The sequence below is a fragment of the Streptosporangium sp. NPDC001559 genome (assembly GCF_042893955.1).
Classification (GTDB): domain Bacteria; phylum Actinomycetota; class Actinomycetes; order Streptosporangiales; family Streptosporangiaceae; genus Streptosporangium.
Genome location: NZ_JBIAVG010000023.1, coordinates 57,043 through 112,363, shown reverse-complemented (window position 1 = coordinate 112,363; position 55,321 = coordinate 57,043). Strand labels below are relative to the sequence as shown.

55 protein-coding genes (1 of these 55 cut by a window edge) are annotated in these 55,321 nt (G+C 71.6%); 34 read left to right on the top strand and 21 right to left on the bottom strand.

Annotated features, from left to right (window positions below; genetic code table 11):
• Nucleotides 1–9: 9 nt before the first annotated feature.
• The 6 genes from ACFYY8_RS37510 (at nt 10) to ACFYY8_RS37485 (ending at nt 5,837) form a co-directional block, all read left to right on the top strand.
• The gene (locus ACFYY8_RS37510; RefSeq protein ID WP_390049500.1) at nt 10–198 is read left to right on the top strand and encodes a hypothetical protein; all 189 of its coding nucleotides are present in this window, start codon (nt 10–12) and stop codon (nt 196–198) included.
• Between the two features lie 65 nt (nt 199–263).
• The gene (tatA, locus tag ACFYY8_RS37505) at nt 264–581 is read left to right on the top strand and encodes a Sec-independent protein translocase subunit TatA (RefSeq protein WP_390049498.1); all 318 of its coding nucleotides are present in this window, start codon (nt 264–266) and stop codon (nt 579–581) included.
• A 157-nt stretch (nt 582–738) separates the two neighbouring features.
• Nucleotides 739–1,533, top strand: a complete 795-nt coding sequence (gene tatC / locus ACFYY8_RS37500) for a twin-arginine translocase subunit TatC (protein ID WP_390049496.1) — start codon at nt 739–741, stop codon at nt 1,531–1,533.
• Between the two features lie 18 nt (nt 1,534–1,551).
• Nucleotides 1,552–2,442, top strand: a complete 891-nt coding sequence (locus ACFYY8_RS37495; RefSeq protein ID WP_390049494.1) for a YegS/Rv2252/BmrU family lipid kinase — start codon at nt 1,552–1,554, stop codon at nt 2,440–2,442.
• Between the two features lie 342 nt (nt 2,443–2,784).
• Nucleotides 2,785–5,514 carry a DEAD/DEAH box helicase gene (locus ACFYY8_RS37490; protein ID WP_390049492.1) on the top strand — a complete coding sequence of 910 codons (2,730 nt, stop codon included), beginning with the start codon at nt 2,785–2,787 and terminating at the stop codon, nt 5,512–5,514.
• 155 nt (nt 5,515–5,669) lie between these two features.
• Entirely contained in the window at nt 5,670–5,837 is a 168-nt protein-coding gene (locus ACFYY8_RS37485; RefSeq protein ID WP_390049490.1) for a hypothetical protein, read from the top strand.
• A 70-nt stretch (nt 5,838–5,907) separates the two neighbouring features.
• Here ACFYY8_RS37485 and ACFYY8_RS37480 read toward each other — a convergent pair whose 3' ends face one another.
• From ACFYY8_RS37480 to ACFYY8_RS37470, 3 genes are read right to left on the bottom strand one after another with little or no spacing between them, the layout of a single operon-like run.
• On the bottom strand, nt 5,908–7,335 hold the full coding sequence (locus tag ACFYY8_RS37480; protein ID WP_390049488.1) for an RNB domain-containing ribonuclease: 1,428 nt from the start codon (nt 7,333–7,335) through the stop codon (nt 5,908–5,910).
• Between the two features lie 51 nt (nt 7,336–7,386).
• Nucleotides 7,387–8,310: a 5'-3' exonuclease H3TH domain-containing protein gene (locus ACFYY8_RS37475; protein ID WP_390049486.1), complete on the bottom strand. Its 924-nt coding sequence runs from the start codon at nt 8,308–8,310 to the stop codon at nt 7,387–7,389.
• A 22-nt stretch (nt 8,311–8,332) separates the two neighbouring features.
• Nucleotides 8,333–9,553: a PP2C family protein-serine/threonine phosphatase gene (locus ACFYY8_RS37470; protein ID WP_390049484.1), complete on the bottom strand. Its 1,221-nt coding sequence runs from the start codon at nt 9,551–9,553 to the stop codon at nt 8,333–8,335.
• A gap of 237 nt (nt 9,554–9,790) precedes the next feature.
• Here ACFYY8_RS37470 and ACFYY8_RS37465 point away from each other — a divergent pair, with 237 nt between their 5' ends.
• Together ACFYY8_RS37465 and ACFYY8_RS37460 are read left to right on the top strand one after the other, a co-directional pair.
• Nucleotides 9,791–10,915, top strand: coding sequence for a M24 family metallopeptidase (locus tag ACFYY8_RS37465; protein WP_390049481.1), 1,125 nt, complete (start codon nt 9,791–9,793; stop codon nt 10,913–10,915).
• Between the two features lie 74 nt (nt 10,916–10,989).
• Nucleotides 10,990–12,138, top strand: coding sequence for an acyl-CoA dehydrogenase family protein (locus tag ACFYY8_RS37460; protein ID WP_390049479.1), 1,149 nt, complete (start codon nt 10,990–10,992; stop codon nt 12,136–12,138).
• Between the two features lie 21 nt (nt 12,139–12,159).
• Here ACFYY8_RS37460 and ACFYY8_RS37455 read toward each other — a convergent pair whose 3' ends face one another.
• The 3 genes from ACFYY8_RS37455 to ACFYY8_RS37445 all read right to left on the bottom strand — a co-directional run bounded on the left by ACFYY8_RS37455 (nt 12,160) and on the right by ACFYY8_RS37445 (nt 15,534).
• Nucleotides 12,160–12,834, bottom strand: a complete 675-nt coding sequence (locus tag ACFYY8_RS37455) for a hypothetical protein (protein WP_390049477.1) — start codon at nt 12,832–12,834, stop codon at nt 12,160–12,162.
• 260 nt (nt 12,835–13,094) lie between these two features.
• Nucleotides 13,095–14,507, bottom strand: a complete 1,413-nt coding sequence (locus ACFYY8_RS37450) for a dihydrolipoyl dehydrogenase family protein (RefSeq protein ID WP_390049475.1) — start codon at nt 14,505–14,507, stop codon at nt 13,095–13,097.
• A 64-nt stretch (nt 14,508–14,571) separates the two neighbouring features.
• Complete coding sequence (locus tag ACFYY8_RS37445) at nt 14,572–15,534, bottom strand: pirin family protein (protein WP_390049473.1); 963 nt, start codon at nt 15,532–15,534, stop codon at nt 14,572–14,574.
• Nucleotides 15,535–15,644: 110 nt separating this feature from the next.
• Here ACFYY8_RS37445 and ACFYY8_RS37440 point away from each other — a divergent pair, with 110 nt between their 5' ends.
• On the top strand, nt 15,645–16,145 hold the full coding sequence (locus ACFYY8_RS37440) for an Lrp/AsnC family transcriptional regulator (RefSeq protein ID WP_390049471.1): 501 nt from the start codon (nt 15,645–15,647) through the stop codon (nt 16,143–16,145).
• A gap of 40 nt (nt 16,146–16,185) precedes the next feature.
• On the opposite strand, the gene ACFYY8_RS37435 is transcribed toward ACFYY8_RS37440, so the two are convergent.
• The 3 genes from ACFYY8_RS37435 to ACFYY8_RS37425 all read right to left on the bottom strand — a co-directional run bounded on the left by ACFYY8_RS37435 (nt 16,186) and on the right by ACFYY8_RS37425 (nt 19,825).
• On the bottom strand, nt 16,186–17,157 hold the full coding sequence (locus ACFYY8_RS37435) for an N-acetylglucosamine kinase (protein WP_390049469.1): 972 nt from the start codon (nt 17,155–17,157) through the stop codon (nt 16,186–16,188).
• Nucleotides 17,154–18,416, bottom strand: a complete 1,263-nt coding sequence (locus ACFYY8_RS37430; RefSeq protein ID WP_390049466.1) for a 6-phospho-beta-glucosidase — start codon at nt 18,414–18,416, stop codon at nt 17,154–17,156. Before ACFYY8_RS37430 ends, ACFYY8_RS37435 begins: the two co-directional genes overlap by 4 nt.
• Before the next feature lie 215 nt (nt 18,417–18,631).
• Nucleotides 18,632–19,825 (bottom strand): ROK family transcriptional regulator, encoded by a 1,194-nt coding sequence (locus ACFYY8_RS37425; RefSeq protein WP_390049463.1) that lies wholly within the window; start codon nt 19,823–19,825, stop codon nt 18,632–18,634.
• 349 nt (nt 19,826–20,174) lie between these two features.
• Here ACFYY8_RS37425 and ACFYY8_RS37420 point away from each other — a divergent pair, with 349 nt between their 5' ends.
• The 11 genes from ACFYY8_RS37420 (at nt 20,175) to ACFYY8_RS37370 (ending at nt 32,671) form a co-directional block, all read left to right on the top strand.
• Entirely contained in the window at nt 20,175–22,352 is a 2,178-nt protein-coding gene (locus tag ACFYY8_RS37420) for a HelD family protein (RefSeq protein WP_390049461.1), read from the top strand.
• Nucleotides 22,353–22,922: 570 nt separating this feature from the next.
• A complete protein-coding gene (lnt, locus tag ACFYY8_RS37415; protein WP_390049459.1) occupies nt 22,923–24,539 on the top strand; it encodes an apolipoprotein N-acyltransferase in 1,617 nt (538 codons plus the stop codon).
• Nucleotides 24,539–25,282: a polyprenol monophosphomannose synthase gene (locus ACFYY8_RS37410; protein ID WP_390049534.1), complete on the top strand. Its 744-nt coding sequence runs from the start codon at nt 24,539–24,541 to the stop codon at nt 25,280–25,282. Before lnt ends, ACFYY8_RS37410 begins: the two co-directional genes overlap by 1 nt.
• 89 nt (nt 25,283–25,371) lie before the next feature.
• Nucleotides 25,372–25,908: an FxsA family protein gene (locus ACFYY8_RS37405; RefSeq protein WP_390049457.1), complete on the top strand. Its 537-nt coding sequence runs from the start codon at nt 25,372–25,374 to the stop codon at nt 25,906–25,908.
• Nucleotides 25,909–26,146: 238 nt separating this feature from the next.
• Nucleotides 26,147–26,284: a putative ATP-grasp target RiPP gene (locus ACFYY8_RS37400; protein WP_390049455.1), complete on the top strand. Its 138-nt coding sequence runs from the start codon at nt 26,147–26,149 to the stop codon at nt 26,282–26,284.
• Nucleotides 26,285–26,411: 127 nt separating this feature from the next.
• Nucleotides 26,412–27,491, top strand: a complete 1,080-nt coding sequence (locus ACFYY8_RS37395; protein WP_390049453.1) for an ATP-dependent carboxylate-amine ligase — start codon at nt 26,412–26,414, stop codon at nt 27,489–27,491.
• On the top strand, nt 27,488–28,489 hold the full coding sequence (locus tag ACFYY8_RS37390) for a TIGR04500 family putative peptide maturation system protein (RefSeq protein WP_390049451.1): 1,002 nt from the start codon (nt 27,488–27,490) through the stop codon (nt 28,487–28,489). The genes ACFYY8_RS37395 and ACFYY8_RS37390 overlap by 4 nt, the downstream gene beginning before the upstream one ends.
• Nucleotides 28,474–28,671: a hypothetical protein gene (locus ACFYY8_RS37385; protein WP_352013051.1), complete on the top strand. Its 198-nt coding sequence runs from the start codon at nt 28,474–28,476 to the stop codon at nt 28,669–28,671. The genes ACFYY8_RS37390 and ACFYY8_RS37385 overlap by 16 nt, the downstream gene beginning before the upstream one ends.
• Complete coding sequence (locus ACFYY8_RS37380; protein WP_390049448.1) at nt 28,668–30,815, top strand: peptidase domain-containing ABC transporter; 2,148 nt, start codon at nt 28,668–28,670, stop codon at nt 30,813–30,815. Before ACFYY8_RS37385 ends, ACFYY8_RS37380 begins: the two co-directional genes overlap by 4 nt.
• 114 nt (nt 30,816–30,929) lie before the next feature.
• A complete protein-coding gene (locus ACFYY8_RS37375; RefSeq protein ID WP_390049446.1) occupies nt 30,930–32,069 on the top strand; it encodes an NAD(P)/FAD-dependent oxidoreductase in 1,140 nt (379 codons plus the stop codon).
• Nucleotides 32,070–32,173: 104 nt separating this feature from the next.
• On the top strand, nt 32,174–32,671 hold the full coding sequence (locus ACFYY8_RS37370; protein WP_390049444.1) for a GNAT family N-acetyltransferase: 498 nt from the start codon (nt 32,174–32,176) through the stop codon (nt 32,669–32,671).
• Between the two features lie 144 nt (nt 32,672–32,815).
• Here the strand turns inward: ACFYY8_RS37370 and ACFYY8_RS37365 are convergent, their stop codons facing one another.
• Both ACFYY8_RS37365 and ACFYY8_RS37360 read right to left on the bottom strand, forming a co-directional pair.
• Nucleotides 32,816–33,385, bottom strand: coding sequence for a snapalysin family zinc-dependent metalloprotease (locus ACFYY8_RS37365; protein ID WP_390049442.1), 570 nt, complete (start codon nt 33,383–33,385; stop codon nt 32,816–32,818).
• A 64-nt stretch (nt 33,386–33,449) separates the two neighbouring features.
• Nucleotides 33,450–34,562 (bottom strand): S1 family peptidase, encoded by a 1,113-nt coding sequence (locus ACFYY8_RS37360; RefSeq protein WP_390049440.1) that lies wholly within the window; start codon nt 34,560–34,562, stop codon nt 33,450–33,452.
• A 576-nt stretch (nt 34,563–35,138) separates the two neighbouring features.
• Here ACFYY8_RS37360 and ACFYY8_RS37355 point away from each other — a divergent pair.
• Nucleotides 35,139–35,306 carry a hypothetical protein gene (locus ACFYY8_RS37355; protein WP_390049438.1) on the top strand — a complete coding sequence of 56 codons (168 nt, stop codon included), beginning with the start codon at nt 35,139–35,141 and terminating at the stop codon, nt 35,304–35,306.
• Nucleotides 35,307–35,347: 41 nt separating this feature from the next.
• On the opposite strand, the gene ACFYY8_RS37350 is transcribed toward ACFYY8_RS37355, so the two are convergent.
• Entirely contained in the window at nt 35,348–36,313 is a 966-nt protein-coding gene (locus ACFYY8_RS37350) for an LLM class F420-dependent oxidoreductase (RefSeq protein ID WP_390049436.1), read from the bottom strand.
• Between the two features lie 153 nt (nt 36,314–36,466).
• Between ACFYY8_RS37350 and ACFYY8_RS37345 the strand changes: the two genes are divergently transcribed.
• Nucleotides 36,467–36,910, top strand: a complete 444-nt coding sequence (locus ACFYY8_RS37345) for a hypothetical protein (RefSeq protein WP_352013043.1) — start codon at nt 36,467–36,469, stop codon at nt 36,908–36,910.
• A 7-nt stretch (nt 36,911–36,917) separates the two neighbouring features.
• On the opposite strand, the gene ACFYY8_RS37340 is transcribed toward ACFYY8_RS37345, so the two are convergent.
• The 3 genes from ACFYY8_RS37340 to ACFYY8_RS37330 all read right to left on the bottom strand — a co-directional run bounded on the left by ACFYY8_RS37340 (nt 36,918) and on the right by ACFYY8_RS37330 (nt 39,785).
• Nucleotides 36,918–37,232, bottom strand: a complete 315-nt coding sequence (locus tag ACFYY8_RS37340) for a glyoxalase/bleomycin resistance/dioxygenase family protein (RefSeq protein ID WP_390049434.1) — start codon at nt 37,230–37,232, stop codon at nt 36,918–36,920.
• Nucleotides 37,233–37,365: 133 nt separating this feature from the next.
• On the bottom strand, nt 37,366–38,709 hold the full coding sequence (gene gdhA, locus ACFYY8_RS37335) for an NADP-specific glutamate dehydrogenase (protein ID WP_352013041.1): 1,344 nt from the start codon (nt 38,707–38,709) through the stop codon (nt 37,366–37,368).
• Between the two features lie 134 nt (nt 38,710–38,843).
• Nucleotides 38,844–39,785 (bottom strand): zinc-binding alcohol dehydrogenase family protein, encoded by a 942-nt coding sequence (locus ACFYY8_RS37330; protein ID WP_390049432.1) that lies wholly within the window; start codon nt 39,783–39,785, stop codon nt 38,844–38,846.
• A gap of 124 nt (nt 39,786–39,909) precedes the next feature.
• Here ACFYY8_RS37330 and ACFYY8_RS37325 point away from each other — a divergent pair, with 124 nt between their 5' ends.
• The gene (locus ACFYY8_RS37325; RefSeq protein WP_390049430.1) at nt 39,910–40,797 is read left to right on the top strand and encodes a LysR family transcriptional regulator; all 888 of its coding nucleotides are present in this window, start codon (nt 39,910–39,912) and stop codon (nt 40,795–40,797) included.
• A gap of 3 nt (nt 40,798–40,800) precedes the next feature.
• On the opposite strand, the gene ACFYY8_RS37320 is transcribed toward ACFYY8_RS37325, so the two are convergent.
• Together ACFYY8_RS37320 and ACFYY8_RS37315 are read right to left on the bottom strand one after the other, a co-directional pair.
• Nucleotides 40,801–41,535: a DUF3152 domain-containing protein gene (locus ACFYY8_RS37320; RefSeq protein WP_390049428.1), complete on the bottom strand. Its 735-nt coding sequence runs from the start codon at nt 41,533–41,535 to the stop codon at nt 40,801–40,803.
• Nucleotides 41,536–41,864: 329 nt separating this feature from the next.
• Complete coding sequence (locus ACFYY8_RS37315) at nt 41,865–42,449, bottom strand: hypothetical protein (protein WP_390049426.1); 585 nt, start codon at nt 42,447–42,449, stop codon at nt 41,865–41,867.
• 402 nt (nt 42,450–42,851) lie between these two features.
• Between ACFYY8_RS37315 and ACFYY8_RS37310 the strand changes: the two genes are divergently transcribed.
• Complete coding sequence (locus ACFYY8_RS37310) at nt 42,852–44,021, top strand: sensor histidine kinase (protein WP_390049424.1); 1,170 nt, start codon at nt 42,852–42,854, stop codon at nt 44,019–44,021.
• Entirely contained in the window at nt 44,018–44,713 is a 696-nt protein-coding gene (locus ACFYY8_RS37305) for a response regulator transcription factor (protein WP_390049422.1), read from the top strand. The genes ACFYY8_RS37310 and ACFYY8_RS37305 overlap by 4 nt, the downstream gene beginning before the upstream one ends.
• A gap of 9 nt (nt 44,714–44,722) precedes the next feature.
• On the opposite strand, the gene ACFYY8_RS37300 is transcribed toward ACFYY8_RS37305, so the two are convergent.
• Nucleotides 44,723–44,923, bottom strand: coding sequence for a DUF5302 domain-containing protein (locus tag ACFYY8_RS37300; protein WP_390049420.1), 201 nt, complete (start codon nt 44,921–44,923; stop codon nt 44,723–44,725).
• A gap of 59 nt (nt 44,924–44,982) precedes the next feature.
• A complete protein-coding gene (locus tag ACFYY8_RS37295) occupies nt 44,983–45,165 on the bottom strand; it encodes a hypothetical protein (RefSeq protein WP_352013033.1) in 183 nt (60 codons plus the stop codon).
• 84 nt (nt 45,166–45,249) lie between these two features.
• Here ACFYY8_RS37295 and ACFYY8_RS37290 point away from each other — a divergent pair, with 84 nt between their 5' ends.
• From ACFYY8_RS37290 to ACFYY8_RS37275, 4 genes are all read left to right on the top strand, one after another.
• On the top strand, nt 45,250–45,696 hold the full coding sequence (locus tag ACFYY8_RS37290) for a MarR family winged helix-turn-helix transcriptional regulator (protein WP_390049416.1): 447 nt from the start codon (nt 45,250–45,252) through the stop codon (nt 45,694–45,696).
• Nucleotides 45,697–45,724: 28 nt separating this feature from the next.
• Entirely contained in the window at nt 45,725–45,949 is a 225-nt protein-coding gene (locus ACFYY8_RS37285) for an HGxxPAAW family protein (protein WP_352013031.1), read from the top strand.
• Nucleotides 45,950–46,154: 205 nt separating this feature from the next.
• Nucleotides 46,155–47,489 carry a cation:dicarboxylate symporter family transporter gene (locus tag ACFYY8_RS37280; protein WP_390049413.1) on the top strand — a complete coding sequence of 445 codons (1,335 nt, stop codon included), beginning with the start codon at nt 46,155–46,157 and terminating at the stop codon, nt 47,487–47,489.
• Nucleotides 47,490–47,740: 251 nt separating this feature from the next.
• A complete protein-coding gene (locus tag ACFYY8_RS37275) occupies nt 47,741–48,190 on the top strand; it encodes a DoxX family protein (protein ID WP_352013029.1) in 450 nt (149 codons plus the stop codon).
• A gap of 55 nt (nt 48,191–48,245) precedes the next feature.
• Here the strand turns inward: ACFYY8_RS37275 and ACFYY8_RS37270 are convergent, their stop codons facing one another.
• On the bottom strand, nt 48,246–49,082 hold the full coding sequence (locus tag ACFYY8_RS37270; protein ID WP_390049411.1) for an alpha/beta fold hydrolase: 837 nt from the start codon (nt 49,080–49,082) through the stop codon (nt 48,246–48,248).
• 75 nt (nt 49,083–49,157) lie between these two features.
• Here ACFYY8_RS37270 and ACFYY8_RS37265 point away from each other — a divergent pair, with 75 nt between their 5' ends.
• Nucleotides 49,158–50,192, top strand: a complete 1,035-nt coding sequence (locus ACFYY8_RS37265) for a sigma-70 family RNA polymerase sigma factor (protein WP_390049409.1) — start codon at nt 49,158–49,160, stop codon at nt 50,190–50,192.
• A 57-nt stretch (nt 50,193–50,249) separates the two neighbouring features.
• Here ACFYY8_RS37265 and ACFYY8_RS37260 read toward each other — a convergent pair whose 3' ends face one another.
• Complete coding sequence (locus ACFYY8_RS37260) at nt 50,250–51,143, bottom strand: hypothetical protein (protein WP_390049407.1); 894 nt, start codon at nt 51,141–51,143, stop codon at nt 50,250–50,252.
• A 131-nt stretch (nt 51,144–51,274) separates the two neighbouring features.
• Between ACFYY8_RS37260 and ACFYY8_RS37255 the strand changes: the two genes are divergently transcribed.
• The 4 genes in view from ACFYY8_RS37255 to ACFYY8_RS37240 are tightly spaced (each overlapping or abutting the next) and all read left to right on the top strand, a layout consistent with a single transcriptional unit that may run on beyond the window.
• Nucleotides 51,275–52,462, top strand: a complete 1,188-nt coding sequence (locus ACFYY8_RS37255) for an LLM class flavin-dependent oxidoreductase (RefSeq protein WP_390049405.1) — start codon at nt 51,275–51,277, stop codon at nt 52,460–52,462.
• Entirely contained in the window at nt 52,459–53,784 is a 1,326-nt protein-coding gene (locus ACFYY8_RS37250; protein WP_390049403.1) for an NtaA/DmoA family FMN-dependent monooxygenase, read from the top strand. The genes ACFYY8_RS37255 and ACFYY8_RS37250 overlap by 4 nt, the downstream gene beginning before the upstream one ends.
• Nucleotides 53,781–54,863: an LLM class flavin-dependent oxidoreductase gene (locus ACFYY8_RS37245; RefSeq protein ID WP_390049401.1), complete on the top strand. Its 1,083-nt coding sequence runs from the start codon at nt 53,781–53,783 to the stop codon at nt 54,861–54,863. Before ACFYY8_RS37250 ends, ACFYY8_RS37245 begins: the two co-directional genes overlap by 4 nt.
• Nucleotides 54,860–55,321 carry the start of an LLM class flavin-dependent oxidoreductase gene (locus ACFYY8_RS37240; protein WP_390049399.1) on the top strand. It continues 666 nt past the right edge of the window, so the window shows 462 of its 1,128 coding nt (coding positions 1–462); its start codon is at nt 54,860–54,862; its stop codon lies beyond the right edge, outside the window. The genes ACFYY8_RS37245 and ACFYY8_RS37240 overlap by 4 nt, the downstream gene beginning before the upstream one ends.

Below are 55,321 nucleotides of genomic sequence, written 5' to 3'. Positions count from 1 at the left end.
TCGGCTGACATGAGCTGGATCTTCGCCGCGGTCGGTATCGCCTTCGCAGGCCTGCTGGTGCTGGGTTTTCTCGGGGTTCGCGTGCTGCTGGCCACCAGGGAACTGGGCAGGGAGGTCGACAGGATTCGCCGGACGATCACCCCCGCACACAGCGCCTTGAACGAGCAGGTCCGGACAATCCCATCCCGGAAGGGATGAGTCTGTGCCCGGGGGAGCGTACGATCGGGCAGGAGAGTGCGTGTCGTTCGGCCTAAGGATGTGTCATGCCTAACCTGGGACCCACCGAGCTGATCATCATCGGCGTGATCCTGATCCTGCTGTTCGGTGCGAAGAAACTGCCGGACGCGGCTCGCGGCCTGGGCCGGTCGCTGCGGATCTTCAAGTCGGAGACGGCCAAGCTTCGCGACGACGACGAGACGGACACCCATACGGCCACCGTCGTCCAGGCGCAGCAGCCCGCCCCGGCTCCCCAGCCGCTCCCCACGGCTCCCACCGCCCAGACGGCCGAGGAGCAGGCGCGTGCCCTTGAGGAGCAGGCCGCGAAGCTGCGTGCCCAGGCCGGTGCGGCCAAGCCGCAGTAGGGGCCGCACCGCAGAGGCCGCAGCAAGGTCTGTGGCCGGCTCCCCACCACCTCACTCGTCAGACCGGGATTCGTGAATGGCGCTGCTGAAATGGCCCAAGCCGGGCTCGAACAGACCGGGATCGCCCACGGATTCCTCCGAGGGGCGCATGTCGCTCATGGAACACCTCCGTGAGCTGCGCAACCGCATCCTGATCTCCTTGCTCGGGCTGCTCCTCGGCATCATCGTCGGATTCATCTACTTCGATCCGATCTGGAAGTTCCTGGAGGAGCCGTACTGCGGCCTCCAGCAGGCTCAGCAGTTGCGGCCTGGGCAGTGCACGCTCCTGGTGCTCGGGGTTTTCGACTCCTTCTTCGTCAACCTCAAGGTCGCGGCGCTGTTCGGTCTGGTCGCGTCCTCCCCGATCTGGCTGTACCAGTTGTGGGCCTTCGTCACCCCGGGGCTGTACCGCAACGAGAAGCGCTACTCCATGATGTTCATGGGGCTGGCCGTTCCGCTCTTCGCAGCCGGAGCCGCCCTGGCCTACTTCATCATGGACACCGGCCTGGCGATCCTGCTCAGCTTCGCCCCCGAGGGCACGCTGACAGGCCTGACGATCGACGAGTATCTCGGTTACGCGCTGGTGATGCTGGTCATCTTCGGCGTCTCCTTCGAGCTGCCGTTGCTCATGGTCTTCCTCAACGTGATCGGGGTCCTGCCACGCGCCACGGTGGCCAAGCACCGGCGCACAGTGATCTTCGTCATGTTCGTCTTCGCCGCCCTCGCCACCCCGAGCACCGACCCGTTCTCGATGGTCGCCCTGGCGATCCCGATGGTCGTGCTGTTCGCCCTCGCGGAGGGCTTCATGTACCTCAGGGAGAAGAGGGCCCCCAAGGGCGAGGACTTCTCCAACCTGTCCGACGACGAGGCCTCCCCGCTCGACCTGGAGACGGATACCGATCAGCCGAAATAGGCGGTAGATTCCGGCCCCATGCCCGGAGAGATCGCCGTCCTCGTCAACCCCGCCGCCCGGGGCGGACGCTCACGCGGGATGCTCGGCCCGGTGCTGCACCGGCTGCGCCGAGGCGACAGGAAGGTCTCCGTGCTCGTCGGTGACTCCGCCGCCGACGCCCTGGCCAGAGCCCGTACGGCCGTGGCCGCCGGCGCGAGCGCGCTGGTGGCCTTCGGCGGAGACGGGCTGGTGCATCTGGCCGTGCAGGCGGTCGCGGAGACCGGGATCCCGCTGGGGATCATCCCCGCGGGCACCGGAAACGACATCGCCACCGTCCTCGGCGTCCCGCGGGGCAGACCTCTGGAGGCGGCCGACGCCGTACTCCGGGGCGGCAGCCGTACGGTGGACGCGGTGCGGACCGGGAGCGGCGAGTGGTTCGCAGGGGTGCTCGCCTGCGGCTTCGACTCCCGCGTCAACGAGCGGGCCAACCGGATCAGCGGGCCACCGGGCATGGTCAGATACCTGCTCGCACTGGCCGCGGAGCTGGGCTCCTACCGGCCGGTCCCGTTCCGGATCACCCTGGACGGCCCCTCGGGGACCGAGACGATCGAACGGCGGGCCATGCTGGTCGCCGTCGGCAACACCTCCTCCTACGGCGCCGGGATGCGCGTGTGCCCCGGCGCCGTCCCCGACGACGGCCTGCTGGACGTGACGATCATCGACGCGGTGCCCGTCGGGCGTTTCCTGCGCGCCTTCCCCCAGGTCTACCGGGGCTCCCACATCACCCACCCCTTCGTCACGACCAGGCGCGTGCGCGGGATCACACTGGAGGCGCCGGACGTGGTCGCCTACGCCGACGGCGAACGCCTCGGCCCGCTTCCCCTCAGCTGTGAGGTCGTCCCAGGGGCCCTGTCTCTTTGCTCCGCCTGAGCTGTGTCTCTTTGCTCCGCCTTCGGCGTCGCGGGCTTGGGCGCGTCGGTGCTTTCCCTCGTCTCTCCGTCGCTGCGCTCCTGCGTTCCTCAGTCCAAGCACCGACGCGCCCAAGCCGGACACTCTTCACACTTGGCACCGGTAAAGCCAAGCTGTGTCTCTTTGCTCCGCCTTCGGCGTCGTGGGCTTGGGCGTTCCTCATACATGAGGCCGGGAAGGTGCAAGCCGGACTCCTCGCGCATGGCGTCGTGATCCTCCTCAATCTCGGGTGGAGGGGGAGGCGGGCGATCTTCTGGGGTTCGTGGGGCGGACCGGAATCCTGATATCGGTAGGCTTGGAGACATGACGACCCCAGCGGAACGTTACGCTGCCTTCCGTCAGAGCCAGGCCGAGAGCGGACCGGCGCTGACCTCGTTCCGCGGTCTTTACAGCTTCCAGCTGGATGACTTCCAGCTGGACGCCTGCCGGGCGCTTGAGGCGGGTGACGGGGTGCTCGTGGCGGCCCCCACCGGCTCGGGCAAGACCGTGGTGGGGGAGTTCGCGGTGCACCTGGCCCTGGAGGAGGGCCGTAAGTGCTTCTACACGACCCCCATCAAGGCGCTCTCCAACCAGAAGTACAACGACCTGGTCAAACGGTACGGCGCAGCCAAGGTCGGCCTGCTCACCGGTGACAACAGCGTCAACGGCGAGGCCCCGATCGTCGTCATGACGACCGAGGTGCTGCGCAACATGCTCTACGCCGGGTCGGGGACCCTCGCGGGGCTCGGCTTCGTCGTCATGGACGAGGTCCACTACCTGGCCGACCGGTTCCGCGGCGCGGTCTGGGAAGAGGTGATCATCCACCTTCCCGAGTCGGTACGGCTGGTCGCCCTGTCGGCCACGGTCAGCAACGCCGAGGAGTTCGGTGAGTGGCTGGGGGAGGTCCGCGGTGACACCAGCGTCATCGTCGACGAACACCGGCCCGTCCCGCTGTGGCAGCACATGCTCGTCGGCCACCGCCTGTACGACCTCTTCGTCGGTGAGGAGGACGGCCGCAGGCCGCTGGTCAACCCCAACCTGCTGCGCCTGGCGAGAGACGAGGAGCGACAGGCGTACGGCAGGGGCCGCCGGGGCTCCTCCCGCCCGCGCAGGGGCGGCCCGCCGGACCGCTCGCAGGCCATCGAGCGTCTCGACGCCGCGGGTCTGCTGCCCGCGATCACCTTCATCTTCTCCAGGGCCGGTTGTGACGCGGCCGTCATGCAGTGCCTGTACGCCGGGATCCGGCTCACCACGGACGCCGAGCGTCACGAGATCCGGCAGATCGTCGACGAGCGCACCGCCCACTTGCCGGACGAGGACCTCGCGGTGCTCGGCTACCTGGAGTGGCGCGACGCCTTGGAACGCGGCCTGGCGGCCCATCACGCGGGCATGCTTCCGGCCTTCAAGGAGGTCGTCGAGGAACTGTTCACCCGCAACCTGGTCAAGGCCGTGTTCGCCACGGAGACCCTCGCGCTGGGCATCAACATGCCCGCCCGCTCCGTGGTGATCGAGAAGCTCGACAAGTGGAACGGCGAGACCCACGCCGACCTCACCCCGGGGGAGTACACCCAGCTCACCGGAAGGGCGGGGCGGCGCGGCATCGACGTCGAGGGCCACGCGGTCGTCCACTGGCAGCCGGGCATGGACCCCTTGCAGGTCGCGGGTCTTGCCAGCACCCGCACCTACCCTCTGCGCTCCAGTTTCCGTCCCTCCTACAACATGGCGGTCAACCTGGTCGGCCAGGTGGGCAGGGAACGTGCCAGGTCGCTCCTTGAGTCCTCCTTCGCGCAGTTCCAGGCCGACCGGGCGGTCGTCGGCATCGCCAAGCAGTTGCGCCGCCACGAGGAGGCGCTGCGGGGCTACCGCGACTCGATGACCTGTCATCTGGGCGACTTCGAGGAGTACGCCGGGATGCGCAGGGCGCTGTCCGACCGGGAGGCCGAACTGGCGCGTCAGCGTGGCGCGGCCCGCCGAGGCCAGGCACTGCGCTCCCTTGAGGCGCTCAGGCCGGGAGACATCATCCGCGTGCCCGGCGGGCGCAGGGCAGGGGTCGCGGTCGTCCTGGACCCCGGGCTCAACTCCCGTGGCGAGGGACCGGCCCCGCTGGTGCTGACCGCGGGCAAGCAGGTCAAGAAGCTCTCACCCGCCGACTTCCCCGTCCCCGTCGAGCCGGTCGAGCATCTGCGCATCCCGAAGAACTTCAACGCCCGGTCGCCGAGGGAACGGGCCGACCTGGTCTCCTCCATGCACGCCAAGCTCGGTGACCGTGACCTCGGCAAACCTCCCAGGGCACGTGACCACGCCGCGGAGGACGAGGAGATCCTGCGCCTGCGCAGGGACCTCAGGCAGCATCCCTGCCACGGCTGCGACGAGCGGGAGGACCACGCCCGCTGGGCGGAGCGCTACTACAAGCTGCTCAGGGAGACCGAGGGCCTGCGCCGCAGGGTCGAGGGTCGCTCCCACGTCATCGCCCGCACCTTCGACAAGGTGTGCGGGGTGCTCGACCAGCTGGGCTACCTCGACGGCGAGAACGTCACCGCGGAGGGCCGCAGGCTGGCCCAGCTCTACACCGAGCTGGACCTGCTCACCGCCGAGTGCCTGCGCGCCGGGCTCTGGGAGGGCCTGGACCCGGCGGAGCTGGCGGCCACCGTCTCCTCGCTGGTCTTCGAGTCCCGGCAGGCGGACGAGGCGCGTCAGCCGAGGATCCCCGCGGGCGGGGTACAGAAGGCGCTGGGCGACATGATGCGTCTGTGGGGCGACCTGGAGGCGGTCGAGAGCGACCACGGCCTGTCGTTCATCAGGGAGCCCGACTTCGGGTTCGCCTGGGCGGCCTTCCGCTGGGCCAGGGGGCACAACCTGGACGCGGTGCTCGGCGACGGGGTCAACGGCGCCGAGCTGGCAGCGGGAGACTTCGTGCGCTGGATCAAGCAGCTGCTCGACCTGCTCGGTCAGATCGCCGACGCGGCCCCGTCCGGCAGCAAGGTGAGGCAGAACGCGGGCAAGGCGATGGACGCGCTCAGACGCGGCGTCGTGGCCTACTCGTCCCTGAGCTGAGCGGATCCGGGGGAGGGCACGGGCCGACTGACCGTCCGGTCAATACCGCGTGACGGCGGGTGGGCGGAACGTCACCTTCAGGGCTGTTTTCCGGGATATCGCCTAGGAAATTCCCAAAGCGGAACCATGTTGGACCCCCGCCCAGGGAGGTAGGAATGCTCGCCCTCGTCGCCGCGCTGCTGTTCGTTCTCGCTCTGATCTTCCAGATCGCCGGTGTGGCCGTCGGTTCCGTCGTGACCGTCACCACGCTCGTCCTCGCCGGACTGGCCCTCGTCGCCCTGCACCTGGTGGGCGTCGGTGCCGGCTGGACACTCAAGAGGTAACTCAAGAGGTAAAAGGCCCAGCAAGAGACCGGAGGCGGGCGGCCCGGCGGAGAACGCGGGAAGCCCGCCGTCAGGTCAGGCTGAAACGGACCTCCCGGGTCGCCGGGTCGGCGCGCGTCAGCCGTACCCGGACGGCCTCGCCGAGCGGGAGCCGTTCCCCGTCGCAGCGGGCGACCACGGCGGGGTCGGTGACCTGCACCAGCCCCCCGGAACGGCCCTCCTCCACGTCGATCACCACCGCGTCGAACGTCTGGCCGACCCGCTCACGCAGCACGAACGCCTCGACCAGGTCGACGCACGCCCGCTCGGCCGCGCCCGCGCGCCGTCCCGTCACCCGCATGACGCCGGGCAGCTCGCCCATGACCCGCTGGACCCCCTCGGGCACCGGCTCGCCCGCCGCGACCGACAGGCAGATCTCGGTGGCGTATCGGTCGATGAGCCTGCGCAGCGGCGCGGTCACGTGCGCGTACGGCGCGGCGACCGCCGCGTGGCCCGCCTGGGCCGGGGGCCCGCCGTTGAAGGCCACGTATCCGGCCCCGCGCAGCAGAACCGTCGACTCCTCAAGGAAGGCGGCCTGCTCGGGGATCTTCGGGTCGAGGCCGTGGACGACCTCCCCGTAGCCCGCCCCGTCCGGCCACGGCACGCCCAGCGCGGCGGCGACCCGGCGGACCTGGGCGATCTTCTCGGCCGGAGCGGGCGGCAACACCCTCAGCAGACCGATCTCGGCGTCAAGCATCATCGAGGCCGCGGCCATACCGGTCAGCAACGAGATCTGCGCGTTCCACGCCTCGGCCTCCATCGGGGCGCGCAGCTCGACCCGGTAGCCGTCCCCGTCCGGGACGACCTCCTGCTCCGGAGTCGGCAGCGTGACGCCGCCCCTGTCCCGTTCGAGCGCCAGCCTGAGCCTGCCGATCTCGGCCAGCAGCCGCAGCGTGCCGTCCGCGGTTCCGGTGTCGACCGCGGTCTGCACGTAGTCGTAGTCGAGGCGTTCCCGGCTGCGCACCAGCGCCCTGGTCACGTCGGCGCCGACGACCCTGCCCTCGGCGTCCAGGTCGACGCACCACAGCGCGGCGGGCCTGGTCGCGCCGGGCAGCAGGCTGGCCGCGCCCTCGGAGAGCACGGCGGGATGCAACGGCACCCGGGCGTCCGGCATGTAGACGGTCTCGCCCCGGGTACGGGCCTCGGCGTCGATCGCCCCGCCGGGCCGTACGAAGGCGGCGACGTCGGCGACGGCGTACCAGACGCGGTAGCCGCCGTGACGCTCCTCCAGGTGCATGGCCTGGTCCAGGTCCATGGCCCCCGGCGGATCGACCGTGACCAGGGGAAGGTCGGTGCGGTCGAGCGTGGGCAGCGTGGGCGTCCTGGTGACCTGCTCCGCCTCGGCGCGCACGGCCGGAGGGAACTCCCCGGGCAGCCTCAGCTCCCGCCTGATCCGCTTGAATCCGTCGCTCAGCCGTGGATGGGGGTCTTCGGGCACCCGGATGCTTTTGTGGGGCACGGGGGCCAACCTACCGCTCTCCGCGGTGCCCGAGTTCGGCCAGGGCGGGGCTCAGGACCGCCAGGTCCAGGACAGCGCCTCGGCGAGGCGGCCGAGAGGACCGCCGAGCCCGTGACGCCCGGCCAGGTCGGTGAGCGCCCGCGGGTCACGCGGCTGCGCGGGCAGGGCCAGGCCGACGTCGGGCACGGGCACGTCGTGGGCGACCCGGACCACCTCGGGTGCCACCCGCAGGTAGTCGCGGGCGGCCTCCAGCCTGTTCCGCTGCGCCCCGGTGAGGTCGCCGTCCCCGTCGAGGGCCTTGAGCAGCGCGTCGAGCGAGCCGAACCGGGTGATCAGGGCGGCGGCGGTCTTCTCGCCGACCCCGGGCACCCCGGGCAGGCCGTCACTGGGGTCGCCGCGCAGGACGGCGAAGTCGGCGTAGGAACGGCCCGGCACGCCGTATTTGGCGGTGACCGCGGCCTCGTCGACGAGCTGGAGGTTCTTGACGCCCCTGGCGGTGTAGAGGACCCGGATCGGCACACCGTCGTCGACGAGCTGGAACATGTCCCGGTCACCGGTGACGATGTCGACTCCGCCGCCGGTCTCGCCTCGGGGACGCAGCGCGAGCGTGCCCATCACGTCGTCGGCCTCGTAGCCCGGCACGCCGAGGCGGGCGATGCCCGCGGCGTCGAGGACCCGCTCGATCACCGGGACCTGCGGGGCGAGCGTGTCGGGGGTCTCCTCGCCGCCTCCGGGGGCGAGGCGGTGCGCCTTGTAGGACGGGATCGCGGCGACCCGGAAGGCGGGACGCCAGTCGGCGTCCATGCACGCGACGAGCTCGCCGGGGGAGTGTTGCCTGACCAGCATGGCGATCATGTCGATGAGGCCGCGCACGGCGTTGACGGGCGTCCCGTCGGGGGCGGTCACCGACTCCGGGATCCCGTAGAAGGCGCGGTAGTACAGCGAAGGGGTGTCGAGAAGCATCAGCCCGGGCATGGCGACCATTTAACCAAGTCGCTCACCCAGGCAGGACGATCATCAGAACACAGGTGTCGTCCTCGGGGTTGGGCCCGCCGACCGCCTGGATCAGCCGGTCCAGGGCGGCCTCCCCGTCCTGTCTCCGCAGGGCGGAGGCGGCCCTGAGGGTCAGGGCGAACCCCTCGTCGATGTCGCGGTCACGCCGCTCGACGAGCCCGTCGGTGAACAGCAGCAGCGCGTCACCGTCGCGCAGACGTACGGCCGAGCGTTCGTACCGTTCGGACAGGGTCGCGCCGAGCAGCACCCCCGAGGGCGGCTCAAGCTGGACGGCGGCCCCGTCGCGGACCAGGATCGGCGCCGGGTGCCCCGCCTGGCTCCAGGTGAACACGTGGCTCAGCGGATCGAGGTGGCCGACGACCGCGGTCGCGGTGGTCTCCTCGAAGCGGTGCATCACCAGGTGGTTGAGCCAGGTCAGCAGCCGGTCGGGCGGCTCGCCCGTCATCGCGAGGCCGCCCAGCGCGTGCCTGAGCCTGCTCATCTGGGTGACCGCGGGCAGGCCGTGGCCGGACACGTCGCCGATGGTCAGCAGCACCCGTCCGTCGGGCATGGTCGTGGCGTCGTACCAGTCGCCGCCGAGGCCGTCCTTCTGCCCGGCGGGGACGTAGCGGACCTCCATCCGGGCGCCGGGGAGGTCGACGGACGCCCCGAGGCGGGGCATGATCGCCTCGCGCAGGGCCGTGCTCACGCCCTGCTGCTGGGCGGCCCGCTCACGGACCTCCAGCAGTTGCCTGCGCGACTCGGAGGCGATCTGCTCGGCTCTGCGGCGGCCGGTGACGTCCTGGATCACTCCGTGCACGGAGGCGTGTCCCCCGCTCACGACGGGGTCCAGGGCCGCGCGGAGGTTGCGGACCTCCCCACGGCGGCGGATGCGGAACTCGGCCTGCCCGGGCTTGGCCAGGTCGACCACGGACCTGAGCAGTCCGTCGACGAGGGCCCGGTCCTGCGGCTCGACGTGGCCGACCAGGTCACGCAGGCCGATGGGACCCTCGACGGGATCGCGGCCGAAGATGGCGTAGGCGTGGTCGGACCAGGTGGACTCGCCGCTGTGCAGGTGCCACTCGGCCCAGCCCAGATCGCCCAGCCGTTCGGCGTGGGCCAGCCGCGTGCTGAGAAGTTGTCTTTCGACGGCCATGTGCTCGTCCAGCTCTCCGCGCAACGGCTGCACCATCTCTGCCGCGGTCAGCGGGGCGGAACCGGTCACGTGGTCGTTTCGTGGGTGGAGGGGTGGCTGGTGGCCGCCCACTACGCCGACCATTTAGCTCGCTCTCGAATGTGGGGACCTAGGGACATCCTATCCACAAAATGTGATCGTCCTTCAACGGATTGTAGTGGCACTGTCACCGGAACGACGCCCTTTCCCCGGACTTTCCCCGGCCGCGACGATCAAGGGTGTGGCCACAGGTGTGGTGCCGATCTGTTCACGATTACATTGGTCGGTGTGACAAAGAAGTCCTCTGACCTGTATCCCGTGACCCGTCTCGCCGCAGCGCAGGAGGCCACGGCCGCCGCCGGCCTCGGCGCGCTGCTGCTCACCCCGGGCCCCGACCTGCGCTACGTGACCGGCTACGAGGCGTTGCCGCTCGAACGGCTCACCTGCCTGGCGTTGCCCGCCGAGGGCCCCGCCTTCCTGGTGGTGCCCCGTCTGGAGCTGCCCGCCGCAGAGCAGTCCCCGGCGGCGCGGCTGGGTGTCGAGTTCGTGCCCTGGGACGAGACCGACGACCCCTACGCGCTCGTCGCGGCGCGGCTGGGCGGCGCGGGGAAGGTCGGCAGGGTCGGGCTGGCCGACCGGATGTGGGCCATGCAGTCGCTGCGTTTCCGCGACGCGCTGCCCGGCACGGAGCAGGTGCTCGCCGGGTCGGTGCTGCGTGGCCTGCGCATGCGCAAGAGCGAGGCCGAGGCGGCCGCGCTCCGTGAGGCGGGGGCCGCGATCGACGCCGTGCACGCGCAGGTGCCGGACTTCCTGCGGGCGGGCCGTACCGAACGGGAGGTCGGGCGGGACATCGCGGAGGCGATCATCGCGGCGGGGCACTCGACCGTCGACTTCGTCATCGTCGCCTCCGGCCACAACGGGGCCAGCCCGCACCACGACCTCTCCGACCGGATCATCCAGGAGGGCGAGCCCGTGGTCGTCGACATCGGCGGCCAGATGCCCAGCGGCTACTGCTCCGACTCGACCAGGGTCTACTGCGTCGGGGAGCCGCCCAAGGAGTTCACGCGCTACTACGAGGTGCTCCAGCGGGCCCAGGAGGCCGCCTGCGCGGCCGTCAGGCCCGGGGTCTCGTGTGAGTCGGTCGACGCGGCGGCGCGCGAGGTGATCGCCGAGGAGGGCTACGGAGACTACTTCATCCACCGCACCGGGCACGGCATCGGCCTGGAGACCCACGAGGAGCCCTACATCGTCGCCGGCAACACCGAGCCGCTCGAGCCGGGGCACGCCTTCTCCGTCGAGCCGGGCATCTACCTGCCGGGTGAGCACGGCGCCCGCATCGAGGACATCCTCATCTGCACCGAGGAGGGCGGCGAGCGGCTCAACCACCGCCCTCGGGAGCTCGTCATAGTGTGACAGGTGTAACAATCGGGGTGGCCGGCGATCCCGGCCGCCCTTTTTGCTTAGCCCCTGACCTGGAGTAAGCGGATATGACCGTTGAGCGTACGCTGCCAACCGCCGAGGCCCACGACCTGCTGGATCTCGTCCGCGACCTGATCGCCAAGGAGGTCGCGCCCAGGGCGTCGGCCGACGAGTCCGCCAAGCGCTTCCCCCGCGAGGTCTTCACCGTCCTGGGCAGATCCGGCCTGCTCGGCCTCCCCTATCCCGAGGAGCACGGCGGCGGCGCGCAGCCGTACGAGGTGTACCTCCAGGTCATCGAGGAGCTGGCCGCGGGCTGGCTGGCGGTCGGGCTGGGGCTGTCCGTGCACACCCTGGCCAGCTTCCCGGTCGCCGCGTACGGCTCCGCCGCCCAGCGCGCCAAACTGCTGCCGGAGCTGCTCGGGGGTGAGCTGCTCGGCGCCTACTGCCTGTCGGAGCCCCAGTCTGGCTCCGACGCCGCGGCTCTGAGCACCCGCGCGGTGCGTGACGCCGACGGCTACGTCGTCGACGGGGTCAAGGCATGGATCACCCACGGCGGGCAGGCCGACTTCTACACCCTGATGGCCAGGACCTCCGACGACGGCAGCCGTGGCATCTCCTGCTTCCACGTCCCCGCGGGCACCGAGGGGGTGTCCTTCGGCGCGCCCGAGCGCAAGATGGGCCTGCGCTCCTCGCCGACGGCCCAGGTGCGCTTCGACGGCGTACGGCTCGCCGGGGACGCCCTGGTCGGCCAGGAGGGGGAGGGTTTCCGGGTGGCCCTCGCCGCCCTGGACGGGGGCAGGCTCGGCATCGCGGCCTGCGCGGTCGGCCTGGCCCAGGCGGCGCTCGACGCGGCGGTCGCGTACGCGGGGGAGCGCAGGCAGTTCGGCTCGCGCGTCATCGACTTCCAGGGGATCGGGTTCATGCTCGCCGACATGGCCACCCAGGTCGCCGCGGCGCGGGCGCTCTACCTGGACGCCGCCAGGCTGCGCGACGCGGGCCGTCCGTACGGCACCCAGGCGGCGATGGCCAAGCTGTTCGCCACCGACGTCTGCATGAAGGTCACCACCGACGCCGTCCAGGTCTTCGGCGGCTACGGCTATGTCGAGGACTTCCCGGTGGAGCGTTACATGCGGGAGGCGAAGGTGCTGCAGATCGTCGAGGGCACCAACCAGATCCAGCGGCTGGTCATCGGCAGGGCCCTGGCGAAGAAGGCCTGAGCTGCGCCGTAGGGAGCCTCGTCACAGCATGGACAGTCCGACCAGGACGGCTGCGCAGCCGACGGTGATCATCAGGGTGCGCAGCCGTGACTGGGCGGTCGGGCGGAGCAGGAGGGGAAAGCACAGTCCAAGGAGCACCAGGACCACCAGCGGCCACGGACCGACCGGCGCGGGGCCGCCGTGCGGAACCAGGGCGGCCTGCTGCGTCTCCCGCCCCTCGGTGCACACCAGGGCGGTGAACACCCCGACCGCCACGTCACCGCTCAGACCGTTCCTGCGGCTGAGGTAGCCCGCGACGCCGAAGCCGACCATCGTGACGCTCAGGGCGATCTGCCAGCTCTCGTTGGCCTGGGCGAGCAGGGTCTCGTCGTGGTTGAGGGCGTGGGCGACCACGTGGCCCGCGGTCAGGCCTGCGGTGGCCAGCAGCCCGTTGAGCGCGGCCCACCAGGCGTTGGTCGAACCGCGGGTCATGACGAGCACCAGTAGTCCGTAGACGTACGGGTCGTAGGTCATGGTGACAGACGGGGGAAGCACCTCGGCGAGTGACTCGCCGGCCACGGCCAGCACCATGCCCAGCGCGAGTCCGGCGAGCATTCGTTTGATGATCAGGCATTCACGTCTGTCCAGCGCCTGGAAGTCGACCTGCCAGGGAGTCTCGTGCTGGTTGCTGTGCATGCCCTTCTCCATGGCTGCCATTTCGCCCCCCTTGCACGCCCTGGCCCGCTCCATGTACCTGCCGAAACCGTATCCTTTCCATTGGTTCCCGCCTGTTTCTAAAATATGACAAACCAGTCAAAAAACCATTTTTTTCACTGGCCAAAACATGAACCTCGACAGGTGGAGAGGTTATGGGCCGAAAGCCGCGATCCTCGGTGGGCACGTGGGAGGAGCACCGGGGAAGAGGCCGGGAAGATCTTCCATGACCGTCCCCCGGCCCCCTCGCCCGGGTGTGTCCCTCAGAGGCCGTACTCCTCGAGCAGCCGCAACCACACCTCGCTGACCGTGGGGAAGGCCGGTACGGCGTGCCAGAGCCGTTCGAGCGGCACCTCGGCGGTGACGGCGACCGTCGCCGCGTGCAGCAGCTCGGCCACCCCGGGACCGGCGAAGGTCACCCCGAGCAGGACCCGCCGCCGCTCGTCGACGACCGTCTTGGCCCTGCCCCGGTAGCCGTCCCCCAGCAGGTAGGCGCCGGAGACCGAGCCGAGGTCGTACTCGACCGCGCGCACGTCGAACCCCTCGGCCCTGGCCGCGGCCTCGGTACGGCCGACCGCGCAGACCTGGGGGTCGGTGAAGACCACCTGCGGCGCGCCGTACCCGTCGGCGACGGCGCGCAGCGCGGGCAGGTCGTCGAGCTCCCCCCTGGCCCTGGCCACGATCACGTCGCCGCACACCCGAGCCTGGTACTTGCCCATGTGGGTGAGCAGGGCGCGGCCGTTGACGTCGCCGACGGCGTACAGCCAGCCGTCCTCGACGCCGACGGCGCGCATGCTGTCGTCGACCTCGACCGGGCCGCGCTCGGGCAGCCCGACGGAGGCCAGGCCGACGTCTCCCGTCGCGGGCGCGCGTCCGGTGGCGACCAGCAGCTCGTCGGCCTCCACGGGCGCTCCCGAGGCCAGGTGGACGGTCACCGGGCCGCCGGGCGCGGGCCGTTCGACCCGGGTCACCTCAGCCCGGGTGCGCACCTCGATCCCCCTGGCCGCCATCGACTCCGCGACCAGCTCCCCGGCGAACGGCTCGACCCGGCCGAGCAGTGAACCACCGCGCACCAGGAGCGTCACCTCCCGGGCGCCGAGCCCGTGCAGGGCCTGCGCCATCTCACAGGCGACCACGCCTCCGCCGAGCACGGCCAGCCGCCCGGGGACCTCCCGCACCGAGGTGGCCTCGCGGCTCGTCCACGGAGAGGACTCGGCCAGCCCGGCGACCGGCGGGAAGGCCGGGCGGCTCCCGGTGGCCAGCGCGACCGCGTGCCGGGCGCGCAACGTCCGGACGGAACCGTCGGGTCCGGTCACCTCGACCGCTTTGGGGCCGGTCAGCCGTCCCCGGCCCCGCACGAACTCGGCGGGCAGGCCCTCGACCCAGCCGACCTGGCCGCCGTCGTCCAGGTGCGAGACCGTCTCGTCGCGCCGGGCGAGCACGGCGGCCGTGTCGATCGGCGTCGTCGCGAGACCCGGGACCCGCCCGACCTCGGCGGCCAGCTCGACCGGGCGCAGCAGAGCCTTGCTGGGGATGCACGCCCAGTAGGAGCACTCACCGCCGGCCAGCTCCTCCTCGACCACCGCGACGCTCAGCCCGCCCCGGGCCACACGTCCCGCGACGTTCTCCCCGGCGGGCCCGGCGCCCACCACGACCACGTCGAACTCATCGGCCACGACTGCCTCCCAGGACTTCGGAAACTCCACGTCCAGCTTGTCAGAGGCGCCGCCCGCGCCGGCGTCAGCGGTGCCGGCCCCGGGGTTTCAGCGGGGTTCCGGGCAGGTCAGGCGCGGGCAGCCGGGTTCCCGGCGCTCCGGGGACGACGCCGAACGTCTCACCCGTCATCCACTCCCGCCTGAACCGGACGATCTCGTCGTGGTCGCGGCCGACGAAGTTCCACCACATCACGATCCGCTCCTCGAACGGCTCACCGCCGAGCAGCATGAGGCGCGCGGGCGCCTCGGCGCGCAGGGTGAGCTCCGAGCGGCCCGTGCCCAGGTAGAGCAGCGGCCCCGGCGCCAGGTCCGTCCCGCAGGCGCGCACCGCGCCGGACAGGCTCAGCACGGCGTGCTCGAAGTCCGGCCTGAGGGGGACCGTGACCCGTGCGCCCTCCTCCAGGGTGATCTCGGCGCCGGTCAGCGGGCTGTGGACGCGGGCCGGGGAGACGACGCCGCCCAGTTCGCCCATCAGGACCTTCGCCGTGAAGCCGGGCCCGGTGAGCTCCGGCAGCACCGGATGGTGCTCGAAGGCGGGCTCCGTCTCACGGTGCGCGTCGGGGAGCGCGACCCACAGCTGCACGCCGTGCAGGTCCCGCCCGGCGGGGGACTCCTCGGAGTGCGAGATGCCGCGGCCCGCCGTCATGAGGTTGAGCCTGCCGGGCCGGATCACCTGCTCGCTGCCCAGGCAGTCGCGGTGCAGCACCTCGCCCTCGACGAGCCAGCTGACCGTCTGCAGGCCGGTGTGCGGGTGCGCGGGCACCCGCATGGCCGTCCGTTCGGGGCCGTAGTGGTCGAGGAAGCACCACGTCCCGACCATGCGCACGTCGCGGCCGGGCAGGGTCCGGGTCACCTTCATGCCCCGCGGGCCGCCCAGCACCACCTCACGGCCGGTGAGAAGCTCACCGGCCGGGCCCGCCGCGGCGCCGGCCCGGCCGGCCGGGCCGCCGCACTCCGTCTCCCGGGGCTCGCGTTCCAGGTTGCTCATGCCGAGAATGTACGGCCGCCGCCGACCGGCCGGCACACGTGGGGCGGTTGGGACCATGCCGTGACCATGCGGCTGCGCGCGCCGTCCCACGGCCCGTTACCGTTGTCCGGATGGAGGAGATCGACCGTCGGATCGTGACGTTACTGGCCAGAGACGGCCGGATGAGTTTCACCGACCTCGCGAGGGAGACCGGGCTTTCGGTCTCCGCCGTGCATCAGCGGGTGCGCAGGCTGGAGAAACGCGGGGTCGTCAGGGGGTACGCGGCGCTCGTGGACTACGACGCGATCGGGCTGCCGCTCACCGCGTTCGTCTCCATCAAGCCCATCGACCCGGCCGCCGCCGACGACGCCCCGGAACGGCTGGCCCACCTGGGCGCCATCGAGGCCTGTCACAGCGTGGCCGGGGACGAGAGCTACATCCTCAAGGTCAGGGTCGCCTCGCCGCTGGCGCTGGAGGAGCTGCTCAACCAGATCCGCACCTCGGCCAACGTCTCGACCAGGACGACGGTCGTGCTCAGCACGCCGTACGAACACCGGGCGCCCGAGCTGATCGGCGGGCAGACGGGCAAGGCCGACGACAAACCCGACGAGAAGGCCGTGGAACAGGCCTGAGCGCCCCGTACGGCCGTCACGGGCCGTACGGGGCGGACTCTCACACCGCCGCGTGGAAGTGGGCGCGCAGCGCGGCCTTGGCCTCCTCGGTCGCGCCGAAGGCGTCCAGGCCGAGCAGTGCGGCGCCCATGATCGGCGGCGCGTCCGCCACGATCAGCTTGGCCTGGGGGGCCCGCTCGGCGAAGCGCTCCTCGATCAGGCCGTTCAGCAGCGGGTCGCGGGCGGTCAGCACGCCACCGCCGAGGACGACCTCCATCGGGGTCTCCAGCAGGTCGAGACGGCGCAGCGCGACCACCGCGAGCACGGTGACCTCCTCGGCCATCCGCGTCACCAGGGAACGGGCGATCTCGTCCCCCGAGGACGCCACGGTCATCAGCACCGGCACCAGTTCGTGCAGCCTGTCGATCGGGGTGCGGCCGAAGTGGATGTCGAGACAGGCCTCCTCGACCGTGCGGGTGCCGAAGTGCGCGCGCACCGCCTCCCGCAGCGCGGTCTCCGGGCCCCGGCCGTCCTCGGCGCGGATGGCGGACCACAGCGCCTCCTCGCCGAGGCCGAAGCCACCGCCCCAGTCGCCGGTGAGCTTGCCCAGGGCCGGATACCTCGTCACCTCGCCGGTCGGGGAGACCGCCACGGCGTTGACGCCAGCCCCGCAGACCACGGCGACCCCGGCGGGGCCCGAGGCTCCGGCGCGCAGCAGCGCGAAGGTGTCGTTGCCGACGACCACGTCCCCGCCGTATCCCCTGGCGAGGATCTCCGCGCGCAGGATCTCCTCCTCCGCGGGCAGGTCGGCGCCCGCCACGTAGGCGGCCACGTGGCCGGCGAACGGGGGGGCGGCGTCCGGGCCGAGCATCGCCCTCACGGCCTCGGCGATCGCGTCGACGGCGGTGCCGACCCCCGAGATCTGCGGCTGGAAGGGACCGCCCCGGCCGGTGCCGAGGACGGAGCCGTCCTCGGCGACCAGCGCGACGTCGGTCTTGCTGTTGCCGCCGTCGACCGCCAGTACGGTCCTCACTCCGTCGCCCAGGGCAGGTGGGCGCGGTTGGCCTCGATGAGGCGCGGGGCGAGGTCGTCGGACAGCGAGGCCTGGCCGATCAGCGGGTGGGCGAGCAGCGCGTCGGAGACCCGCCGGAGGCCGCCGTGCAGCGCGGCGTCGAGAGCCAGGGTCTCGTAGGCCGTGACGTGCGCGATGAGCCCCGCGTAGAGCGGCTCGACCGGGGCCACGGGCAGCGCGCGCGCCCCGGCCGCGGTGATCGTGGCCGGGACCTCGATGACCGCCTCGTCGGGCAGGAAGGGCAGGGTGCCGTCGTTGCGCAGGTTGACCACCTGGGCGTCGCCCCGGTCGCCGAGCAGTGAGGCGATCAGCGCGACCGCCGCCTCCGAGTAGAACGCGCCGCCCCGCTTCTCCAGCAGTTCGGGCTTGGTGTTCACCGACGGGTCGGCGTACATCTCCAGGAGACTGGCCTCCATCGCCGCCACCTCCGCGGCCCGTGAGGGCTTGCTGCGCTGCTCGGCGACCACGGCGTCGTGCTCGTAGTAGTAACGCAGGTAGTAGGAGGGGACCACGCCGAGGTGGCGCATCAGGGACAGCGGAAGGCCGATCGCCTCGGCGACCTCCTCGCCGAGGGGCTCCTGCAGCGTCCGCGGCAGCACGTCGACGCCGTCGAGGCTGACCGAGCGCACCCAGGTCAGGTGGTTCAGGCCGAAGTGGCCGAGGGAGATCCGTTCGGGGGTGACCCCGAGCCCCGCAGCGAAGCGGCGCTGCAGGCCGATGGCCACGTTGCACAGGCCGATGGCCCGGTGCCCGGCCTCGAGCAGCGCCCTGGTGACGATGCCGACCGGGTTGGTGAAGTCGACGATCCAGGCGTCGGGCGCGTGCGTGCGGATCTTCTCGGCGATGTCCAGCACCACGGGGACGGTGCGCAGGGCCTTGGCCAGGCCGCCCGCGCCGGTGGTCTCCTGGCCGACGCATCCGCATTCGAGGGGCAGCGTCTCGTCCACGTTGCGCGCGGCCTGGCCGCCGATCCGCAGCTGGAGCAGTACGGCGTCGGCTCCGGAGACGCCCTCCTCGACCGAGGCGGTCGCCACGACCCTGGCCGGGTGGCCGGCGTGCTCCAGCATGCGGCGGGCCATCCCCGAGACCAGCCCGAGCCGGGTGGGGTCGGGATCGACCAGCGCGATCTCGGTTATCGGCAGCTCGTCCCGCAGCCGGGCGAATCCGTCGATCAGCTCCGGTGTGTACGTCGAGCCGCCCCCGACTACGGCGAGCTTCATCTGTCTACTCCTGTCAGCGTCACGCCCTGGACGGGAACTCTCCGGGCGTAGGGGAAAACGGTGATCACCGGTGCCGTGCCCGAGGACGGGCCGTCACCGTGCGGTTGGGCCGCGGCGGCCGGAAGGGGACTCACCCCGGCGGTGCCGGGACGTGGGCGGGAGGACGTCGGCGCACGACGGCTGCTCCTTGCTGGTGGGGGAGGGGTGGAGGCGGCTCAGGTCGGCACGGTCGAGCTGAAGACCTCCTCGCGGGTGGCGGCGAGGGCGAGGTCGAGCGCGCCCGTGAGGACGGGGTTGCCCTCGACGGCCGACAGCAGCAGCGGGGGGCGGGGGATGGTCAGCGTGTGCAGCTCGCGTTCGACGAGCCCCCGCAGGGTCTCGCCGCCGGCCATGAAGGTCCCGCCGGTCAGCACGATGAGCTCGGGGTCGACGACGGAGGTGATCGAGGCCAGGCCGACCGCCAGCCGGGAGGCGACCTCGCGCAGCCCGGCGCGGGCGTCGCCCGCCCGTGCCCCGCCGCCCTCGGCGGCCAGTACGGCGTTGCTCACGGCCAGCCTGAAGGTCGCGCCCGGCACGCCGTACGATCTGAGGATCCTGAGCACGGCGGGGCCGCCGGTGAGGGCCTGGTAGCCGTGGTTGGCGTAGCGGCCGCTCTCGCGGGCGGTGGGCGCCCCGGGCGCGGGCATGTAGCCGACCTCGCCCGCGCCGCCGGTCGCGCCCCGGTGCAGTCTGCCGCCGAGCACCAGCGCGGAGCCGAGGCCCTCGTCGGCCCACAGCAGCACGAAGTCCCGGTGCCCGCGCGCGGCGCCGTGCGCCTGCTCCGCCTGGGCGACGAGGTTGACGTTGTTCTCGACCGAGACCGGGACGCGGAGCCCTTCGCCGAGGGTCTCGACGAGGCGGGGGATGTGCCAGCCGGGCAGGTCCCTGCTGGTGGCGTAGCCGATCCTGCCGGTGCCCGGGTCGAGCGCGCCCTGCACGCCGATGACGACACGCCGCAGGTCCGCGGGGGCGCCCGCGCCGTCGAGCGCGGCCCGGACCCGTCCTACCAGGTCGTCGGAGGGGTCCGGGGTCACCAGGCGGTGCATGCCGATCACGGTCCCGGTGATGTCGGCGACCCTGGCGTCGATGTGGGTGTGGGTGACGTCGAGCGCGGCGACGTGCGCGGCCTCGGGGTTGAGGCGGTAGACCTCCGCGGTGCGGCCGGGCAGTCCCTCACGGATGCCGTTGAGCACGACCAGCCCCGCCTCTTGCAACCGGGCGAGCAACTGGGATGCTGTGGGCTTGGACAGGCCTGTGAGGGCGCCGATCTCCGGGCGGGTCAGCGGCCCGCGCTCCAGAAGCGCCTGCAGGGCCGCCCGATCGTTGATCGCCCGCAGCAGGCTGGGAGTGCCCGGGGTGGGCTGGGTCACAGGTCCTCCGTGTCCGGGCATGTTCGTACGGTCACCCGCAGGGCGGAGTTAGGAAAGTTTCCTAACCTTAAATAAACTTAAAGAACCCTGCTCAGCCGCGTCAAGCATCGTGAAGACGCCGCAATGAACCTGTGATGGCCGGAGAATGGCCGGGTGTCTCAACGGACCTGCTAAAGTGGTGGTTTGTCACAACAACTAGCACAATGGCCCGGAGTGTCCCATTAGTATCAACCATAATGGAGCGAAGGCAACCCGTCAAATCGAGCTCGATCGGGAGCAGGAGTACGTCTCCGGGCTCTACGAGCGGCTCGACCTGCTGCGCGAACGCACCCAGCGCCAGCTTGACGACGTGCTGGCCCAGGGTGGGGGCGGCGGTACGCACCAGAACCGCTCCGAGCGCGACAGTTTCGCCGGGATGTACGCCCAGCGGCTGGGCCGGCTGTGGGCGGTGGAGAACGGTCTGTGCTTCGGGCGGCTCGACGGCGCCGACCAGACCACCCTCTACGTCGGCCGCATCGGACTGGCCGACGACGACCAGCGACGGCTGCTGATCGACTGGCGAGCCCCGGTCGCCAGGCCGTTCTACGCCGCGACCCCGGCGTCCTCGATGGGCGTGGTCCGCCGCAGGCACCTGCAGACCAAGGCCCGCACGGTGATCGGGATCGACGACGACCTGCTCGACCTGGACAACCTCGCCGAGGAGGACGTCAGCACCCTCAACGGCGAGGCCGCGCTGCTGGCCTCCATCGACGCCAGGCGGACCGGGCGGATGCGCGACATCGTGGCCACGATCCAGACCGAGCAGGACCGGATCATCCGCTCAGGCCTCGACGGCGTGCTGGTCGTTCAGGGCGGGCCGGGCACCGGCAAGACCGTGGTCGCCCTGCACCGGGCCGCCTACCTGCTCTACACCCACCGGGAAAGGCTCGCCCGCAGGGGAGTGCTCATCCTCGGCCCCAACCTGACCTTCCTGCGCTACATCGAGCAGGTGCTGCCCTCCCTCGGCGAGACCGACGTGCTGCTTTCCACCGTCGCCGAGCTCTACCCCGGGATCACCGCCACCGTCAGGGAACGTCCCGAGGTCGCCGCGATCAAGGGCGACGAACGGATGGCCCAGGTCGTGGCCAGGGCCGTACGGGAACGGCAGCGGGTGCCGCGCAAACCGGTCGAGATCCGCCTCGACCGGTACACCCTCACCCTCGACGCACGCCTGCTCGACGCCGCGCGCAACCGGGCGGCCCGGTCGAGGAGGGCGCACAACGAGGCCCGCGCCGTGTTCGTCCGCCACCTGCTCAACGCCCTCGCCAGGCAGGCCGCCCGCCTGATCGGCAAGGGCACGATCGACGACGACGAACTGGCCGACCTGCGTGAGGAGCTGCGCACCGAACAGCCCGTCAAGGCCGCGCTGAACAGGCTGTGGCCCTACACCACCCCGCAGCAGCTCCTCATCGGGCTGTTCACCTCCAGGGAGCGGCTCGACTACGCCGCCGCCGAGCTGGGCGAGGCCGAGCGCGGGCTGCTGCTGCGCGAACCGCCCCGCAAGGGGGAGGGCTGGTGGGCCCCCTCCGACGTGCCGCTGCTCGACGAGGCCGCCGAACTGCTCGGCGACATCGACCCCGCGGTGCTGCGGGCCGGGGCGTGGATGGCCGAGGAGGAACAGGCCGCCGCGCGTGTCGCGGCCGAGGAGGAACAGCGCCACCGGCTCGACTACGCCAGGGAGGTGCTCGAACTGACCGGCCTCTCCGAGATCATGGACGCGGAACGGTTCGCCGCCAGGCACATGGACGACGAGATATACCTCACAACCGCCGAGCGCGCCGCGGGCGACCGCACCTGGGCCTTCGGGCACGTCATCGTGGACGAGGCGCAGGAGCTCTCGCCGATGGACTGGCGGATGGTGATGCGGCGCTGCCCGAGCCGTTCGATGACGATCGTCGGCGACCTCGCGCAGACCGGCTCCTCGGCGGGCGTGTGCTCCTGGGGCCGGATGCTGGACCCGTACGTGGCCGGGCGCTGGCGGCAGGAGGAGCTCACCGTCAACTACCGCACCCCGAGCGAGCTGATGGCCGTGGCGGCAGACGTGCTCAGCCTGGTCGGTCCCGACCTGAGCGCGCCGACCTCGGTCAGGGAGACCGGGACGAGCCCGTGGGTCGCCTCTCCGGCGGACCGCCTGTCCGAGCTGGTCAGGACGGAGACCGTCGAGGGCGGGCGGACGGTCGTGATCGTGCCCGAGTCGTCGGCGGAGGAGACCGGCGCGGCGCTCGCCGGGTCCGTCGAGGGCGCCGTCCGGGGACGCGGCAGCGCCGCGCTGGACGCCCCGGTCTCCGTGATGACCGTCGCCGAGGCCAAGGGTCTGGAGTTCGATGTGGTCATCGTGGTCGAACCGGAGCTGATCCTGAGCGAGTCGCCGCGCGGCGCGAGCGACCTTTACGTCGCGATGACCAGGGCGACCCAGCGTCTTGGCGTCGTGCACACCGGGCCGCTGCCCGAAGCGCTCGCTCGACTTGAGCGACATCGGATCACATGAGAGCATTGACGGCTCTCGTCGATCATGCCCCAGCTGCGGAAACTTGGTGTTTCCGCTGTTGGTGACACGGTTGACATCTGCGCTGGGGTCGGTAGTTTGCTGCCCAGTCCAGCACGGGACTGGCCGGTTGGCCGTCTTTCGGCATCGCCGGTTCCTGCGCCCGTGACGGGGGGTCACCCCGTCCGTACAGCCAGGCGCAGGGCGGGCGCTTCGTCGAGGCGGGGCACTCCATCCGGGCGGGGGGTTGGACCCAGGAGGGGCCTGGACACCCAGTAGACAACGGCAATCCGCGCTCGCCGCCGACGGGACGGAACCGGTCCGAAGGGTCGTCCGGGCCCTCTTCCCGCTCCCGTGCGAGCGCGCAAGCGTCGGGGCGGTTCCCAGCCGGGGGCCGCCCCGTTGCCGTTCACGGGCCGTCGAACCCACGCCTGGCAGGCCTCTGAACTCGCGCTTTGGAACAGGGGCCGCAGACACTTTGGGAGAGCGGCGGTGGGGCGGTACCGTTCGGGCTAGAAAGACGGGTCAGGATCGGATGTCAACCCGTCCAGACGTCATCGAGGAGCCCCGCCCGTGGTGCAGGAGAAGACGGCCGGCCCCGCGCGGGAGGTGGCCCCGCCGGGCACGGGACCGGGCGCGCCCGCCGCGCACGGGCGTCTGGCCGCGCGGGCCGTGGGCGCCGTGGCGGGCGGGGTGCTGCTCTATCTCGCCTTCCCTCCGATCGGCCTGTGGTTCCTCGCGCTGCCCGGTGTCGCGCTGCTCACCCTCGCGGTGCACGGCGTCCGCGCCCGCCGCGCGCTGTGGCTCGGCCTTCTCGGCGGCCTGGCCTTCCTGCTGCCCGCCCTGCACTGGGTCAGCCCCATCGGGAACGACGCCTGGCTGGGCCTGGTCGCGCTTGAGAGCCTCTTCTACGGCGCCTGGGCGGTGGGTGCCGCCCTCACCTCCCGGCTGCCGCTGTGGCCGTTGTGGGGCGCCGCGCTGTGGGTGGCGATGGAGTGGGCCAGAGGGACGTTCCCGGTCGGCGGCTTCCCCTGGGCGCGGGTGGCCTTCAGCCAGGGCGAGACACCCTTCACCCCCTACGCGGCCCTCGGCGGCGCGCCGCTGGTGAGCTTCGCGGTCGTGCTGTGCGGCGGACTGCTCGCGCTCGCGGCCCTCAGGATCTTCAGGAAGGCCACGAGGAACGCCCTGCCGGTCGTGCTGCCGCTGGTGGGGGCGCTGGCCGTACCGGCCGCCGCGTTCGCCGTGCCCAGGCCCGGCGACGAGGGCAGGTCCGTCACCGTCGGGGTCATCCAGGGCAACGTCCCGGGAAGGGGCATGCACCCCCTGGGCGACGAACCCGCGGTGGTCCTGGGCAACCACGTCCGCATGCTCCACGAGATGGCACAGGCCGTACGGCAGGGCACGGTCAAGAAGCCCGACCTCGTCGTGCTGCCGGAGAACTCGACCGACATCGACCCCTACCGCAGCGACTTCGCCAGAGCGCGGATCGACGCGGCGGTCAAGGACATCGGGGTCCCGGTCCTGGTCGGCGCCGTGGTCGGGGTCGGCGAGAACAACCGGGCCACCCGCAGCCTGGTGTGGGACCCGGTCACCGGGCCCGGCGCCTACTACGACAAGCAGAAGCTGGTCCCCTTCGGGGAGTACACCCCGTTCAAGGACGTCGTGCTGGCCCTGTTCGAGCGGGCCTCCCTGGTCGGCAAACAGTCGGTGCCCGGCACCCGCGACGGAGACCTGAGGCTCGGCCCGGTGACCGTCGGCGCGATCAACTGCTACGAGGTCGCCTTCGACGAGGTCGTCGGCGGCACCACGCGGACCGGCGCCAGCCCGCTGGTCGTGCAGACCAACAACGCCACCTACGCGCTGACGAACCTGCCGGCCCAGCAACTGGCCATGTCCCAGCTGCGCGCGGTCGAACACAACCGGGCGGTGATCACCTCCGCGATCACGGGTATATCCGCCTATGTGACCCCCCAAGGAAAAATCGCCTGGCGTACCGGTGAACTGGTTCCCGCCTCGGGCGTCCTCACCGTCCCGGTGCGGACCGCCCAGACCGTCGCCACCCGTGTCGGCTCACTGCCGCAGTGGCTCCTGATTCTTGTCGGTGCGGGCGCGCTCGCCGCCTCCCGGCTGCAGAGAAAGCGCATCCCGGCCCCGACCGAGGGCCCGGCGGAGCAGGTGGGAGAAGCATGATGGAGCAGATGCTCGGCCGGGTGCTCATCATCGTCCCGACGTACAACGAGCGGGAGAATCTGCCGATGATCGTCGGCAGGCTGCGCGCCGCGGTGCCCGAGGCGCACCTGCTGGTCGCCGACGACAACAGCCCCGACGGAACCGGAGAGGTCGCCGACGGCATAGCGGCCGAGGACGACCACGTCCACGTGCTGCACCGCCCCGGCAAGCAGGGGCTCGGCGCGGCCTACATCGCGAGCTTCCGCTGGGGGCTCGCGGAGGGCTACGACGTCCTCGTCGAGATCGACGCCGACGGCTCCCACCAGCCCGAGGAACTGCCCAAGCTGCTCAAGCGGCTGACCCGCGGGGCCGACCTGACGATCGGCTCCCGGTGGGTGCCCGGCGGCAGGGTCGTCAACTGGCCCATCCCCAGGGAACTGCTGTCCCGGGGCGCGAACCTCTACACCCGGGTGATGCTCGGCATGCCGGTCCGTGACGCCACGGCGGGCTTCCGCGCCTACCGCGCCTCGACCCTGGAGAAGATCGGGCTGGACAACGTCCAGTCGCAGGGCTACTGCTTCCAGGTCGACATGACCCTGCGGACCATCCGCAACGGTCTGCGCGTCGCCGAGGTGCCCATCACCTTCGTCGAGCGCACCGCGGGAGCCAGCAAGATGAGCCGCAGCGTCTTCGTCGAGGCGCTGTGGCGGATCACCGTGTGGGGCCTGACCGGGCTTCCCCGGCGGCTGCGCCGTACACGCTGAGCGAACAGGGCGGTGGGGCGGGCGCGGAACGCGCCGCGGCCTCCGGACGTTGTCCCTGTCGTACGCCTGTCGCGTGAGTCGAGGAAAAGATGCGCTCTGTGCTGCTCCTGTTCTTCCTGGCGGTCCCGGTCCTGGAGGTCTGGGTGCTCATCCAGGTCGGCCAGGTCATCGGCGGCTGGCCCACGGCCCTTCTCCTGCTCGCGGGCAGCCTGCTGGGCGCCTGGATCGTCCGCAGGGAGGGCCGCAGGGCCTGGCGGAACCTGCAGGGCGCGCTGCAGAGCGGCCGGATGCCCGAACGTGAGCTGGCCGACGGCGCCATGATCGTCGCGGGCGGCGGGCTGCTGCTCTTCCCCGGCTTCGTCACCGACGTGGCGGCCCTGCTGTTCCTTCTGCCCTTCACCAGGCCGCTGGTGCGCAGGTTCGGCGCCCGGTTCCTGGCCCGCAGGGTCGACGCGCTCGCCAGGACGGTCCCCGGCGCGGGCTCGCCGTTCGGCGACGTCCCCGGCTTCCCCTTCGGAGAGGCCCGGGCGCCGGGCTCCGGCCCCGTCATCCACGGCGAGGTCATCCGTGAGGAGCCCGGCGCGCCGGGCCCACGTGACGGCCGGCGCGGCCTCACCGAGCACTGAGGCCGCGCCTCCACCGACGGCAGGCCCGTCCCGCGAACCAGATCGCGGGGCGGGCCCTTTTCATGTCCCGGGGCCCGCGCGCGAGGGTTTCCACGGCCGGTTCTCCCGTGCCTACCGGCGGCTCCAGTCGTTCACAAGTCATCCGCCAGGTGATCACAAGCGGAGGTTCATAGCGTTCTCTCCGTAAGCACGACAGGCCGGGACGACAAGCCCGGCACGGCAAGAAAGGGGGGGGCTGATGAAGAGCAAGATCAGCCTTGAGGACCTCGCGCTCGAAGGCGCGGAGCTGTCGGAGGCCGAGCTGGGTGAGGTGTCCGGTGGACGCTGGCACGTGACCTGGTACACCAAGGGCAAGCCCGCCGAGTGGGAGGTCTGATAGGCGGCGGGGCGGGCACACCCGTTCCGCCGCGCTGACCTGAACCGCCGGCCGGGCTCTCGCCCGGCCGGCGGTTTCGCGTTACGAGTCCCGATCTTTCTGTGACGAGTCCCATGACGAGGGCGACGTGATCCTGATTCTGAGCGACCGCGAGGACGAGGCGGTCGAGATGGTGCTCGCCGGGCTGAGACGGCGTGGGGCGCCGGTCACCTGGTGGGACCCGGGCGACTTCCCGGCGCGCGGCCGCCTCACCGTGACATTCGACGGGACATTCGACGGGACCTTCGACGGAGCCTTCGACGGGCGGGGACACCGCGCGGTGCTCGACCCCGGGACGGGCGAGACTCCCCTGGACCTGGCCGAGGTGCGCGCGGTGTGGCGGCGGCGCCCCAACCCGCCCACGCCCGCGGCGACCGTCACCGACCCCTCCCACCGCCGTCACGCGGTCGGCCAGGCGCGGTTCCTGCTCGACGGCGCGTGGGAGCTCACGCCCGCCCGGTGGATGCCCGCGCGCGGGGAGACCGAGCGCAGGGCGCACAACAAGATCGTGCACATGGCGCACGCGACGGCCCTCGGCTTCCAGGTGCCGGAGACCGTCTACACCAACGACCCGTTCGAGCTGGTCCCCGTCTACGAGAGGGCCGGTGGCCGTCTCGTCGCCAAGCAGATCGACTCGGGGGAGTTCAGCCTCGACGGGGCCGACCACCGCGCCTACACCACCGTCCTGACCCGGCGCCATCTCACCTCACGCCACCGTCTCGGGCACGAGCCGGTCATCCTCCAGCCGTACGTCCCCAAGGCGGTCGAGCTGCGCGTGATCGTGGTCGGCGAGCGGGTCTTCGCCGCCGAGATCGACTCACAGGCCTCGCGCACCGCGAGGGACGACTGGCGGCACTACGACGACGACCGGGTGCGCTACGCCGCGCACCGGCTTCCCGGCGAGACGGAGCGCAGGTGCGCGGCCCTGGTCGCCTCGCTCGGCCTGTCCTACGGCGCGATCGACCTCATCCTCACCCCGGAGGGGGAGTACGTGTTCCTTGAGATCAATCCCAACGGCGCCTGGGGGTTCGTCGAGCAGCGCACCGGGCTGCCCGTCGCCGACGCGATCGCCGACTGGCTCGCCACCGCTGAGGCGACGGAGACCGTGACGGCGGCAGCGGCGGCGACAGTGACGGCGGCAGTGGCGGAAACGGGGGCCGGGCGATGAGCACCGACTTCGCCACCGCGCTCGAATCCGGGGTGCGGCTGCTGCGCGGCCTGCCCCGCCGCCGCGCCCACGTCGAGGAGGCCAGGCGGACGGTGGCCGGATGGGCGCTGGAACACCCGGATCTTCGGGCCCAGCTCGTCGTCGACGAACGGCCCGGCACCCCCGTGGTCGACTTCGACCTTCTGGTCGAGGACCCGCAGGGCGGTACGGTGGCCCTCACCGTCCAGGCCGAGGACGGCGTGCCCTGGCTGGTCGACCACTCGACGCACTGGGCGGCGGGCCAGCTCGTCAGCGTCGACGACGTCCACCTGTCGGTCGCCCAGGCGCTGACCATGATCAAGTCGCTGTCCCGCCGTGACGCGACGCCGCACGACGAGATCGTCGACCAGTGCCTGATCCTCAACGAGGTCGGCAAGGAGACGGAGCCGGTCGCCACGGAGGACCTGCAGGCCGCGGCCGACGAGTTCCGCAGGGGCCGGGGACTGTACGACCGGGCCACGACACTGGCCTGGCTGACCGAGATGGGCATGACGCCCGAGCAGTTCGAGACCTACATCGGCGGCATCGCCAGGCGCAGGGCCTTCCGGCGCCGCAAGGAGGCCGAGCTGGGCACCGCCCGTCTCGCGGCCGATCCCCGGGCGTTCGACCTGGTGCGCGCGGTCTGGGTCACCGGGCAGGAGAGCGCCGTCGCGGCCCGAGCAGGGGACCTCGCGCGCGTCCACGACGGAGGGCTCGCCGCCCTCGCGGCGGCCGGGGACGTCGAGACGACGATCGCGGAACGCCCGGCCGTCGAACTCCCCGAACCGTTGCGCGCCCCGGCGCCGGGGGCGACGGTCGGGCCCGTGCCGTACGGCGGGGCCTGGCTGGCCGGGACGGTGCTGGCCCGGCAGGAGGCCCGTGCGGACGAGCGGACGCTGGCCGTCGCGGGACGGGTCGCGTTCTCGGATTGGCTGGCCGGGCGCCGCGCCCAGGCCACGGTCGAATGGCACTGGTCGTGAGCGACGGCATCTACCGGGAGGAGTCCCTGCGTCGCTACCGGAGCAGGGCCAGGCGTGAGGACGTCCCGCTGACGGTGGGGACGGGCAGGCTGGTCGCGCTCTGGGCGGTCGTCGTGCTGCTGCTGGTCACGGCGGGCGTGTTCGCCCTGATGCTGTCGGAGCGGATGGGGGGCGGGACGTGAGACGCGTGCCCGTCGTACTGCAGAACACCGCGACCGAGTGCGGGGCCGCCTGCCTGGCGATGGTCCTGTCCTACCACGGCAGGCGCGTCTCCCTGCAGGAGATCAGCGACCGGCTCCAGATCGGCAGGGACGGCCTCAGCGCCAAGGCGCTGCGGGAGGGGGCCGTGGAGTGCGGCCTGAAGTCGCGGGCGTTCTCGCTGGCCCCGGCCGACCTGGAGCGGGTACCGCTGCCCGCGATCGTGCACTGGGAGTTCAAGCACTTCGTGGTCGTCGAGCGCTGGGCGCCGGACCGGGTCGACGTCGTCGATCCCGGGCTGGGCCGCCGCAGGCTCACCGCGGAGGAGTTCGACGAGGGCTTCACCGGCGTGCTGCTGGCCTTCGAACCGGGACCCGGTTTCGAGAAAGGCCGGTCGAGCGCGGGCGCCGCCTGGCGCCGCCGGTTCGTCCGGGCGCTGCTGGCCCGCAGGAAGGGCCTGCTCGCCCAGGTGGTCCTGGCCTCCCTGCTGCTGCAGCTTCTCGGTCTCGCGCTGCCGTTCTTCTCCGAGGCGCTGGTCGACCGGGTGCTGCCCTCCGGGGCGCGTGACCTGCTCCCGCTGATCGGCGTCGGGCTGGTGCTGGCCGCCGCGACCCAGCTCGCGGTCGGCTATCTCCGCTCGGTCCTGCTGGTGGCGATCAGGGCGAGCGCGGACGCCGAACTGACCGGCGGGGTGGTCTCCCATCTGGTCGCCCTGCCGTACCGCTATTTCGCGTTGCGCGGCAAGGGCGACCTGATGACGCGCGCGGGCAGTGTGGCGGTACTGCGCGACATGCTGACCGGGCAGGTCCTGTCGGCGCTGCTGGACGGGCCGCTCGCCCTGGGCTACATGGTCCTCGTCTTCGGCTGGGACGCGGTCATGGGGTTGTGCCTGCTCGGCTTCGCCGCGGCGCAGGTGCTGCTGCTGCTGGTCACGGCGCGTAAGGTCAGCCGCCTCACCCAGGAGGAGCTCAACGCCTTCTCCGCGACGCAGAGCCAGCTCATCCAGGCCATCGGCGGCATCGAGACGCTGAAGGCGTCGGGGGCCGAGCACCGGGCGGTCGAGCAGTGGTCGAGGCACTTCACCACCCAGCTCAACGCCGACATGCGGGGCGGCCTGGCCCAGGGGCTCCTGGAGGCCTCGCTCGGCACCCTGCGCCTGCTGGCCCCGCTCGCGCTGCTGTGGATCGGGGCGTGGCGGGTGCTCGACGGGGAGCTGACCCTGGGCGCGCTGCTCGCACTCAACGCCCTGGCGGGCGCCGCCCTCACCCCTCTCGGCTCGCTGATGGCGAGCCTGCAGGGGCTCCAGCAGGCGGGGGCGCACTTCGACCGGCTGTCCGACATCCTCGCCTCGGAGCCCGAGCAGGTCGCGGGCATCGAGGTGCTCAGGCTGCGCGGGTCGATCGAGTTGCACGGGGTGGGCTTCCGGCACGATCCCCGGGGGCCGTGGACGCTGCGCGGCATCTCGGTCTCGATCAGCCCGGGGCAGAAGGTCGCCCTGGTCGGTCCCTCGGGGGCGGGCAAGAGCACCCTGGCCAGGTTGCTGCTCGCCCTGCACACCCCCTCCGAGGGGCGGGTCAGCTACGACGGGGTGCCGCTGCCGGAGCTCAACCTCCGTTCGCTGCGGCGCCAGTTCGGCGTGGTCACCCAGGAGCCGTCGCTGTTCACCGGGTCGATCAGGGAGAACATCGCGCTCAACGCCCCGGACGCGCCGATGGAGCGGATCGTGCAGGCCGCCGAGCTGGCCTGCCTGCACGAGGAGATCTGCGCGATGCCCATGGGGTACGAGACGGTCCTCATGGAGGGAGGCGGCCTGTCGGGCGGTCAGCGGCAGCGGCTCGCGCTCGCCCGCGCGCTGCTCTCCCGGCCGAGGATCCTGCTGCTCGACGAGGCGACCAGCAATCTCGACAGCACGACGGAGGCGCGGATCGAGGCCAACCTCGGCTGGCTCACCCAGACGCGCATCGTGATCGCCCACCGGCTGAGCACCGTGAAGGACGCCGATCTCATCCTGGTGGTCGACCAGGGCGGGATCGTGGAGCGGGGCACCCATGAGGGCCTGCTGGCCAGGGGCGGACGCTACGCCGCCCTGATCGCCGCGCAGACCGAGAAGGCCGACGTCACGGGCTGATCCCGTACGGCCTCTGTTTGCCGTGCCCTGGTTGGGAGATGTCCGAAAACCCGGTTTTCCTATCGTTTATATGGGTATTTTTGGGGATAAAGCCTGGTTTGAGGATGTGGTGGTGTGTCGTACGACGTCGGGATCATCGGAGCCGGAGTCCACGGGGTCAGCGCGGCCTTCCACCTCGCGCGCAGGGGCGTCTCGACCGCCGTGTTCGACCGGAGCACCCCGGCCTCGGGGCCGACGGGGCGTTCGGGGGGCATCTGCCGGGCCTACTACACCGACGCCTTCCTCGCCGAGGTCGCCCGTGAGGGCATCGCGTTCCTGGCGGACTTCGGCGAACGGACGGGCGGGGGACAGTCGGGCTTCCGCCGTACCGGGGCGTTCTACCTGCACGGGCCCGGCGACGTCCTGGCGGCGCGCCAGGCGGCGGCGCGGCTGGGGCCCGGGGCGGAGATCGTCGGCCCCGAGGCCCTGCCCCACCTGGACACCGAGGGGGTCGCCGTCGCCGTGTGGGAGCCGGAGGCCGGTTACGCCGACCCCTTCGCCACCACGCTCGGCCTGGCCGAGGCGGCGCGCGGGCACGGGGCGGAACTCCACCTCAACCGGCCCGTGGTCGCCGTCGAGGAGGGCGTTCGAGGGGTGACCGTCACGACGGCCGACGGCGGCACGCACCACCTGGGCGCGCTGCTGGTGGCCGCGGGGCCGTGGACGGCGCCTCTGCTGCGGCCCCTCGGCGTCGATCTTCCGCTGACCGTCGAACGGCACGTCGTCGCGGTCATGGAGCACGACCCCGCCGACACGGCGGAGCTCGTGCCGTACGTGCTGATCGACGTCGCCGGAGGCCACTACTCGACCCCCCAGCCCCGCACGCAGTACCTCGTCGGCGGCGTGGTGGCGGCCTCCCCGGCCGACCCCGACGACTTCGAGCGCACGGCGGCCCCCGAGGAGAGGGCCGGGCTCGCCGCCGCCGCGGCCAGGCGTTCCCCCGCCCGCCGCAGGGCCGTACCCGCCGGGGGGTGGGCCTCGCTGTACGACGTCAGCCCCGACTGGCAGCCGGTGACGGGGCGGGTCACGGAACACGTCTACGTCGACGCCGGGACCAGTGGCCACGGGTTCAAGCTCGCCCCCGCCTGGGGGGAGCACGTGGCCGGGCTCATCCTCGATGAGGCCGACCCCCGGCTCGCGGCCTTCGCGCCGTCCAGGTTCGCGAGCGGGACCGGGCTGGCCGCGGGCTTCGGGGCCGCCAGGATCCTGGGCTGAGGGAGCGGGGCCGCCAGGGGCCAGGGACGGGGGGCGGAATACCCTCGACCGGTGAGAGTCCCGTGAGCGACAGGCCCCGTGAACGAGAGGCAGGGAAGGCCACCATGACCGCATACGCGGACGGAACCGATGTCGTCGAGGTCAGGGCGGTCGGCTGGGACGACATCGCGGCCGTCGCGTTGCGCGGGGCGATGACGGAGGAGATGGGGGCGAGATACGCCGACCGGGTGGCCGGCAACCCCGACTACCTGCCCCGCGGCATGAACGTCGAGGCGGACACCGTGGTCTACACCGGGGTCGCCTACGCCGGGGCCGACCTCCCCGTCGGCCACGTCGCGCTGCGCAGGCTCGGCGACGACCTGGAGCTCAAGCGGATGTTCGTCGCTCCCTCCCACCGGGGGACGGGTGTGGCTCGCGCGCTGATCACCGCCGCCGAGGAGGCCGCCCGCGCACTCGGCGCGCCGAGGATCGTCCTGCAGACCGGTGACCGCCAGCCGGACGCCGTGCGGCTGTACGAGCGGGAGGGGTACACCGCCATCCCGCTCTACGCGCCCTACGAGCGGCTCGCCGGTTCCCACTGCTTCGAGAAGCTCCTGCGCTGAGCCTCGGATGGGCCTCGGGCGAGGTCCGGTCACGGCACACGGCCGGTACGGCGGAGCGCTCCGCCGTACCGGCCGTGTGCCGTTCGTGTCCCGGCGGGCGGGACCCGGTGGGGGTCCCGCCCGCGGGTTCACCCGTGGGGCCCGTTACCGCGCCAGGGCCTCCGGGCTGTTGACGTAGACCCTGCCGAAGTCGACGAGCGGGGTGGCGAAGCCCCCGAAGTTACGCTCGACCTGGGCCTTCTCGGTCGCGTTCGGGTAGGGGTTGGTGCAGCTGGTGCCCGCGCTCGCGCCGGACATCAGGTCCGAGCACAGGCCGGTGCGCCGGTCGGGCAGTCCCAGCACGTGACCGATCTCGTGGGTGGCGATGCGCAGCGGGTTGTGGCCCTCGGAGGTGGCCTGCCTGCCCATCCAGATCGTGCCGCGGCCGAGGCTGGTCGGCTGGGTGCGAGGCCAGCCGTAGTCCGCGTACACGACGAAGTCGGCCGGGCTGCCGGCGACCAGCCGCACGTTGGTGACGCTGGAGTTCCACACCTGTGCCGCCTGGTCGATCGCGGAGCGGAACTCCGCGGCCCGGCTGGCGTCGTACCTGAGCACCCGCACGGCCACGGCCTCACCGGAGGTCGTCTGCGCCGTCCCCGCCTGCGCGGGGGAGACGGTCGCGAGGAAGGCGAGCCCGAGGACGAAGCCGACGGTCAGGCGCATGATTCTCAGCACTTCACTGATCTCCTCTGTCTGGGGGGTGGCTCGTGGAGACGAGCCGGGGAGGGGAGGAGAACGGTCAGCCGACCTTGAGGGTCAGCCCGTAGGTCTGCAGGATCTCGTTGACGGGCTGGAAGTAGGTCGTGCCGCCCGAGCTGCAGTTGCCCGAGCCGCCGGAGGTGACGCCCTGCGCCTGGCTGCCCGAGATGAACGAACCGCCCGAGTCGCCGGGCTCGGCGCAGACGTTGGTGCGGGTCACCTGGTAGACCGTGCCCTGGGAGTAGGTGACGGAGGTGTTGTGCTGCTGGATGGTCCCGCAGCGCCAGCCGGTGGTCGAGCCGGAGCGGCAGACGGAGGCGCCGACCGTGGCCTGGGTCGAGCCCTTGACGATGACGTTGGTGCCGCCCGACCTCACCCACGGCTGGGGGGTGGAGCCGGGGGTGGAGACCCAGGCGTAGTCGTTGCCGGGGAACGAGGAGCCCTGGAAGGTGCCCGACGGGCTGCTGGTGGTCTGGCCCGTCCTGCCGCAGTGGCCCGCGGTGACGAAGCCGGGGGTGCTTCCCTTGGTGACGGTGAATCCGATGCTGCACCGGCTGCCGCTGCCGATGTAGTACGGGTCACCTCCCCTGATGTTGGCGTAGGTCTGCGGCTGCTCCGCGGAGACCTGGACCCGTACGGCGTCACCGCTCACCCCGGCGGCGGACAGCAGGGCCTCGCCCGCCTCCCGCCGGCCGGTGACCACGACGACGCTGTTGGTCGGCAGGTCCACGTACCACAGGGAGGCGCCGGCCCTGGCCTGGGCGGGTGCCTGGTCCAGGCGTGCCTTGAGCGCGTCGAGCTGGGCCAGGGAACGGCCGACGACCACGGGCTGGGCGCCCTTGGCCCGGATGGCGGAGACCGCCGTCGCGTCGCTGGTGGCGACGAGGAGCTGGGTGGCGTCGGCGTTGAGCCAGGAGCCGGCGTATCCGTCGCCGAGTGTCGTGCTCAGAAGGGCCTCGGTGCTCGCCGCGCGGGCCTCGTTGGCCAGCCGGGTGACGGCCTGCTCCGCGGTGAGGCCGAGGTCGCGCTGGAGTGCCTCGATCATCGAGGGGGCGGGTTGCGCGGCCGGCTGGGCGGTGGCGGGGGAGACGGTGGCCACCACACAGAGGGCGGCGACGGCGGCGCCGGACAGGAGAGAACGCTTACTCAACATATGCACTCCTTGTGAGGGGTGCTGTCAAAATATTTGTCAGGGCATGACTGAGCAATGTGGCAAAAACTCCCTACCGCAGTGGTATGACGTCACCGCGTTATGACCCCTGCTCAGCGGGGGCAGACAGCGCCATCCGCGTGCCTTCTGGGCCCGATCGGCGGTCTCGTGCGGACGGCGCGGTCCCGGCGAGGTAGGGCTCGCCGGGACCGGCCCGGGTCTGACGGGACGAGCCGTCCCCCCGAGGGCTGCCCGTCTCGCCGTCGTCCTCCTCCCACCGTCCGCGGGGAGTCCGCGAACGTCTCTCCGCGGGGTGAGGCGACCGAAACGGCGAACGTGTGATCGTCGCCGGTTGTTCCCGCGCGGGGCGATTCCCGGACGAGTCTCGGGTGGAAAACAGGGCTATATCCCCCGATGGGTGATGATTCCTGACAACGATCACGTGGGGGAGCGTCAAACCGCCGGTCCTGGGCCAGGCGGAACCCCCGGGGATAGATTGCTTGACTCACGGATTCCACGGATTCCGCGCCCGGCACGGTCCAGGGCGTTCCGTCCGGCGGCCACAGGAGGATGCGCGCGATGACCCACCAGCCTGCCGAGGACGGCGAGATCGGGCTGGAAGAGGAGTTGCCGCTCCCGCGGCGTCTCGAAGCGCCCCGCTGCCCGGAGACCGAGTCGGGACGCCGGTGCGTCCTGCCCGTCGACCACGAGCTCGGGCACGTCTACCCGCACCGCAAGGCCGGCTGACCGATCACGGTCGTAGCCGCCCGTGGTTCGTCTACGGTCGCCTACAGCCGCCGCAGCGCGGGCAGCAGCTCCCTGGCCGACCAGTCGAGGAACTCCCGCTGGTGCTCGTGACCGATCTGGACCAGCGCGACGTGGGTGAAGCCCGCCTCGGTGTAGCGGCGCACCGCCTCGACGACCGCGTCCACGTCCGGGCCGCACGGCACCTTCCCGGCCACGTCCTCGGGGCGTACGGTCTGCGCGGCGGCGGCGAAGTTGACCGGAGCGGGCAGCTCGGCCATGACCTTCCAGCCCGTGACCGACCAGCGCCACAGCCGGTGGGCCCGCTCCTTGGCCGCCTCGGCGTCCCGGTCGTAGGAGAGGGCGAGCTGGCCGTAGACCGGCTTGCCCCGCCCTCCGGCGGCGGAGAAGAGGCCGACCAGGTCCGCGTCGGGGTCGACCGCGACGAGCGCGTCGCCGTACTCGGCGGCGATCTCCCCCGAGCGGCCGCCGGAGGCGGCGATCGCGATCGGCACGGGATCGTCGGGCAGGTCGAACAACCTGGCCGAGTCGACGTCGAAGTACTCGCCGTGATAGGTCGTGTAGCGCCCCTCGAACAGCTCCCTGATGATCTCCACGGCCTCGCGGAACATCTCGTGCCGGGTGTCGGCGGGCGGCCACCCCTGGCCGATCACGTGCTCGTTGAGGTTCTCGCCCGCGCCCAGGCCGAGCGTGAAACGCCCCCGGGTCAGCGCCCCCATCGTGGCGGCCTTCTGCGCCACGACCGCGGGGTGGTAACGCATGATCGGGCAGGTCACGTACGTCATCAGCGGCAGCCGCTCGGTGGCGCGCGCCGCCGCGCCGAGCACCGACCAGGCGTACGGCGAGTGCCCCATCTCCTCAAGCCACGGGAAGTAGTGGTCGGAGATGACCGCGTAGTCGAACCCCGCCCGTTCGGCCTCGGCGACGTCGTCGACGAGCTGCCCGGGGGGAGTCTGCTCGCACATCATCGTGTAACCGATCTCCACCATGTCCGGGTCCCTACCCTCCCTTTCGCGGGACTCGCCGGAAAGGGGGAGATCTGGGCGTTCTTTGCCGTACGGCGGGCCGGCGCCCCGTCGAATAGCATGTGACCGCGCCTGAACGGCGGGCCACCAGGACGAGAAGGACGGAACGGGTCTTCCATGTTCGACGACAAGACACAGGAGACCCTCAGGCGTCTGCTCGACCTCGCCGGGCACCCCTCGACCCCGGAGCCGGAGCGGGCCCTGGCGGTGGCGAGGATCAGGGCGCTCGTCATGGTCCCCGAGGGAGACGCCAGGCGCGCGCCGGTCACCACGGCCATGGACGCCGACATCCTCAGGAGGATCAGGCCGCTGGTCCGCGGGGTCGAGGAGGACACGGTCGAGGAGGTCCACGGCGACCTGTACGCCTTCGGCACCCGCCACCGGGTGATCGGCGAGGTCGCCGACGAGATGGCCCGCGCGCTCGAACGCTGGAGCGAGGTCGTCCCGGAGCGGCGGCACCGTCACGAGGAGGCGGTGCGTACGGCCGCCACGAAGCTCACCTATCTCCTGGAGCGTCGTGACCTGCTGCGCAGGCCCGGATGGCGCGCCCGCACACGCTAGGCGGCGTTCAGGCCGGGGGGACGCGCACCTCGACCGTCCTGCCGTCCGGGTCGTGGAACAGGTGACGGCCGGGGGTGAGCGCGGTGCCGTCCAGGGTCAGGCCGGGATCGACGGTGAACCCGAGGCGCAGCGCGCCGGTCGTGCGCCGCGGTGACGACGGATAGATCTCGAAGACGGTCCCGTCGCCGAGCACTGCGGCGTAGTGCGCGGGCCCCGTCCCGTGTCGTTCACCCCGGAGTTCGAGTCCGAGGGAGGCGTAGAAGGCGCGACAGGCCTCCAGGGCGGGGGTGTAGATCACGATCAGGGTGGATCTGGGTGCCATGCCGTCTCCTCGCGGGGTCGAACGCGGGACCGAATGTGAGGGGCGGGTCTCGGTGGCACCGACCAGGCTGTCGGACGCCGTTGTCAGAACAGCCGGTCAAGGTGACCAGGTGGATTGGCCAGGTGGGGGATCGTCAGATCAGGCCGAGGGAGAGCATCGCGTCCGCGACCCTCTTGAATCCGTCGATGTTGGCGCCGGCCACGTAGTCGCCCGGCATGCCGTACTCGGCGGCGGTGTTCAGGCAACGGGAGTGGATGTCCCGCATGATCTGCTGCAGGCGGTTCTCGGAGAACTCGAAGGTCCACGAGTCGCGGCTGGCGTTCTGCTGCATCTCGAGGGCGCTGGTCGCGACCCCGCCCGCGTTGGCGGCCTTGCCCGGGCCGAAGGCGACGCCCGCCTCCTGGAAGATGCGGATGCCCTCCGGCGTCGTGGGCATGTTGGCGCCCTCGCCGACGGCGACGCAGCCGTTGCCGACGAGCAGCCCGGCGTCGCGGCCGGTGATCTCGTTCTGGGTCGCCGAGGGCATCGCCACCTCGCAGGGCACCTCCCAGATGCTCCTGCCGGAGACGAAGACGGCCTGGGAGCCCCTGCGCTCGGCGTAGACGTTCATCCGCTGGCGCTCGACCTGCTTGACCTGCTTGAGCAGGTCGAGGTCGATGCCCTTCTCGTCGACGACGTAGCCGGAGGAGTCGGAGCAGGCGACCACGACGCCGCCGAGCTGCCGGATCTTCTCGATCGTGTAGACGGCGACGTTGCCGGACCCGGAGACCACGACGCGCTTGCCGTCGAACGACGTGCCACGGGCCTTCAGCATCTCGTCGACGAAGAAGGCGCAGCCGTACCCGGTGGCCTCGGTGCGCACCTGCGCGCCGCCGTAGCTGAGTCCCTTGCCGGTGATGACGCCGGACTCGTAACGGTTGGTGATGCGCTTGTACTGGCCGAACAGGTAGCCGACCTCGCGTCCGCCGACGCCGATGTCACCGGCGGGCACGTCGGTGTACTCACCGATGTGGCGGTACAGCTCCGTCATGAAGCTCTGGCAGAAGCGCATGATCTCGCGCTCGGAACGGCCCTTGGGGTCGAAGTCGGAGCCGCCCTTACCGCCGCCGATCGGCAGGCCGGTCAGGCTGTTCTTGAAGATCTGCTCGAAGCCGAGGAACTTGACGATGCCGAGGTAGACGGACGGGTGGAAGCGCAGCCCGCCCTTGTAGGGGCCGAGGGCGCTGTTGAACTCGACCCGGAAGCCCCGGTTGATGTGGACCTCGCCCCGGTCGTCCTCCCACGGGACCCGGAAGATGATCTGCCGTTCCGGCTCGCAGATCCGCTCGATGATCTTCGACTCGGCGTACTCGGGGTGCTTGCCGAGCACCGGGCCGATGCTCTCCAGGACCTCACGGACGGCCTGGTGGAACTCGATCTCGCCCGGGTTACGCCGGAGCACGTTCTCGTAGATCGACGACAGTCGTTCGTGCAGCATCAGATTTGTCCCCTGCCTTTCGTAGGCGCATTCCTGCGCCCCACCTTAGGGGGAGGTGTCCGGAGCGTCCGAATCGGCCTCCCTGGGTACGCGACCGCCACCCGCTCCGTGGGCGGCGGTCACGCCCGGGGCCCTCAGGGGCGCAGGACGATCTTCCCCGTCGTACGGCGGGCCAGGAGGTCCTCGATCGCCGTCCTGGCGTCGGAGAGCGCGTACTCACCGCCCGCGATCGGCCGGATGCGGCCGGTCCCGGTGAGTTCGAGCAGTTCGCTGAGCTGTGCCTGGTAGCCCCCCGGCCTGGCGAACACCGGCCGGATCCAGAAGCCCGCGACCGCGATGTTGGCCTCCAGCAGGCGGCCGACGTCGACCGGGCTCGGGTCCCGGTGCGAGGCGGTGCCGTAGCTGATCAGGCGGCCGAACTCGGCGACCGCGCCGAGCGCGGCGTCGAAGACGTCGCCGCCGACCGCGTCCAGGATCACGTCGGCCCGCTCACCCAGGTTGGCCTCGATCACCCGCTCCGCGTAGCCCTCGGCCGAACCGTCGACGGCCGCGTCCGCGCCCAGGCTCAGCGCCAGTTCGAGCTTCTCCGGGGTGGAGGCGGTCGCGATCACCCTGCCCGCGCCCAGTTCCCTGGCGAGCTGGACCGCGAGGTGGCCGACGCCGCCGGCGGCCGAGTTCACCACGACGCTCTCGCCCTTGCGGACCCGTGCCGCCGTGCCCAGCAGGTGCCAGGCGGTCAGGCCCTGTACCAGCAGCGCGAGGGCCTCGCCCGCGACGGCCTCCTCGGGCAGGTCGACGACGTCCTCCAGCTTGATCAGGGCCTTGCTCGCGTAGGCCTGCTTGGCCAGGCCCATGACACGGCGGCCGTCCGAGGTCCGTCCCACGACCTCGCTACCGGGGATGAACGGCAGGTCAGGGGAGAGGTAGGTCCCGGCGATCCGCTCGGCGTCGGCGTAGTTCACCCCCGCGGCCTCGACGTCCACCAGGATCTCGTCCGGCCCGGGAACCGGGTCGGGCACCTCGGACTCGATCAGCGTCTCGGGACCGCCGAGCCGGGTGATCTGGATGGCGCGCATGAATGTCCTCTGGTTCGTCGGTTGGTTGTGCCGGTCAGCGTAGGAAGCGCCACGAGCGGGAACCAGGGGCCCGGGTTCATGAGATCGTTTTTTCCATGAGAGGCCTTCATATAACGTCTGCGACGTGACCAACGAGGATCTGACGCCAAGTGAACTGCGCGTTCTGGTCGCCGTCGAGAGCCGGCACGGCTTCTCCGCGGCCGCGGTCGAGCTCGGTCTCACCCAGTCCGCGGTCTCCCATGCCGTGAGGGCCGCAGAACGCAAGATGGGCACGGTGCTGTTCCGGCGCGGGCGAAACGGAGCACGGCCGACGGCGGCGGGGGCGGCGGCCGTCGGGCACGCCCGGCGCATCCTGCGGCTCATGGACGTCATGAAGGCCGAGACGCACGCGGCCTCCGCGGGGGAGACGACGGGGACCATCAGGGTCGCGGCCTTCCGCAGCGCGGCCTTCCACCTGCTGCCCGTCGTGCTCGCGCGCTTCGCCAGGCGCTACCCGAAGGTCACGGTCGACGTCCGCATCGTGCCGGAGCTCGGCAGGGGCATCGCCGGGGAGGTGCTGGACGGCCGGGCCGATCTCGGCATCGCCACGCTTCCCTCCCGGGTCGACGGGCTGGTCGGCCGTGACCTGTTCGCCGAGCCGTACGTGCTGGCCTATCCCGCCGGGCACCCCTGCCCGCGCAGCCTGCCGATGATCGACTGGCACGAGAACTGCTCGGCCGAGACCAGGCTGTGGCTGGCCAGGCAGGCCTGGATCCCGCCGGGCGACATCCAGGTCGAGGACGACGGCGTCGTGGTCTCCATGGTGGGCTACGGCCTCGGCGCCGCCATCGTGCCGAGGCTGACCCTCGTGGACGCGCCGCCGAAGGTCGCGATGGAGAAGCTCGGCGAGGACCCGCCGATGCGGCACGTCGGCTACGTCTCCACCTCGGAGATGCTCGGCTCCGCCGTCGTCCGCGACCTGGTCGGCGAGCTGCGGGCCCACTGCGCGGAACGGTTCGCCGCGGTGGGCTGAACCTCAGCGCCCCGGGGAGGGCCAGGCGTTGGGGCGGCAGCCGTACAGGGACTTGGTCTGCTGGAGCATCACCGGGGCCCGCCTGCCCGGTCCCGGGCAGCGCGCGTGGCCATGGCCGAGCCCGTGTCCGACCTCGTGGTTGACGACGTACTCGCGGTAGGAGGCGACGTCACGGCCGTAGCCCCGCGCACCCGCGTTCCAGCGCCTGGCGTTGATGACCGCGCGCCCGTGGTTCCAGCACGACAGCGCGCCGAAGGTGATCAACGGCCTGCACATGCGGTCGGTCATCGCGGGGCTGGACAGCGCGACCCTGATCCGCGCCGGGCCGCGCCGTACCCGCTGGAACCGGAACCCCCAGCTCCTGCGGTCGTTGAGAACGCGGTGCACCTCGTCGGCGAACTCCTGTCCGTCGAAGGGCAGCCCGCGCTCGACCTCGACGACGTACCGGATCACCTTGCCCGCCCGGCGTCCCCCGGGCGGCGGGGGAGGGGCGGCCTCACTCGTGACGACGCGGTAGCGGCCCCCGGCCGAGGCGGGCACGGAGACCCGCGCGGGCTGGCGGCGTCCGTTGGCCAGCAGGAACGTCCGCTCGGGATCCGTCCGGCGCGCGGGCTCGGTCGGGGTCGGGGGAGGCGTGGGAGTCGGGGACGGGACAGGGGTCGCCTCCGGGACCGTCGCTCCGTCCGCCAGGGGAGGGGCGGGCTCGTCGCGGTCCGGGACGGGGTGACCGGTCAGCACGGCACCGCTCCCGATCGCGAGCGTGGCCGAGATGCCGACGGCAAGGGCCCACAAAAAGGGCTTACGCTCGCTAAGCCTGATATTCCTCGACATAGGCCGTAAACCATATTACTCATCGGCACCTCTCTCACCTCGGAAGGCGGAAGCCGCCGGGGCCCCGGAGGGGCCGTCAGCGGCCGGAGGCGTTCCCCTCCCGCGGCTCTCACGGGGGACGGATTAACGGCATATTCAGATCTGGGAAATATGTCCGGCAATGGGGCTTCTCTGGGCGGAGTGGCCGCGGCGTCATACCCGCCGGTTCAGGGCGTGCCGGGAATCCGGGACGATGGTCATGCTCGGACCTTTTCCTCGGGCCTTGCGGCACCCGCCCACGTCGCCGCCGACAGCCACGTCAGTGACGCGCAGCCCAGCAGGTGGACCACGCCGGTAAGCGGTGTGTCGGGCAGCGGCGCCAGTACGGCGAGCAGCGGCAGGAAGAACCCGTAGCCCGCGGCGGCGGGCCAGGGCAGCACCCGGGCTCTGAGCATCGAGAGGCCGAACAGGGCGACACCGGCGACGAACACGACGACGGAGCCGAGCAACGCCGGCCTGGCCGGCCCCTCCAGCACCAGGGCGGCCGTGCTCTCGTCAAGGAAGAAGACCACCAGGTTCAGCGAGAACGCGACGCCGGCGAACAGCCCGAGACCCACGACGTTCACCGCGTACGCGATCGCCCCCAGCCGCCCGGCCGCGGCACACTGCCGCAGGTGGAACGCGGTGACCGCCGGGGCGGCGAAGGCGGCTCCGATCCCCGCGACGAAGCTCGTCGCGGGTGTCTCGCCGGTGAAGGGCTCGATCGCCCCCGGTATGCCGAGGGAGAGGCCGGTCAGCATCCCGCAGATCGCGCCGAAGCGCAGCAACCAGGAGATGGACATGTGAAGAGCTCCTTTTCGTGTGAGCCGATGGGTTTTCCGCGTGGACCGACGACGCCCGGACGATGTCGGGACGGCTCTCCGGCCGAAGGCGCCGCCTACGGACGAGACGACCGTAGGAACGGCGCGATCCGGCGTGGAAGTGCCGTGGGTACCGGTGAACGCGTCCGGAGGTCATGGTTCGCGGACGTACCGGTGCCGTCCGGCACGTGCCGGACGGCCAATGTGAGGACGGCCGGGGGACGGATGCCCGGTGGCGGCGTACGCTGCCGGAGACGGCCCCTGTCCGGCCGCATCGTGATCGTTCGGAGGTGGGTGATGGCTCCTTCGCGGGCCGCGCCTGTGACGGGCGGGCATGTCCGCGCAGGACGGCGGGGGAGCGGGTTCGCCTGGCCTGTGCCGTGGGTGTCGTCCACGCTCTACGTCTCGGTGCTCGCCGGCGGCGTCTACTACGACGTGGCCGGGGCGGGGCAGGGCGAGCCGGCGCGGACGGCCGTCTTCGCCGGCGGTCTCGTCGCGCTGCTCGTTCTCGACGTCACCGGACGGCACCGCCTCGACGCCAGGCGGCCCGCCAGGTCGGCGCTCGCGCTGCTCGCCGTACGCCTGGGACTGTTCGCCCTGGTCACGCTCTTCGACGGCTCCGGGCTCTCCCGCGCCCTGTTCCTGCTGGTGCCGTTCACGGCGTACTTCGCCTTCGGGCGCAGAGCGGGTGTCACGCTGGGGGTGGCGTGCCTCGGGGTGCTGGTCACGGTGTTCACGGTGACCGCCCCTGGCTGGTACACGCGGGCGGAGTACATCTCGGACCTGCTCATGTTCGCCCTCGGACTGGTCCTCGTCGTCTCGACGGCCGAGGTCGCCGTGGGCGAACAGGAAGGAAGGGCACGGCTTGAGCTCACCTTGAGGGAGCTTGAGGAGTCCCACCGTCTGCTCACGGCCTACGCCGGTCAGGTCGCCGAGTTGTCCACCACGATGGAACGGACCCGGCTGGCCAGGGACATCCACGACAGCCTCGGCCACCACCTGACCGTGATCTCCATCCAGTTGGAGAAGGCGTCCGCCTTCCGCGACCTGGACGGCGCCGCCGCCGACCGGGCGCTCGCCGACGCCCGGCGGGCGGCCAGACGCGCCCTTGAGGAGGTGCGCGGGGCGGTGCGGGCGGCACGCGCGCAGACGCGGCACTTCTCGCTGTCGGAGGCTCTCGCCGAGCTGGCGGGGTACGACGACGGCGGGCGCCCGGTGGTCACCCTCGAACTCACCGGCCAGGAGGACGGCTACGGCGCCGCGGAACTCGCCGCCCTCTACCGGGCCGCACAGGAGTGTCTGACCAACGCCCGCAGGCACGGCGACGCGGACCGTGTGTCGATCTCGGTGGCGTTCGGCGAGTCGTCGGCGCGGCTCGTCGTCACCGACGACGGAGAGGGTTTCTCCCCGTCGGCGGGGCGGGACGGGTTCGGCCTGCTCGGCATGCGGGAGCGTGCCCGCCTCCTCGGCGGGGCGTTCGACGTCAGGAGCGGCAGGGGAACGGGAACGGTGGTCACCGTGACGATTCCCCGGCGCGTGGAGACCGTCGGATGAGTCACGACGATCCGGGGAACGGGGAAGCCGGTGGAACCGTACGGGTACTCGTGGTCGACGACCAGGAACTGGTCCGTGAGGGGATCGCCTCCCTGCTCGGTATCCAACCCGGCCTGACCGTGGTCGGGACCGCGAGAGACGGTCAGGAGGCGATCCGCCGAGCCCTGGAGCTCGAGCCGGACGTGGTCCTGATGGACGTCAGGATGCCCGGGGCCGACGGCGTCGAGGCGGTGGCGGTCCTGCGTCAGCGGATGCCCCGCTGCCGCGTCGTCATGCTGACCACCTTCGACGACGAGGAGTACGTTGTGCGGGCGCTCGCGGCCGGAGCGGCGGGCTATCTCCTGAAGGATCTGCCCGCCGCCGACCTCGCCGGTGCCGTCCGGCTGGCCGGCGCCGGCGTCACCCAGCTCGACTCCTCCGTCGCCAGACGATTGGCGTCCACGCTGGCGTGCGCGAGGGAGGTGCCCACAGCGGTGAAGACGGGGACGGGTGGGGAAGCGGCCGCGCTGACCGGCCGTGAGGTCGAGGTGCTGCGTCTCGTCGCGGTCGGCGCGACCAACAGGGAGATCGCCTCCCGCCTGTTCCTGAGCGAGGGCACGGTCAAGAACCACATCTCACGGATCCTCGGCAGGCTCGGTCTGCGCGACCGGACCCAGGCCGCTCTCCACGCACGCGATCACGGCCTGATCTGACGAACCGGTTCAGCCGCTCTTGCGGCGGAAGGAACGCTTCCCCGAGACGGGGCCGTGGGCGCCGTGGATCTTCGACGCTCCCTTGCCCCTGCCGCCCGAGGCCGCGTCCGCCTGGGCGGACTTCTTGCGCTCCAGAGCCTCGCGGAACCTGCGCCTGAGCTCGTCGTCGGTGCTTTCGGATCCCTCGGGACCCGGCGTGACGTCGGACATACGGACCTCCTGGATCTGGCCGAGCGGGATCATCATCCTCTCACGGCGGCCGTCCCGGCTCAGTGCACCCCCATGGCCATCAGCACCAGCAGGCCCAGGAGATGACCGACCACGACGAACACGATGACGAAGAGGAAGACGAACCTCGCGGGCCCGTGCTCGAAGTGCTTACCCTCCCGGAGGGCGGGGCGCCCGGCCTGACGCTCGGCGATGCGCTCCTCGATCGTCTTGCCGTGAAACATGAGACTTCCTCTCGTCGCCCGCCGGCGGTTGGCACAACAATGATTTGTGCACCAACTATCGTACTGTGAGGGTCGGGAGGTGTCGTGACCGATGTGACCGATGTCCTAAGCCTGGACCGGCAGGTGTGCTTCGCCCTTGCCGTCGCCTCGCGCGCCGTCAACGGTGTGTACCGGCCGCTGCTGCAGCCGATGGGGCTGACCCACCCCCAGTATCTGGTGATGCTGGCCCTGTGGGAGCACGCGCCGCTGTCGGTGAAGGAGCTGAGCAAGCTACTGCAACTCGACCCCGGTACGCTGTCACCGCTCCTCAAGCGTCTTGAGGCGATCGGTTACGTCCGGCGGCAGCGGGACAGCCAGGACGAGCGCGTCCTGCTGGTCAGGCTCAGCCGGAGGGGCCGGGAACTGAGGAGCGAAGCTGAGAGGATTCCGTCGTCCGTGGTCGAACGCCTGGGTATGCCCCTGGAGGAGCTGCAGGAGCTCCACCGGTCGCTGACCCGTGTGATCGCCGCCGCGAACGACGCGCCTCACTGATCCACGGAGAGGAACAGGAGAAAGGCTCATGGCTGGAAGCCACGGAGGAAGCCCCAAGTCTTGGCTTGCGGTGATCGTCATTCTGATCGGGTTCACCGTCGGCGGTGTGGCCCTGTGCCTGGGCCCCAACTGGACCCTGTTCTGGGTGGGCGCCGGGATCATCGCGGTCGGCGGCGTGATCGCCCTGGTGGTCGACATCTTCTCCGACGTGATCATCGACGCCCCCCGGGTGTCCCAGGACAACCACAGCTGATCGAGACACCGGTTCACCCCCTCCGCGGAGCGTTCTCGGCGGAAGGGGAGAGCTCGGACCCGGCGTCCCATGACCTCGCCGTACGGCCGTGCGGCGGGACACGAGACGGGCGGGAAAACGTGTAACGGTGACCGACGGTCACCGGATGCGCTCTCATGGTTACCCGGCTGGAGTTTCCGCCGAGGTAACCGGAGGCAGGGCGCCCATGTCGCGCGATCGGACCCGTCACCTTTACGCCGCCGTTCTCCTGGCGACGGCCGCCGGCGCCGTCGTGGGGCTGGTGGCCCCGGAGACGGCCAGGGCGCTCGCCCCGCTGGGCACCGCCTTCGTCGCGCTGGTCAAGATGATGATCGGCCCCGTCGTGTTCCTCGGCGTCGTGCTCGGTGTGGGGTCGGTCGCGGGCACGGCCAGGGTCGGCCGGATCGGCGGCCTGGCGCTCGCCTACTTCCTCGTCATGTCGGTTGTCGCGCTGGCCTTCGGACTGGCCGCGGGCAACCTGGTCAACCCGGGCCGGGGCCTGCGCCTGGCCGGGGGAGCGCACCCGGCCGCCGTGCCCGCGACGGAGGCGGAGGACCTGACGACCTTCCTGCTCGGGATCATCCCGGACACCCCGGTCTCCGCGTTCACCGAGGGGCGGGTGCTGCAGGTCCTGCTGGTCGCGCTGCTCACCGGTTTCGCCCTGCAGGCCATGGGAGAGCGCGGGGCGGCACCGCTGGCCGCCGCCGGGCACCTGCACGCGCTCGTGCTGCGCGTCCTCTCCATGATCATGTGGGCCGCCCCGGCCGGGGCCCTCGGCGCGACGGCCGCCGTCGTCGGCGCGACCGGCGTGGCCGCGCTCGGGAGCCTCGCCGCCGTGGTCGCCTGCTTCTACGCGACCTGTCTGCTTTTCGTGCTGGCCGTGCTGGGGCCGTTGCTGTGGTTGGTGACCAGGGTCGGCCTGTTGTCGCTGCTGCGCTATCTCGGCGGGGAACTGCTGCTGGTGCTGTCCACCTCCTCCTCGGAGACCGCGCTGCCCCGGCTGATCGCCAAGCTGGAGCACCTCGGGGTGAGCCGCGCCGTGGCCGGGGTCACGGTGCCGACCGGTTACTCGTTCAACCTGGACGGCACGGCCGTCTATCTGACGATGGCCACCCTGTTCGTCGCGGGCGCCACCGGTGTCTCCCTTCCTCCGGGGGAGCAGGTGTCGCTGCTGGTGTTCATGCTCGTGGCCTCAAAGGGGGCGGCCGGGGTCACCGGGGCGGGCCTGGCGACCCTCGCGGGCGGGTTGCGGTCGCACCGTCCCGACCTGGCCGACGGGGTCGGGCTGCTCGTCGGCGTCGACCGTTTCATGTCGGAGGCCCGCGCGCTGACCAACTTCACGGGCAACGCGGTGGCCGCCGTCCTGGTCGGGGCGTGGACCGGAGGGTTCGACAGGGCGCGCGCGGCGCTGGTGCTGTCCGGGGGCGCGCCGTTCGACGAGGCCGGTGATCGGGCCCCCGTCCGGCCGGAGGGTGTGTCCACGGGGCACGAGGCGCTGGAGCGCGACGACAGAGTGGGCTGATCCCACACGGACACTTCACCATCGACCCCCGTCCTTTATGGGTGATGTGTCCGAAATGGGGTGTTTTTATGGCGTGGGCCGGGGATCATGAGCAGAAGACCTGCCGGACCGTCCTGTCCCGTCTGCCGTACCGGCCTGGGAGAGCCGTGGGGAGAGGACGGCCGGGCCGGGCGTACCCTCCGGCGCCCATCGGTGTCGTCGTTTCCGTTCCGCCCCGTGCCCCGGCGCGGGGCGGAAGAAGAGGAGGGGCCGTGAAGTTCATCGAATCGGCCAGGCCGTACGTCTTCGCCCTGTTCCGCCTTGTCGTCGGACTGCTCTTCACCTGCAACGGGGCCGCCAAGCTCTTCGGGGTTCTCGGCGGTGGGGCGCTGCCCTTCGGCTCATGGCCCGGGTGGTACGCGGGTGTCGTCGAACTCGTCGGAGGGGTTCTCGTCATGGCCGGGCTCGGTACCCGGATCGCGGCGTTGATCTGTTCGGGGGAGATGGCCTACGCGTACTTCGTCGTCCACCAGCCGCAGGCCCTGTGGCCGATACAGAACGGCGGTGAGCTGTCGGCCCTCTACGCCTGGGCGTTCCTGCTGATCGCGATCGTGGGGCCGGGGGCGTGGGCGCTCGAAACCGTTTCGGCCCGCACCCGGGTCAGGGACCGTGGGGACGCGCGCCCGGCGGAACCGTCGGAGAACCCGCTGACGACCCTCTGAGCCGACCGGCGGTTTCCCGGGGCCCGCGTTCCCGGGAAACCGCCGCGCTCCCGTCTCAGCCTCCGTTCAGGACCTCACGCAGCCGGGGGGCGAAGCCCGCCGGGTCGTCGACGAAGGCGATGTGGCCGCCGGGGAAGACCGTCGGCTCCGTGCCGAGCGCCGTGGCGAGCGCGGCCGAGGTGAGGTCGCAGAACTGACCCGCCGAGTCCTGCCCGACGCCGACCACGACGCGGACCGGCCCGTCGCGCAGGGCCGCGATGTCGGGCCGCCAGCGGGTGGTCTCCCGCATCTCGTGCAGGAACCAGAAGCGCTCGTCGGCCACCTGCCGGGGGTCGCGCTCGGCGGGCGCGCCGGGCTCCTCGCCGGACTCCTCGTCGGGGGACGGCGGGATGTTGGCGTTGACCAGGAACTTGACCCAGGCTCCCCCGACGTCGCCCGAGGCGTAGGTGGCGATGATGTCCTCGACCGCGGCGTCCCGCCCGGCGGGGTCGTCGAGCACGTGGTTCAGCGGGGCCTCGTGCGCGATCACGGTGTGCACCCGCTCGGGGTGGGCGACGGCGAGCGCCAGCGCGGTGACGGCGCCGCCGCTCGAACCGAAGACCGCGGCAGGGCCCCGGCCGAGGTGCTCCAGGAGCAGGGAGAGGTCGTCGGCGCGCAGCCCGGGGGTGGAGTCCTGCTCGGGGACGTCCAGGACACTGCGGTTGAGCCCCCGGGGGTCGGTGGTGAGCACGGTGTGGTCGGCGGCGAGCAGGTCCGCCAGCGGCGCGAAGAACGTGGCGTCCATCGGGGCGCCGACGAGCGCCACCAGGGGGCCCTCGCCCCGTACCTCGTAGTGCAGCGTGGCGTCGGAGACCCTGAGGGTCCCGGTGGTGACGGTCGTCGTGTGGTTCATCGGATCTCCTGTGATGCCGGCCTGAGGTTTTCGGTCGAAGAAGAAGACCCCGGCGGTGGGGCAGAATCGTCGCCTGTGAGGGAAGTTTTTTCCGGACAAGGGGAGACATCCACCGGCGACCCCGACCTGGTGCGGGCGCGCGGTGGAGACGACGCCGCGTTCACCCGCCTCGTGCGGCCGTTGCGCGGCGAGTTGCACGCGCACTGCTACCGGATGCTCGGTTCCCCCCACGACGCCGACGACGCGCTCCAGGACGCCCTGCTGCGCGCCTGGCGGGGGCTGGCGCGCTTCGAGGGACGTGGTTCGCTGCGCTCCTGGCTCTACACCGTGGCCACCCGGACCTGCCTGGACATCGTCGAGGCCCGCGGCAGGCGGGCCCTGCCCGTCGACCTCGGCCCGTCGAGCGATCGGGTCGTCGCCGGGGACGTCCCGCGCACCGACATCGCCTGGCTCGGCCCCTACCCGGACGCGGACCTTCCCGAGGGGCCCGCCGGGCGTTACGAGCGGCGCGAGGCCGTCGAACTCGCCTTCGTCGCCGCCCTGCAGCACCTGCCGGGCAACCAGCGGGCGGCGCTGCTGCTGTTCGAGGTGCTCGGATTCTCCGCCGCCGAGATCGCCGAGACGATGAACACCTCGGCCACCTCCGTGAACTCCGCCCTGGCGCGGGCCCGCCGGGTCGTCGCGGAGCGGGTCCCCTCCGTCACCCAGCAGCGGACGCTGCGCCGGATCGGCGACGCCCGGGTGAGGGAGATCGTCGCGGGATACTCCGCCGCGCTGGAACGCGGTGACGCCGACGCCCTGGTCGCGCTGCTCACCGAGGACGTCACCTGGTCGATGCCGCCCATGACGCACTGGTACCGAGGCGTCGAGGCCGTCATGGACTTCGCCGTACGGCTGCCGCTGACCTCGTGCGGAAGCTGGCGGCATCTGCCGGTCGGGGCGAACGGCCAGCCCGGTGTGGCCGGTTACCTGTGGGACGAGGAGGCGGGGGCGCACCTCGGCTGGTCGATCGACGTGCTGACCCTGCGTGACGACCGGATCGAGGAGGTAACCTCCTTCGTCGGCTCCGGCCACTTCGAGAGATTCGGGCTGCCCGCCTCCCTGCCCTGACCCGCCCGAGAGGGCACGGCCTCACCGTGACCCCGCGGTCTCACCTGGCCCGCGGTCTCACTTGGCTCCGGTCCTGGCCCCGGCGAGGTAGATCCGCCTGGCCAGGGCGGTGGTCTGCGCGGTCGAGCGGCTCCAGGTGGCCGTCGAGGGGTGGGCGGTGAGCAGCGCCATGATCCAGCGCTCCTTCGGGCCGACGAGACCAGTGGTGTGCAGCACCGGATGCCCCAGGTCGGGGACCGTGACGGCCGCGGGACGGGCCGGGAGCGAGGCGGTCCTCCAGGTGGCGGGTACGGCGCCGCCCGAGGCGGGGGCGGCCTTCGCGCACCGGACCGGGGGCGTCGAGCCGTACCCCGACCAGCCCTGCTTGACCGCCCAGGGCCGGGGCACCGCGCGGGGGATGCCGAAGTACTGGTCGAAGCCGTCGGAGCCGCACTGTTCGGCGGCGCGCAGGTGTCCGAGGACGACGTCGCGGACCCTCGGGGCGGCGCGGTCGAGGAGATAGCGGTAGGCGCGGACGACGTCCATCGCGCTGAGCGAGGTGTAGCCCCAGAACCCCGGCTTGTCGGCGGGCGGGGGAGCGGTGTCGGTCAGCCCGAGCCTGCGCGCCGTCCGCTCGACGATCCGGCCCCGGCCGCCCCTGGTCCAGAAGGAGGTGGCCGCGGCGTCGTCGCTGACCCGCAGCATCCTGCCGAGCAGGGCGAGGTCGCGCTTGGGGACGTCGCGGTGCGACTCCAGGTAGTCGATCGCGATCAGGATCTTCACCACCGACGCGGAGCGGAACCTCCGGTGCGCGTCGTGCTGGACGGTGACACGGCCTGTCTCCCGGTCGAGGACGACGTATCCGGCGCGCACCCCGGCCGGTACGTCCGGCAGGGCGGGTGCCGCCGAGGCGGGGGAGGTGAGGCTCAGCAGGAGCAGGGCGGTCACGACGATCGTCAGGGGGCGTCTCACCCGCACATGCCTACCAGATCACCGCTCTTCCCGGGCGTTCTCGGGAGACCTCGCAGGCCCGGCGGGTTATCTCCCACCCTAAATGCAACTAAACCTGTAGGAATTACTGGTTTTGGTGTTATCGTCATGACATGTCGGCAGATCATCTCCATCTCGCCGTCGCGCTGGACGGCGCGGGATGGCATCCGGCGGCCTGGCGCGATCCAGCCGCCTCTCCGAAACAACTGTTCACCGCCGCCTACTGGGCCGGACTCGTGGCCGAGGCGGAGCGAGGACTACTCGACTTCGTCACCATCGAGGACACCCTCGCCCTGCAGACCACCCGTCTCGACGGCCCCGACGGCCGTACCGACCAGGTGCGGGGCCGTTTCGACGCCGTCCTGCTGGCGTCGCGGATCGCCCCGCTGAGCCGGAGCATCGGGCTGGTGCCCACGGCCACGACCACCCACACCGAGCCCTTCCACGTCGCCAGTTCCCTGGCCACCCTCGATCACGTCAGCGGCGGCAGGGCCGGATGGCGGGTGCAGCTGTCGGGCAGGCGCACCGAGGCCGCCCACTTCGGCCGCCGCGACGTCCCGGAGCTCGGGCCCGCGCAGGCCGTCGCGCTTGAGGACTACGCCATCTACCACGAGCTGTTCGGCGAGGCCGGGGACGTCGTGGAGGTCGTGCGCCGCCTCTGGGACAGCTGGGAGGACGACGCGGTGATCCGCGACGTCGGGACCGGCCGCTTCGTCGACCGCGACAAGCTCCACTACGTCGACTACGAGGGGCCCCACTTCAGCGTCAGAGGGCCCTCGATCGTCCCGCGACCGCCGCAGGGGCAGCCGCTGGTCACCGCGCTGGCCCACTCGCGGCTGCCGTACGAGTTCGCCGCGCGCGGGGTGGACGTCGAGTACATCACGCCGCACGACGGCGACCAGGCGCGCGCCATCGTGGCGGAGATCCGCGAGATCGGCGGCGTCCAGCCGAAGGTCTTCGCCGACCTGGTCGTCTTCCTGGACGAGACGCCCCAGGCGGCGGAGGACCGCAGGGCCAGGCTGAACGAGCTCGACGGCTCCGAGTACGTCTCGGACGCCGCGATCTTCGCCGGGACCCCGGAGCAACTCGCCGACCTCCTGCTCGACTGGCGCGAGGCCGGCCTTGAGGGATACCGGCTGCGCCCCGCCGTACTGCCGACGGACCTGAACGCGATCACCCGCGCCCTGGTGCCCGAACTGCGCCGCCGCGGCGCGTTCCGCGACGGGTACGAGGCGGCCACGCTCCGCGGTCACCTCGGGCTCGACCGTCCCGCCAGCCGCTACGCAGGGAGCAGCCGATGAAGCAGGTCATCCTCGCCGCCCACTTCCCGGGGGTGAACAACCAGACGGTCTGGAGCGATCCAGCGGCGGGCAGTCAGATCGACTTCTCCTCCTTCGTCCATCTCGCGCGCACCGCCGAGCGCGGCCGGTTCGACTTCTTCTTCCTCGCCGACGGCCAGCGGCTGCGCGAGCAGCGCGGCAGGATCCACGACCTCGACGTGGTCGGCCGTCCCGACTCGCTCACCGTGCTCGCCGGTCTGGCCGCGGTCACCGACCACCTGGGCCTGGCCGGGACGATCAACGCCACCTTCAACGAGCCCTACGAACTCGCCCGCAAGCTCGCCACCCTCGACCACCTGTCCGGCGGCAGGGCCGCGTGGAACGTGGTCACCTCCTCCGACGCCTTCACGGGGGAGAACTTCCGCAGGGGCGGTTACCTGGACTACTCCGAGCGCTACGCGCGGGCCGCGGAGTTCGTGCGGACCGTGCGCGAGCTGTGGGACTCCTGGGCGGCCGAGGACCTCGTCGCCGACCCCGCGACCGGGTTCTTCTCCTCGGCGAACGCGGGCGAGTTCGCCCACCACGGCGAGTTCTTCGACATCGAGGGCCGTTTCAACGTGCCGCGCGCCCCGCAGGGGTACCCGCTGACCATCCAGGCGGGGGACTCCGGCGAGGGAAGGGAGTTCGCCGCCGCCCACGCCGACGCCATCTTCTCCAGGCACGGCACCCTTGAGGACGGCAAGGCCTTCTACCGCGACGTCAAGGCCAGGGTCGTCGCCAACGGCAGGTCGCCCGACTCGCTGAAGGTCCTGCCCGGGGTCACGTTCGCGCTCGGCGACACCGACGCCGAGGCCCAGGAGAACGCCGACCACATCCGGCGCCAGCAGGTCAGCCCGCAGACCGCGATCCTGCTGCTGGAACAGGTCTGGAACCGCGACCTGTCGTCGTACGACCCGGAGGGGCCGCTGCCGGAGATCGACCCGCTCGTCTCCGAGGAGGCCATCAGCAGGGGCCGCACCCGGCTGACCAGGGACCCGTTGGAGACGGCCGCGCGGTGGCGGGCACTGGCCGAGGAGAAACGGCTCGGCATCCGCGACCTGATCATCGAGGTCACCGGCAGGCAGTCCTTCATCGGCTCGCCCGCCACGGTCGCCGGGCAGATCAACGCGTTCGTGCAGCAGGACGCCGCCGACGGCTTCATCCTGGTGCCGCACCTCACGCCGACCGGGCTGGACGGCTTCGTCGACGAGGTCGTCCCGTTGCTGCAGGAACGCGGCGTGCTGCGTACCGAGTACGGCACGACCACCCTGCGCGGGCACCTCGGGCTGGAGGGCGGAGCGTGAAGTTCCTCGCCATCACGCTGATCGTCCACGGTCCCCACCCCGTCACCGGTGAGCTGAAGCCGACCAACGCGCGCCTGCGTGAGGTCGTGGACAACGCCGTCCTGGCCGAGGAACTCGGTTTCGACGGCTTCGGCGTCGGCGAACGGCACGAGCGCCCGTTCATCTCCTCCTCCCCGCCGGTCGTGCTGAGCCACATCGCCGCGCGGACGTCCAGGATCAGGCTGTTCACCGCGGTCACCACGCTGAGCCTGCTCGACCCGGTCAGGGCCTTCGAGGACTACTCGACGCTCGACCACCTGTCGGACGGGCGCCTCGAACTGATCATCGGCAAGGGGAACGGCGCCGCGCAGGCCAAGCTCTTCCACGTCACCCCCGAGGACCAGTGGGAACGCAACCGCGAGGGCTACGAGCTGTTCCGCCGCCTGTGGCGGGAGGACAAGGTGACCTGGTCGGGCACCTTCCGGCCGTCGCTGGAGGAGGCGGAGACATGGCCGCGCCCGCTGCAACGGCCCATCCGCGTCTGGCACGGCAGCGCGACCAGCAAGGAGTCGGTCGAGCTGGCCGCCCTGTACGGTGACCCGCTCTTCTCCGCCAACGTCACCAACCCCGTCGAGCCGTACGCCGAACTGGTCCGCCACTACCGGGAACGGTGGGAGTTCCACGGCCACGACCCCGCCGACGCCCTCGTCGGCGCGGGCAGCGCGGGCCTCTACGTGGCGAAGAACTCCCAGGAGGCGGTCGAGACCTACCGGCCGATCTTCGACGCCAGGCTGGCCCTGTTCGAGAAGGCCGGGGTCGATCCGGTCTTCCACACGATCGAGGACGCCGTGGAGCGCAGCTCCATCCTGGTCGGCAGCCCTCAGCAGATCATCGACAAGGTCCACCGCTACCACGAACGGCTCGGGCACGAGGTCATGCACCTGTCCGCCGACGCCGACGGTCTGACGGACGAACAGCACCGGGCCAGCCTTGAGCTCTTCCAGAGCGACGTGGCCCCCGTGCTGCGCAGGGAGATCCCCAGCAGGCCCTTCCCCGGGCACGAGAACCAGCACGAGAGCCGGCACGAAAGGCAGTCATGACCTCGCTGTCCATCCTCGACCTGTCCCCCGTCACCTCAGGAGGCACGGTCGCCGAGGCCCTCCGCAACACCGTGGACCTGGCCAGGCGCGCCGAGGAGTTCGGCTACCGGCGCTACTGGCTGGCCGAGCACCACTTCGCCCCGGGCGTGGCCAGTGCGGCGCCCGCCGTGCTCATCGCCCTGGTGGCCGCGGCGACGAGCACGATCAGGGTCGGCTCGGGGGCCGTGCAGCTCGGCCACCAGACGGCGCTGGCCGTGGTCGAGCAGTTCGGCCTGATCGACGCGCTGTACCCGGGACGGATCGACCTCGGTCTCGGCCGTTCCGGGCAGCGCAGGACAGAACTCCTGGCCGAGGCCGACAGGCCGCCCGCCCCGCCCAGGCAGGCCCGCCTCGTGGACGGGCTGCTCATCCCCGAACCGTTCTCCTTCGCCGCCCTGGCCACCTCCCCGGTCTTCGCG

What these genes read in the sequence shown, in the direction of transcription:
- ACFYY8_RS37510 (WP_390049500.1), top strand. Translation starts at nt 10, where the DNA reads ATGAGCTGGATCTTCGCCGCGGTCGGTATCGCCTTCGCAGGCCTGCTG.
- tatA (WP_390049498.1), top strand. Translation starts at nt 264, where the DNA reads ATGCCTAACCTGGGACCCACCGAGCTGATCATCATCGGCGTGATCCTG.
- tatC (WP_390049496.1), top strand. Translation starts at nt 739, where the DNA reads ATGGAACACCTCCGTGAGCTGCGCAACCGCATCCTGATCTCCTTGCTC.
- ACFYY8_RS37495 (WP_390049494.1), top strand. Translation starts at nt 1,552, where the DNA reads ATGCCCGGAGAGATCGCCGTCCTCGTCAACCCCGCCGCCCGGGGCGGA.
- ACFYY8_RS37490 (WP_390049492.1), top strand. Translation starts at nt 2,785, where the DNA reads ATGACGACCCCAGCGGAACGTTACGCTGCCTTCCGTCAGAGCCAGGCC.
- ACFYY8_RS37485 (WP_390049490.1), top strand. Translation starts at nt 5,670, where the DNA reads ATGCTCGCCCTCGTCGCCGCGCTGCTGTTCGTTCTCGCTCTGATCTTC.
- ACFYY8_RS37475 (WP_390049486.1), bottom strand. Translation starts at nt 8,310, where the DNA reads ATGCCCGGGCTGATGCTTCTCGACACCCCTTCGCTGTACTACCGCGCC.
- ACFYY8_RS37460 (WP_390049479.1), top strand. Translation starts at nt 10,990, where the DNA reads ATGACCGTTGAGCGTACGCTGCCAACCGCCGAGGCCCACGACCTGCTG.
- ACFYY8_RS37455 (WP_390049477.1), bottom strand. Translation starts at nt 12,834, where the DNA reads ATGGCAGCCATGGAGAAGGGCATGCACAGCAACCAGCACGAGACTCCC.
- ACFYY8_RS37445 (WP_390049473.1), bottom strand. Translation starts at nt 15,534, where the DNA reads ATGAGCAACCTGGAACGCGAGCCCCGGGAGACGGAGTGCGGCGGCCCG.
- ACFYY8_RS37440 (WP_390049471.1), top strand. Translation starts at nt 15,645, where the DNA reads ATGGAGGAGATCGACCGTCGGATCGTGACGTTACTGGCCAGAGACGGC.
- ACFYY8_RS37430 (WP_390049466.1), bottom strand. Translation starts at nt 18,416, where the DNA reads ATGAAGCTCGCCGTAGTCGGGGGCGGCTCGACGTACACACCGGAGCTG.
- ACFYY8_RS37410 (WP_390049534.1), top strand. Translation starts at nt 24,539, where the DNA reads ATGGAGCAGATGCTCGGCCGGGTGCTCATCATCGTCCCGACGTACAAC.
- ACFYY8_RS37405 (WP_390049457.1), top strand. Translation starts at nt 25,372, where the DNA reads ATGCGCTCTGTGCTGCTCCTGTTCTTCCTGGCGGTCCCGGTCCTGGAG.
- ACFYY8_RS37400 (WP_390049455.1), top strand. Translation starts at nt 26,147, where the DNA reads ATGAAGAGCAAGATCAGCCTTGAGGACCTCGCGCTCGAAGGCGCGGAG.
- ACFYY8_RS37390 (WP_390049451.1), top strand. Translation starts at nt 27,488, where the DNA reads ATGAGCACCGACTTCGCCACCGCGCTCGAATCCGGGGTGCGGCTGCTG.
- ACFYY8_RS37385 (WP_352013051.1), top strand. Translation starts at nt 28,474, where the DNA reads ATGGCACTGGTCGTGAGCGACGGCATCTACCGGGAGGAGTCCCTGCGT.
- ACFYY8_RS37370 (WP_390049444.1), top strand. Translation starts at nt 32,174, where the DNA reads ATGACCGCATACGCGGACGGAACCGATGTCGTCGAGGTCAGGGCGGTC.
- ACFYY8_RS37360 (WP_390049440.1), bottom strand. Translation starts at nt 34,562, where the DNA reads ATGTTGAGTAAGCGTTCTCTCCTGTCCGGCGCCGCCGTCGCCGCCCTC.
- ACFYY8_RS37355 (WP_390049438.1), top strand. Translation starts at nt 35,139, where the DNA reads ATGACCCACCAGCCTGCCGAGGACGGCGAGATCGGGCTGGAAGAGGAG.
- ACFYY8_RS37350 (WP_390049436.1), bottom strand. Translation starts at nt 36,313, where the DNA reads ATGGTGGAGATCGGTTACACGATGATGTGCGAGCAGACTCCCCCCGGG.
- ACFYY8_RS37345 (WP_352013043.1), top strand. Translation starts at nt 36,467, where the DNA reads ATGTTCGACGACAAGACACAGGAGACCCTCAGGCGTCTGCTCGACCTC.
- ACFYY8_RS37340 (WP_390049434.1), bottom strand. Translation starts at nt 37,232, where the DNA reads ATGGCACCCAGATCCACCCTGATCGTGATCTACACCCCCGCCCTGGAG.
- gdhA (WP_352013041.1), bottom strand. Translation starts at nt 38,709, where the DNA reads ATGCTGCACGAACGACTGTCGTCGATCTACGAGAACGTGCTCCGGCGT.
- ACFYY8_RS37330 (WP_390049432.1), bottom strand. Translation starts at nt 39,785, where the DNA reads ATGCGCGCCATCCAGATCACCCGGCTCGGCGGTCCCGAGACGCTGATC.
- ACFYY8_RS37315 (WP_390049426.1), bottom strand. Translation starts at nt 42,449, where the DNA reads ATGTCCATCTCCTGGTTGCTGCGCTTCGGCGCGATCTGCGGGATGCTG.
- ACFYY8_RS37305 (WP_390049422.1), top strand. Translation starts at nt 44,018, where the DNA reads ATGAGTCACGACGATCCGGGGAACGGGGAAGCCGGTGGAACCGTACGG.
- ACFYY8_RS37300 (WP_390049420.1), bottom strand. Translation starts at nt 44,923, where the DNA reads ATGTCCGACGTCACGCCGGGTCCCGAGGGATCCGAAAGCACCGACGAC.
- ACFYY8_RS37295 (WP_352013033.1), bottom strand. Translation starts at nt 45,165, where the DNA reads ATGTTTCACGGCAAGACGATCGAGGAGCGCATCGCCGAGCGTCAGGCC.
- ACFYY8_RS37285 (WP_352013031.1), top strand. Translation starts at nt 45,725, where the DNA reads ATGGCTGGAAGCCACGGAGGAAGCCCCAAGTCTTGGCTTGCGGTGATC.
- ACFYY8_RS37280 (WP_390049413.1), top strand. Translation starts at nt 46,155, where the DNA reads ATGTCGCGCGATCGGACCCGTCACCTTTACGCCGCCGTTCTCCTGGCG.
- ACFYY8_RS37270 (WP_390049411.1), bottom strand. Translation starts at nt 49,082, where the DNA reads ATGAACCACACGACGACCGTCACCACCGGGACCCTCAGGGTCTCCGAC.
- ACFYY8_RS37255 (WP_390049405.1), top strand. Translation starts at nt 51,275, where the DNA reads ATGTCGGCAGATCATCTCCATCTCGCCGTCGCGCTGGACGGCGCGGGA.
- ACFYY8_RS37250 (WP_390049403.1), top strand. Translation starts at nt 52,459, where the DNA reads ATGAAGCAGGTCATCCTCGCCGCCCACTTCCCGGGGGTGAACAACCAG.